This window comes from Daejeonella sp. (genome assembly GCF_046590655.1).
Lineage (GTDB): Bacteria > Bacteroidota > Bacteroidia > Sphingobacteriales > Sphingobacteriaceae > Daejeonella.
Map to the genome: position 1 here is coordinate 1 of NZ_JBKJUM010000029.1, position 45,748 is coordinate 45,748.

Here is a 45,748-nt window from a genome sequence, read left to right on the forward strand (position 1 = left end):
TAAGACTTTTTTCCTTTGCTGCTCCTGTTCAGAATTTCGCCGTTCCGTTTTTCATCACATCTATATTAGGAGTTGTTTTCGGGCTGTTAAACTTCACACTGCTTAAACCGGTTTTCGACTTGCTATTTAATCAAACGGCACAGGTGGCCGCTGAAACTCCCACGTCCGCTCCGGTGTTCAATTATAATATAAGCTACTTCAAAGATTTATTCTACTTTCATTTCCAAGCCGTCATTGAACAATCAGGCAAATTAGCCGCATTGAAAATGGTATGCATCGCCATTGTGATCTCCGTTATCCTAAGCAATTTATTTAAATATTTAGCCGCGCGGATTATTGAGAACTTCCGTTTGAAAATAGTGACAAATATCAGAAGCAGCATTTTTAAAAAGCTTACGGAAATCGACCTCCAATATTTTAACACACAGCGTAAGGGTGATTTAATTTCTCGCTTCATGACTGATGTTGTAACTATTCAGGATTCCATTATTCGTTCACTCCAGGTAATTTTAAGAGAACCGATCGCCATCATCCTGAACTTTACGGTTTTGTTTTTGATATCTTCTGAACTGACTTTTTTTGCCCTGATCTTAATCCCGGTATCCGGTTTGCTTATTACAACAATTGTAAAACGCTTAAAGAAACATGCAACGGCTGCACAGGAATCATTAGGAGTACTTGTCTCCAGTATTGACGAAGGCTTAGGCGGCGTAAAGATCATTAAGTCTTTTAATGCTGAACAGTACATGCAGGAAAAGTTCAACGGTATTAATATGTGGACCAGCAAGATCCACCGCCGTCTTTCCAGGAGAGTTTTGCTGGCTTCCCCCGTATCCGAGATGTTGGGTGTAATAACAGTTGCCTGCCTTCTTTTCTATGGAGGTACACTGATTTTAGACGAGGGAGCTGATTTGGACGGCTCTGAATTTATAGTATATATTATATTATTCTCCCAAATAATACCTCCCGCTAAAGCGATTTCGGAAGCGTTTGGAAACATTTCGCAGGGAATATCTGCAGGAGAACGAGTATATCAGCTACTGGATGCTCCGGAAAATATTACAGATAAAACTGATGCATTGTCAAAAAGCTCTTTTCAGGCTGAAATAGAAGTCAAAAACGTTTCATTTTATTATGATAAAAAAGCTATTCTCAAAAATATCGACTTAAAAATAGGTAAAGGCCAAACCCTGGCACTTGTTGGACCTTCAGGTGGGGGAAAATCAAGTCTGCTCGACCTATTCCCCCGATTTATGGATCCTAAATCAGGTAAGATTTTAATTGACGGACTTGACTTAAAGGACATCAAAATGGCTGATACCAGGGCATTGATGGGCATTGTGAATCAGGAAGCTATTTTATTTAACGATAGCATCTTTAATAATATAGCCTTTGGAAGGCCGGTTACGGAAGAAGAGGTGATAGCGGCCGCTAAGATCGCTAACGCTCATGAATTCATTATAAACACTGAGAATGCATACCAAACCAATATCGGGGATCGGGGAATGAAGCTGTCAGGGGGACAGAAACAACGAATATGTATTGCCAGGGCCGTAATAGCTAACCCACCAATCCTTCTGCTGGACGAAGCTACTTCAGCACTGGATACAAAATCAGAAAAGCTTGTGCAAGAAGCACTAAAAAAATTGATGAAAAATCGTACTTCGATAGTTATTGCTCATCGCTTAAGCACTATACAGGATGCGGATAAAATTGTAGTAATTGATGCCGGCGTTATTGTTGAAGAAGGACGACACCAGGAGCTAATGAACAAAGACGGTTTATATAAAAAATTGGTAGAAATGCAAACATTTGCATAAACATGGTACTCCGGAAAATCGAATCGACTTATCATTTTAAACATCAATACTCGATTTGTACGCTGGTTACTGACCAGGCACAATATGAGGGAATGATGCAGTCATTTATTCAGGCTGGGTTTAATACAACTCTTTGCGAGTTTCTAGTTGCCGATAATACAAAGGGAAATAAATTTGAAGCCTATCGCGCGATAAATAGGTTTCTCCAAGAAGCCCAGGGCAGATACATCATTGTTTGCCACCAGGATATTCTGATAAATTACGATCAAGAGTATGTACTTAAAGAAAGGATTGCCGAACTAGATTGCATTGACCCAAAGTGGGGAATTGCGGGCAATGCAGGGGCAATGGATTTATATCAGATGGCAATGGTGATAACGCAGAATAAGAAATTAATCAGAAAGGGTAAATTTCCGTCAAAAGTAATTTCGTTGGATGAGAATTTTCTTTTAATAAAAGCCGAAGCTAATCTTGCCGTATCAGGAGACATTTCAGGATTTCATTTATACGGGACAGATATATGCTTAATAGCCGATTGTATGGGATGGAATTCCTACGTTATTGATTTTAACATATCTCATGATAGCTCGGGTAGAATGAATCCCTCGTTTTACGAGATTTCTAACCAATTGCAGAAAAAGTATCAGCGTTTTTTTCGGGGGCGATATATAAAGACCACTATAACCCGTTTTTATCTGGGTTCAAAATGGATTTCATGGTTCATGAATCTTCCAATTATTAAAAGCCTTGTCAGGATTTACTATAAAATCAAGTCCAATTGAAATAATAAATGGATGATAGCAGCCCTCTTGTTTCGATAGTTCTTTGTACTTATAACGGCGAACAATTCTTAAAGGAGCAACTAGCTAGCCTAGTAACCCAAACCTATCCCAATCTGGAAATAATTATTGTGGATGATAATTCCAGTGATGGGACGAAAGATCTTTTGATTTCGTTTACCAGCCTGCATGATAACATTCAACTATTCTTTAACGAATGTAATCTAGGGTACAATAGGAATTTCGAAAAGGCGCTTTCGTTAACGAACGGTAAATATATTTCTATTTGCGACCAGGATGACATATGGTTTCCAGATAAAATTGAAAAACTGGCTGGCTCAATTGGTGACAACTGGGCTATATTTTCAAACTCTGAATTTATTGATTGGGAAACGAAATCAATGAGCCAGCAGTTGATCAGCACTGATTTATTAATGGATGGCTATAAAAGTATATTGCTGGAAAATTTCTTCACCGGCCATACATCACTATTAAGTAGAGAAAGCTTTAAATATATTTTACCAATACCTGAATATGGCTTTTATGATTGGTGGATTGGATTCGTCTGCCTGTATCACCAAAAACTCGTATTTCACAATGAAGTACTTACCTACTACCGGGTTCATCAAAAATCTGTTACTCAGTACAAGAAGAAAAAAAAGCACAGTATAATAGAGGATCTTGATATCCAACTTGGAATCTTTCTGGAATATCCAGAACTCGAACCAAGGGACAAAGATTTCATCACCGATATTAGGAGAAAGCTTAAAACGGTAGGAATATTTAATCCGCTGTTATACGACTTAATAATAAATTACTCTAAGTATTTTCCTCAACGAAACCATAAAAATCCTGTGTCCCGATTAAATTTTTTAAGAAAATTTCTCAAAAGAAGGCATTAACGAATGGGCGTTGACCTTATGCAGAAAAGCATTTAAGCGCCAGTCTAAAATAAAGTAGCGTCCCAAATCTGTTTCGTAACCCACTCCGATTTAGCACTTTCATACAGCTGATAGCACTGCAACCTGCCTTTCTCATCGTGTTAACGAAAGATTTGAATGCTTTCAATTCACAAAATTTCATCTCAATTTCGGTCAGATTTGACTTATTTAGCGGTAATGTGTGTCGCCACTTTTCATGTAGAAGTAAAACGGAGCTTATCCAGTCTTTCCCAAAATTGCCTTCAGAGAAGTGGGTGAGCAATACTTTAAAAGTGACACAAACATCAAAGTGAGCGCCCACAGACAAAGAAATATCTATATCGTATCCATGAAATTTTTGTAAAAGTAAGCTGTCGAATGAATACTTTGTGAGGATATTTTTCTTTCCACAGAACCATACGCCATCTATAACCGCGACTTTCGCCAGATCCTCCGAAGATTCATTGCTATATTTGATCTCTTCAGCTTTTTCGCTGTATTTGTAATGCTGCGTTAAATGAATGAAGTTAATTTTTGCAGGAATGTGTGTTGCCTGCCAACCTGAAGGAGACAAAGATTTATAACTACTTCCTGCAATTCCAAGCAAACCTAAACGTCTATTTTCTCCAAAAGCCTGAACTACTTCCTTTCCCCAGCCAATGGAATTAAACTCTACATCTTCATGGACAAAACAAAGAATTTCGTAGTTGGCATCCATAACGCCCTGGTTATAAATCTCACAAATTCCACGCTGCGCTATTGCATTGTCATAGGCCAAGATCTCAAATGGAACCCCAATCGTCTTGGTAATGCTCGACCTGATATTTTCTAAAAGACTAACACTTACCGAGCATATTATTACAGATATCATTTTTACACCAATTGTTTGCGATGCTGAACAGTGGATGCGCTTTTGTAACAGAAAACATTAATTGCCATATCGAAAGCTTCACAAGTCAGCTCAGTGTCAATAAATGGCCTATTACGAGTATATGATTCTTTTAGGTAATAATGAAACCCCTGCTCCTTTATTATCTGTAGTAATTCATGGAGAGTTTGGAAAATACTAACATCATTGTGATATTCAAAAAAAATATTTTTAACATCAAAAAGCAGATCTGCACAATCTCTTATAACAGTATCTTCGGCACCCTCTATATCTAATTTAAGGAAATCTATATCGGTATTAATGTAATCTCTTAAACGTATGGCATCTATGTATGAAGGATGCTGCGAGGTGTAAGAATTCTTGACCCGGCCGCCCATACCTTTGTCTGTAAAAAAAGTTAGTGTTTCTTCTCTATTCCAAACAGCGTTATTATATAATGAAACATTGGAAAAACCAAATGTCATCACGTTTTCTTGTAGAATCGCAAAAATTTCTGGATCCGGTTCGAAAGCAATGATCTGGTGGCTTGGATAATTCTGGGCAAAGTAGACAACGCTTAATCCCATATTAGCTCCGCAATCCAAAATTGTACGGGAGTTTTCAGATGCAACAAATTCATAAATATGAGTTTGAAAAATTTCTTTGTAGGTAGATGTAAAACTGAGACCATCATGGTATTTGAACGGCTTTCCAAGTATATTAGTCGTACCGCTCTTAAACCTCGGTTCCCTTGAAATCACTGCCAATTCCAAATTCACGTTCCGAACATTCAAACTTCGCAATAAGCTCAAACAAAATTTTCTTGATACTTTCCTTAAGCCCAAATCGTTTCTTTAACGTAAATAAAATTATACAAAAAAAGCGACCCGAAGATCGCTTTATATTTAAATATATTGATTCTACAATTTCCTCTTAATCTCAACTTGTTCGTATGATTCAACAATATCACCAACCTCAATATTATTAAAATTGTGAATATTCAAACCACATTCATAACCGGTCGCAACTTCCTTAACATCGTCTTTGAAACGTTTTAATGAAGCCAGTTCGCCCGTGTAGATTACTACTCCATCTCTCACGATACGAATTTTACTGTTACGGGTGATTTTACCATCGAGAACCATACAGCCTGCAATAGTACCCACTTTGCTGATTTTAAACACCTCACGAATCTCGACATTCGAAGTAATTTTCTCCTCAAATTCAGGGTCAAGCATGCCTTCCATGGCCGCTTTAACTTCGTTAATTGCATCGTAAATAATAGAATATAAACGAATATCAATCTGTTCAGCTTCGGCAAGCTTGCGCGCACTTTGGGAAGGACGTACCTGGAAACCTATAATGATTGCATCAGAAGCCGAAGCCAGCAATACGTCAGATTCAGAGATCTGTCCAACAGATTTATGTATAATATTAACCTGGATCTGCTCGGTAGACAGTTTCAATAATGAATCAGATAATGCTTCGATTGATCCATCTACGTCACCCTTAACAATAACGTTAAGTTCCTTGAAGTTACCTATCGCTAGACGACGTCCGATTTCATCAAGAGTGATATGCTTTTGGGTACGTAATCCTTGCTCGCGCTGCAATTGTAATCTTTTATTGGCAACCTGGCGTGCTTCCACTTCACTTTCCATCACGTTAAACTTGTCGCCTGACGTTGGCGCGCCTTGCATACCCAATACCTGCACAGGCGTTGACGGGCCTGCTTGGTCAACCTTCACTCCACGTTCATTATGCAATGCTTTTACTCGGCCTGAATAACCGCCCGCAAGTATAGCATCTCCTACTTTCAATGTTCCTGCCTGGATCAATACTGTAGTTACGATACCACGTCCTTTGTCCAGGGCTGCTTCAATTACCGTACCTACCGCACGTTTATCAGGGTTCGCAGTAAGCTCTAACATATCTGCTTCCAGCAAGACTTTTTCTAACAAAAGATCAATGCCCATTCCTGTTTTACCTGATATTTCCTGGCTTTGATATTTTCCTCCCCAATCTTCGACCAGTATATTCATTGTCGATAATTGTTCCCGGATCTTCTCAGCATTCGAACCCGGCTTATCCACCTTACTAAATGCAAACACAATTGGAACGTTAGCGGCTTGCGCGTGGTTAATAGCCTCACGTGTTTGTGGCATTACACTATCATCGGCAGCAATCACAATGATTGCGATATCTGTTACTTTTGCACCACGGGCACGCATTGCTGTAAACGCTTCGTGACCAGGTGTATCTAAAAATGTTATTTTACGATCGTTTTCCAGAGTTACCTCATAAGCACCGATGTGCTGAGTGATTCCTCCGGCCTCTCCGGCAATCACGTTTGTTTTACGGACAAAATCAAGCAAGGATGTTTTACCGTGATCCACGTGTCCCATTACGGTAACGATCGGAGCTCTTGGCCCTAAAGAACCTTCATCATCAGCTTCTTCAAGCAGGCCGCTCTCCTCATCTTCAGGCTTAACAAACTCTACCTCATAGCCAAACTCATCAGCAACGATAGTAAGGGTTTCCGCATCCAACCTTTGGTTGATAGACACGAACATACCCAGGCTCATACAAGTTGAAATAATTTGGGTGACCGGAACATCAAGCATCAAGGCAAGCTCATTTGCTGTTACAAATTCTGTTACCTTAATGGTTTTGGACTGCATTTCCAGTTCCATTGCAGCTTCTTCAGCGGTCTGCGCTACGTCATCCCGCTTCTGACGACGAAGCTTTGCACGTTGTGCAAATTTGCCCGACTTACCAGCACCGCTCAAACGGGCGAGCGTGGCTTTAATCTGGTCTTGTATCTCTTTATCTGTAGGTTCTGCTTTTGGAGTGCTGTCGGTTCGTGGCTTATTCCTAAAATCAGGACGTGCAGCACCGCCAGCAGTTCCCTGCCCTGGTCTGGTATTTCTGAAATCGGGCCTGTTACCCTGATATCCTCCGCCTGCTCCGGGAGCTGGTGCCGGGCGATTAGCGCCGGCCTGCTGCCCTGCTTGCTGAGGGGGTTGACCGGGAGCGTTATCCTTGCGTTTTCGTTTGCGCTTATGATCAGCTCCAGCTGCACTGGAGGAAGATGCTACCGGTTGTCCGCGACGGGCAGGAGTTGTTGGCAATTCAATTCTGCCTATGACATTCGGGCCTGTTAATCGTTCAGCTTTCGCCCTGATAACTGTCGCGTCGGGATTACCCTCCTGAGTATTTGGTCTAATTTCCGTTTTGTCTTCAACCTTTGGTACAGAAGAAACTTCTACTTTTGGCTCGACAACCGGAGTTTTTTTCAGCGCCTCTTCGACGACAGGGCTTACAATCGGTTCCCGATTTTCTATCTTCCTGGGAGTCTCGACAACAGGCTCTGGCTTCGACTCCTCAGCCTTAACAGGCTCAGCTACCTTAAGAATTACCGGTTCGGGCTGTACTTCAGACACTGGCTTCTCTACTTCTGCGGGTTTCTTATCGACACGGTTTTTGGGATTTAGATCATCCAAATTGATCTTTCCAACAATCTTAACACCGGGCAACACGCCATCATCTGCTTTAGGTTGTTCACCTGCAGGCTCTACCGGAGCAGGCTTAGGCTTTTCAACAACGGGTGGCGGAGGCGGAGTATAGGAAGTAACGTTTTTGATCAGAATCTCTTCCTGCTCGAAATCCTTCGAACGCGGTGTTGGTTCAACTCTTTCTGGGATTATCGGCTGATCGTCACGACGGATTTTGCCAATAACAATCTGTTTGGCTTCTTCCTTAACGATTTTATCCCCCTGATATTCCTTCAAAAGAACGTCATACATTTCCTCAGTAAGTTTCGTATTCGGCCGGGCATCAACTTTATATCCCTTTTTTCCTAAAAACTCAACCGCAGTAGACAGACCAATATTCAGCTCCTTCGCAGTTTTAAGTAAATTTGTGTTTTTACCTTCTGACATTTATTATTTAACCTCGCTTATTTTTGTACAAAAGTACGGTTTTTGTTTTAGTATCAAGAACGTTTCAGTGTCAAGAACCAAGTATGAGATGTCAAAATTAATCCTGATTATCATTACAACTACAATTACCAAGACTAGACATAAATACACCTGCCTGCCGTCAGGCAGGTAAAACGTTTAACTATTACTCAAATTCTGATCGCAGAATTTCCATTACATCTTTAACAGTGTTATCTTCCAAATCGGTGCGTTTAACTAATTCTTCAACAGTCAAAGCTAATATCGATTTTGCTGTATCAAGACCAACCCGTTTAAATTCGTCGATGATCCAACCTTCGATTTCATCTGAAAATTCTTCAATATCCACATCCTCATCATCTTCATGGGCTTCACGGTAAACATCGATCTCGTAACCAGTCAATTTACCCGCCAACTTAATATTATGTCCCCCACGTCCAATTGCCAATGAAACCTGATCAGGCTTTAAGTAAACAGCCGCTCTTTTTTCTTCGTCATCAAGCTTGATGCTTGTAATCTTAGCAGGGCTTAAAGCACGCTGGATGTACAATGAAATATTGTTTGTATAATTTATTACGTCAATATTTTCGTTTTTCAATTCACGAACAATACCGTGGATTCGGGAACCTTTCATACCTACACATGCCCCAACAGGATCAATTCTGTCATCGTATGATTCTACCGCTACCTTTGCACGTTCACCTGGTTCGCGAACAATTTTCTTAATGGTAATTAACCCGTCAAAAATTTCAGGAACTTCCATTTCGAATAGGCGCTGCAGGAATTCTGGAGCAGTACGCGAAATAATAATCTTTGGATTACCATTAAGCATCTCAACTTTATCAATTATGGCACGTACCGAATCTCCTTTTTTGAAATAGTCTGCAGGAATTTGTTCGGTTTTGGGAAGCAAAAGCTCGTTACCTTCATCATCCAATACAAGAGTTTCTTTCTTCCAAACCTGGTAAACCTCCCCTGTCACAATTTCACCGACGCGATCTTTATACTTTTTAAAGATCTCGTCTTTCTCAAGCTCAAGAATCTTAGAAACAAGTGTCTGACGTGCTGCAAGAATTGCCCTGCGACCAAAACTTTCAAGTGTGATCTGCTCAATAAAATCATCTCCAACTTCAAGATCCGGATCTATCGCGGTAGCCTCAGCAAGTTCAATTTCCAGGTCGTCATCTTCAGAAAATCCATCTTCCATTACAGTACGTGTACGCCAGATCTCCAAATCCCCATTATCCGGATTCACAATCACGTCACAATTTTCATCGTTACCGTATCTCTTGCGCAACATGCTGCGGAAAACTTCCTCCAACACACTAATAACCGTAGGACGGTCAATATTCTTGAAGTCTTTAAACTCCTGGAATGAATCGATTAAGTTAATATTGCTCATTTAATATTGAATTTGTCCGTTCTGCGGACGTTATTTAAAACTCACCAAAACTTTTGTTTCTGTTATATCTGCAAATGGAATTACATTCTGAATCACAGATGCTTTTTTTCCTTTTTCTTTTATATTTTCTTCTATTGTTATCCCGGAGTCGTCAGCTGCTAAAAGTTTTCCTTCATGTTTCGACCCATCAATCAATTTAACATTTAACGAGCGACTGATATTTTTCTGATATTGCCTTAATGACTTCAGAGGCATATCTAACCCAGGCGAAGAAACTTCTAAATTATACGCCTGTTCAATAGTATTTTCTTCTTCAAGATGAAAACCCACATGACGGCTGATAGCTACACAATCTGTAATTGCCACTCCATTATCGCCATCTATTAAAACCGTAAGAAGACCGCCGCCGTGCATCTGTACATCTACCAAAAACAGGTCGGGCCGTTCAGCAATCTTTTCTTCAACTAATTCAATAACCCTGTTCTCTACGTTCATATCAACGTTTTTATCCCCGTCCAAAAACGGGATGGTAAAAAAAGAGCCCCGATATTGTCGGGGCTCTTCTCAGATCGGATGCAAATATAATAAAACAATTTGGGATTGCAAACTAGTCGGTAAGAAGGATTTAGCAAAGTTTGAAATAAGGGAATTAGCAAATAGCGAATCCACTAAGGCATTATTTGATAGTGAACTTGTACTCGAGAAAGCCATCTGTAGGCGACAAATCCCGTTTCGTAATAATATCTTCAGGCTCTTCCAATATATCCTTTGTATAGCAGCGTGAAAAATAAGCTTTGCCATTTGCAAAACCCTGTGCAGGAATAAATTTGACAAGGCTGTCATTAACTGTGTAAAACCCATCAATTGCCGGCTGAAAATCTCTTATTTCCTGGTCGGATGTTTCCTCGTATACTGCGAAAAAGTCTTTCCATCGGTCAGCTTCCATCGAATCTACACGCAGTTCTTCGATTATATTCAAGGGAATATTATAAAGTTCTACTGACGAACTATCAGATGATAACCTTAGCTTAATTCCCGAATTAGCAGTTTTATTGGTTACCGTTTCTCCACATTCTGAAATTGTTAGCAAAATAATTGCGGAAATGTAAAACAGATTTTTCAACTTCATGGTTAGATATTTTTAAACCTAAGCTAATTATTATGAGACTTATCATTGAAATTTTATTAATGGGCGTGGCAGTTGCTGTTGCGGCATACCTTTTACCTGGAGTTGTTGTTGATGGCTTTTGGAGCGCTATTATTGCTGGAGTGCTTATCGCATTGGCAAATGCCACCATCGGAACTATTTTGCGAATCCTGACATTTCCCATAAATTTCCTTACACTGGGCTTAATGTCATTCGTCATAACTGTACTCATGGTGTTATTGGTAGACAACCTGATGGACAGTTTTAACACAAATGGGTTTATATCTGCCTTACTATTTGCATTACTACTGTCAGTATTGAATATGATATTCTCGGCTGTAAGCTCTGATAGGAATTAAGAGTTGTACGTGGTACGTTATAAGCTGAGCGTAATTCGTAATTCTTCTACTTCCCAACAATATCCTCGGTGGCTTTCACAACACTCTGGGCCTTATCTTTTTTTGTGATTTCATAAACATCCCGGTTGTTTTGATTTGCATAGAACTTACCAAGGATGGTTACAGCAGACGCCCGCACGAGGGACACCTTATCGTTTAGGGCGATTAACCGAATCTGTTCATAAACAGCCTTTTGCTCATCAAAACTAAGCTTATCGACCACGGACAATGCAGCTGTTCTTATATACCAATTTTTATCTTTGAAACTCTCTATCAGGGCAGTTCTCGCTAAAGGATCATTTTTCATCTGAAGCATCATAGTTACAGCCTCCAGGCGATCCAGAAACAAAGGCGCATGACGGTATTGAAAAATATACTGTTTTAAAGTCTTCATTTCAACTTTCTCTCCCAAAATATACTTTTCAGCATCTGTATTTATAAGATCCGGGTTAACTTGCGAAGGAAATATGAACGTCTGGTCTTGCTTATCAAGTACAATTTCCTGTCGTGCAACATTACCTGCCGAATAGATATCAACAGCCATGGGGATTCGATACAGCGGGAATTTCGATAAATCCTGCGTTTGTTTAATTGTGACCATTAACTCCTTTTTATCAGGATTATAGTTGTTTTGAATAGTTAACACAGGGTGGCCTGATGCCATGAACCACTGTTTAAAGAACCAGTTAAGGTCCATTCCACTTACTTCTTCAAAAGCGAGTCGTAAGTCGTGGATTTCGGCATTTTTATAGGAGTGGCGTGTTAAATAAAGGTTGAGGGCTTTAAAGAAAGCCTCATCTCCAACTGTCTTGCGAAGCATATGCAGAATCCGGCCCCCCTTTTGATAACTTATTTCATCGAACATCTGCTCACGGTCGGCGTAATCAAAGCGGATGACATCCGGATTCTTCTTGCGGTCGCCGCTTAGATAAACGGAAAGATCTTCAAAGCCTTTTAAGTCGGCAGCTTCTCTGCCATACTTATGTTCCTCCCATAAATACTCCCCATATGTCGCGAAAGATTCATTTAAAGGCAGGTTTGACCATGACTCGGCAGTCACAAGATCGCCAAACCAGTGATGAAATAGTTCATGAGCGATAATATCCTCGTGGTTCTCATCCAAATATTCCCCTTCAGACATATTCATTCTGTCAAAGAAAACAGTGGCAGTGGTATTTTCCATTGCACCGCTTATAAAATCACGCACTACGATCTGAGAATACTTATCCCACGGATAATCAATACCTAACTTATTTGAAAAAAACTCGATCATCTCCGGCGTCTTTCCAAAAACCAACCTCGCAGTTGATGCATAAGCCGGCTCCGTATAATAATTTACCTCTTTATCTCTCCACTTATCCTTTGTAATAGTAAAATTTCCCACTGCAATCATGGTAAGATAAGTGGAGTGAGACTGTTCCTGCCGCCAACTGTCGGTGCGTGTGCCATTACCATTCAGGGTGGAATATTCTAGTGAACCATTAGAAAGACTCACGTATTCATTAGGAACAGTGATATTAATTTCCTGGGTCATCTTCTCCTGGGGGTCGTTTATAGTAGGGAACCAACTTGAATTGCATTCCGTTTCACCCTGAGTCCAAATTTGTCTTGGTTTATCCTTGTCTTTACCGTCTTTGTTGATGAAATAAAGGCCGCGATCACCAGCTGATGCAATATCTTCTCCAATTTTCAACTTGTTAGGCATTGCCACATAGTCAATCAATATTGTAAAGTCCTGGTCTTTAGTATATACCTTATCTAGTTTAACATTTAATTTCTTTCCATTGTATGTGTACCGTAAGGGCTGCCGATCATTTTTGCTGACAAGGGAAATATTATTGATTCGAAAACCATTAGCATCAAGAGTCAACTGATCAGAAGAGTAGAAATATGGTCTTCCCTGGATTAATGCTTTTCCATAGACATATGCACTATCCCAGCTAAAATTAAGGTCAAGCCTGGTGCTGAGTATGTCGGTCGTACGCGTATAGCTACCCCGATAGATATTTAAGCCGGGGGCATTTTCCCTTATCGAAATTGGCTCGAGGTTCACCATCTTCGGTGTAGAGCATGACATTAAGTAGAACGCGCCTAAAAGGCAGATACATAGGATGTATTTATTTCTCATAGAATTATTTCTCGGCAAGCAGGTTGTCTATTGTCTTTTCAAACTCCTGCACAAATTCAGTGTAGTATTTACCTGTACCGGGACCGTTGAAGCCAGTATGGATTTTTCTCACTGTACCTTTTTTATCAATGATTATTAATGTTGGGAAAGCTTCAAAATTGTTGAGCATCGGTAGGCTCGCCGCGACTTCCTCATTCTTGTTAGCGAAACCTGTTATAAGCAATTTATAGGGCACATTGAACCTATCACGCAAACGTTCCACATTCTTTTTTGAACGGTCAAAATCTTTAGTACGTTCATAGGCCAGGCCTATTATTTCGACTCCCTTTTTGTTATATCTGTTATAGAAAGGGACAAGGTAGGCAGTTTCATCCATGCAGTTAGGGCACCAGGATCCTAGAAATTGCACCAGAACAACTTTATTCTGATAGATCTCATCAGCGAGGGAAACTTTATTTCCATCCAATGCCGGAAAGGTAAAATCAATCTTTTTGAAACCGCTTTTCAAAGCAGTTAAAGAATATGCGTCCGGAAGGGTCGCATTTTGATCTTTGCTGGCTACCCAGCCCTTGATACCTGAAATCCCGGAATAGAACTTCCCATCAAGAATTGTACTATCATTTACAATATTTGCTGTAAATAAATAAGCATTTCCACCATCAAAACTAGAGAGAAATAATTTATTGTCAGATACTGTTCCCTCCAGAAAACGATAGTCGCCGGTAGGTGTAAGAAAAGTTCCTGATAAGCGGCCATTTTGATTTTGAAATTCCCCAACAGCAATTGTGGTATCGGCAGAATCCAAACTGGTAAACGTAGTTGACCAACGGCCGGCAATATTTGAATTGGAGTTTGTATTGGCTTTGAAAAAGCGCCATTCTTCCCCGACTTTAGCATTGAAATCCATAACGGCATCCTTATCTGCCAAATGCTTGATCCACTGCCCGGATAAGGTATTGCCTTTATTTTTCGCTTTGATCTCTGAATCGAAAAGGGGCAATTTTATAAACACTGAATCAGATGCAAATGAAATTTCATCGACCCTGAGCCTTTCCTCACCGTTAATTAAATTGATGTACTTCACCCCAGCGGAATCAACGAGTTCGAAATTAAATGGGATTTCGGCAGCCGAGCTGGTTTTAAGAGTGGCCCTCCAAATTCCTGCATTCATCACTGAATTTGAGGGTTTACAAGATAAAACTGTGCTCCAGATTAAGAAAAAAGTGACTTTGTAGAGAGAAAATTTCATCTTCTTGAGTTTCTATTTTAATATTTCACGAGCGATTATGATACGTTGAATTTCGGAAGTCCCCTCATAAATTTGGGTAATCTTGGCATCCCGCATTAATCGCTCGACATGGTATTCCTTTACAAATCCATACCCTCCATGGATTTGAACTGCTTCCACAGTAACTTTCATCGCGACCTGCGAGGCGTATAATTTCGCCATTGAGCTTGCCTGGGCATAGGGTAATCCCTGATCTTTTAGCCAGGCAGCTTTAACACACAGCATTCTAGCTGCCTCAATTTCCGTGGCCATGTCAGCCAGCTTGAACTGAATAGCCTGATGGCCTGAAATCGTTTTACCAAATGCTTTTCGTTCCTGAGAATAGTTCAGTGCCAGTTCATATGCCCCTGATGCTATACCCAATGCTTGTGAAGCTATACCAATTCTACCCCCTTCAAGCGTTTTCATTGCAAATTTGAAACCGAAACCTTCCTCGCCGATTCTATTCTCCTTGGGTACTTTGACATCAGTAAACATTAAGGAATGGGTATCTGACCCACGTATCCCAAGCTTATTCTCTTTTAGGCCTACCGTAAAACCCGGCATTCCCTTTTCAAGAATGAGGGCGTTTATACCCTGATGTCTTTTAGCTGAATTAGTTTGAGCTATAACTAAATATGTAGAAGCTGAACTTCCGTTAGTTATCCAATTTTTAGTCCCGTTCACTAAATAATGATCGCCCATATCGATGGCGGTTGTCCGCTGGGAGGTTGCATCGGAACCCGCTTCTGGCTCAGACAAACAAAAAGCGCCAATTTTTTCTCCCGAAGCAAGTGGCTTTAGATATTTTTGCTTCTGCTCCTCAGAACCATAATTTTCTAGACCGTAGCATACAAGAGAATTATTCACTGACACTATAACGGAGGCAGATGCATCGATCTTGGAAAGCTCTTCCATTGCCAATACATAGGAGATGGTATCCAGGCCTGAGCCATTATATTTCGGGTCAACCATCATACCCAAAAATCCCAGCTCCCCTAATTTTTTAACTTGCTCGACTGGAAACTTCTGGTTTTCGTCACGATCAATTACCCCTGGTTTTAATTCGGTATTTGCGAAATCTCTTGCCGCATCGCGGATCATTAACTGTTCTTCTGAAAATTCGAAATACATAAATAATTGGTTAAGTCAACAAAAATAAACTTTAGCGGCTATATATACTGTAAATGCACATCAAGAAAACTTATGCCGCCTCAGTTCATTTAAGTGTCCTTATCTTTTGTTCAATCAATGTTGTAGAATAACCAGGAAGATAGTACAGTGTTTGAACCCTCCCACCGTTTTGTACAACAAATTCGGCACCAACAATTTGATCAATAGAATAATCTGCACCTTTCACCAGAATATCAGGACTCACGATTTTAATGAGTTCCAAAGGAGTTTCGTCGTCAAAAATGACCACTGCATCTACAAAAGAAAGCGATGCAAGAATTGTAGATCGCGATTTCTCATCAGTAATAGGTCTACCTGGGCCCTTAATGTCCCTGGTAGATTTATCTGAATTCAGCCCTACAATCAATTTGTCTCCTAAATCCGCAGCTTTTGCCAGATAGTCGATATGGCCGAGATGAAGAATATCGAAACAGCCGTTTGTAAAAACTATCTGTGCACCAGGCAAACGCCACATTTTCAGAAGGGTTCGAATGCTGTTCTGAGTGAAAATTTTTTCCTGTATATGCTTAAGTTTGCTCATCGGGAGATAATTTGGAAGACTTTATCATGAGCAAAATTACGCTAATTGCACCCGCTATAATAACCAGGAGTGTTTGAATAGAATGCAATAGCAGGGCGTAGGCAAGACCCTCACTTTTTAGTATATCATATACCATGAGTCCCTCAGAAACCATGAAGTGGAATGCTCCAATACCGCCCTGTACTGGTACGATCATACCCAGACTACTGAAAACTAATACTGAGAGCGAAGCTAGCAGCCCAAGGCTGGAGGTAGAAGTGAGTGCAAAGAAGCACAAGTATATAGATAAACCATATAATGTCCAGATAAATACTGAACAAAAAATGAATGCGGATTTATTTTTTAAGTCTTTGATGGAGAAAATGCCGCTTTTCATTTCTATATATAAACTGTATATCCGGTTCCTGATTCCCCAATTCTTTTTTTTCATCAAAAGGTAGAAAAATCCTATGGCGAGAACAAGTATGAGCACGGCTAATATCAGAACTGTAAGGTTCACGGTGCCACTATTCATTTTGGCCATAATGTTATTGTACAGGAAATCCGTAAGAAGGTCGAACTGAAGCATTATACCAAGGGCTACAACTATTATTAACATAAGCAGATCAACGATGCGCTCAACTATTACGGTACCTATAAGCTTGATTATCGGAATTTTATCTGTCTTGTTAATAACACCGCAGCGTGAAACTTCCCCCATTCTCGGAAATGCAAGATTTGCCATGTAGCCAACAAACACTGCATAACACGTATTTAACAATGTTGGTGTACCATGACCTAATGAGGCAATCATCATTCTCCATCTGATAGCCCTAACAATATGTGCTACAAAACAGGCGACAACAGAGGCAAGAACCCACTTGTAGTCAGCTCTTTTAAGATCAGAAATTAATTGGTTAACATCCTGCCCCTTAAAGGCCAGAACTAATAATGCCACGCCGACTAATAGTAAAATTATGTACTTAAATGTAGAGAGGTATCGCGTCAATATATTGGTTGTTATTTGTTTGATAAGAGCATATTGTCAATAATCCGGATATTGCCCACCCGGGCTGCTACAAGTGCGATAATATTTTCGGTCTGTGGGAACGAAGCTGGCTCGAACGTATTCTTGTTATATAACTCGAAATACTCCATCTCAATTCCAGCAACTTTGGAAAGGTATTTTATGGCATTTTTTTTAATCTGTGGTATGCTTAATTCGCCAAAGTCTGCTTTGGCTTTTGTTAAAGACATGAACAAAGAAAGGGCATTCTGGCGATCTTGGTTTGATAAATATACATTCCTTGAGCTCATTGCAAGGCCGTCTTTTTCCCGAATAATCGGACACATTATCAATTGTACATCGACACCAAGCTTATTCACCATATAAGATATCACGACAAATTGCTGAAAATCTTTTTGCCCGAAAAAAGCAAAATCAGGTCTTACAATGTCAAAAAGTTTTTTAACAATTTGGGTAACTCCCTGGTAGTGACCAGGACGCACTTCTCCTTCGAGAACATTATCAAGGTTGTTGAGTTCCATATGCCACTTATCATTGCTACTATACATTTCCTCCACTTCAGGACGAAACAATACATCACAATCTGCTTCTTCAAGCTTTTTAATATCATCTTCTATCGGCCTCGGATAGTTTTCCAGATCATTCTTGTCATTAAATTGAGTTGGATTAACAAATATACTGCAAACTACGACGTTGGCCTTTTCACCTGCCGCCTTTACCAGTGATAAATGTCCCTGATGTAAAGCTCCCATTGTAGGCACGAATCCTATAGTTTTACCCCGTAGTTTCAACTGTTCCAAATACGTATGAACTTCTGCCCTGGTCTTGAAAATTTCCAAAATATCTCTTCTTTAATTGACCCCAAAAATGGTTAAATACTTAACTACCACCAAAACAACTTGCGTAAATCGTTGATAATTCATAACATATTCCGTATCTTTGCTGTTCTACAACTTTTCTTAACCCTTAATTTAATCAAATTGGAGATGGCTAAAACGAAGATTCTTTTTATTACGCATGAGATGTCGCCTTTCCTTGAACTTACTAAGATTTCCGAGATTACCCGCCAGCTTCCACAAGCTATGCAGGATAAAGGATTTGAGATCCGAATCCTGATGCCTCGTTTTGGCAATATTAATGAGCGCCGTAATAGATTGCATGAAGTAATTCGTCTTTCAGGAATGAATATCATTATCAATGATAACGACAACCCTTTAATTATTAAGGTGGCATCCATACCCTCTGCACGCATGCAGGTGTATTTCCTTGATAATGAGGAATACTTTCAAAGAAAACATGTGTTTTCTGATGGAGGAAATAAGTTTTATGAGGATAATGATGAGCGCACAATATTTTTCTGCAAAGGTGCTTTAGAGACAGTTAAGAAACTTGGATGGTCTCCTGATGTTGTTCATTGCCATGGGTGGATGAGTGCTCTTGTTCCGGCTTACCTAAAAACAATTTACAAAGACGATCCTACTTTCAAGAACTCAAAGGTGGTTTATTCTGTATATGACGAAGGTTTTGCAAACAGTTTAAACCCAGCATTTGCAACCAAGTCAATTATGGGAGGGATGACTGCGGAAAATACTCAGATTTATACAGACGCCACTAACACAGCCTTAGATTTGGGAGCTATATCTTATTCCGACGCGGTAGTTTATGCGAGCGAGAATATCAGCGAAGAAGTGTTAAAGTTTGTTAAAAAAGGCAATAAACCGACCTTAGAATTCAATCTGACATCAGATTTCGAAAATTATTACAACCTTTACGAAGAAATAGCTAATGAAGAGCTGGTCTCTTTAGTTTAAGGTGTATCGCCAAGAAACCTACAATCTCCATACAATAAAGTGGTGATTTAAACTGGTTCTCCGGCTTTTAAAAAAATGTTTACAGATGAAATTATACAAACTGGACTTATTAACGTTGTTGATAAGTCTTTTTATTTTTAGTGGCTGTCAAAATACAGATTCTATCGGTTTAGATGTTGATCCTTCAACAGGTATTTCGGGAACATTCATAGATACCGTTACGGTCAGGTCAACTACAGTTCGTGAAGATTCGATCCTTACCAATGCATTAAGCCAGTATCCCCTGGGCTATTTTAACGACCCGATTTTAGGTAAAACAACATCCAATATTGCGCTTTCATTAACCATGGTTAATAGCAGTACTACTTTTGGAACCGCCCCTGTTTTGGATTCAGCGGTTCTTGTGTTACACTATGGTGATGAGTTTTACGGGGATAGCACTTCGAAATTTCAGATTGAAGTACGTCAGCTATCTGAGCAATTAAGCAAGTCTAAAAGTTACTATAATCAAACCGGTTTCAATGTCAACTCTGCAATTATTGGTAATCAAAGGGTGACGATACGCAGAAAAGATAGCGTTAAAGTAAACGAGATTGTTACTGGTAAAGCTGACGTTATAAAAACCAGAGCTCCACAAATAAGGATTCCCATAAATGCATCTTTCATCAATAACAATTTCCTCAAGGCTGCCGCAGCCAATTTCAGCACTCAGGCCCTGTTTATGAAATTTATTAAAGGATTGCATCTAAGAGTAAATGAGGCACAAAGCTCAGGCCCGGGTGGTATTGCTTTTCTGAATCTTTCTGATTCCAGCAGGCTTGAAATCTATTATAAAACTACAAGCGGTACTACCATTGATACAACTAAAGTTTCTTTTCCTATTTTAAACGGGAGCGAACCTGTAGCTGCCCAATTCACACACGACTACACTGGAACAAACGTTCAAACCCAATTGAATAATCCAGCTACTCAATATGATTTTACTTATGTTCAGGGCTTAGCCGGTCTCCGCACAAAAATTAGATTTCCTCATCTGGATAAGTTGAAGGAGCTTGGAAATATAACCATCAATAAAGCTGAACTCATCGTATCTGTAGTTGGCGGTACTGACAATTATAAGCCGGCGCCTCGTTTGCTAATGTATACGACTGATATAGCCAGCCAGAGGCAATTTATTCCTGACTTTGGCACAAATGCTGCAATCGCACTTTCCGATCTGGATTTTGGCGGTTTCTACGATGCTGCTAATAAACGTTATAAGTTTGTTGTGACAACTTTTCTTCAGGATATACTTAAGGGTAAATCTAAACAATATGATACATTTATTGCTCCGGTGAGTACTCGCTATACACGTCAGTTGGGGCCTTTAGCTTCAGGTACAACAGCCTCAAGAACTGTTTTAGGCAGCGGAAAAAATGGAGTGACTTATAAAATGAAACTTAATTTATTTTATAATAAAATAAATTAGGCCCGCTTTAAACCAGATCTTTTATTCTTGTTTGTTTTTCGAATAACTTCAATCCTTAAAATTTTAAAATTATGTGTGGAATTGTCGGATATATTGGGTTCCGTGAGGCTTGGCCAATTGTGGTCAAAGGACTTCACAGGCTTGAATATAGGGGATATGATAGTGCTGGTGTTGCTTTAATCGACAATACACTTAATATTTACAAAAAGGCAGGTAAAGTTAGTGACCTTGAGCTCTCTGTCGAAGGCGCAAATCTCAATGGCAAAATCGGTATGGGCCATACCCGCTGGGCAACCCACGGAGAACCTTCCGACAGAAACTCCCATCCGCATACTTCCGGCGATGAAAGCCTCGCAATAATACACAACGGAATTATTGAAAATTATTCCACACTGAAAGAAACTCTTGTTTCAAGAGGACACATTTTCAGAAGCGATACTGACACAGAAGTACTGATCCATCTTATTGAAGATATTCGAAATCAAACTGACCTTGAACTTAGAGAAGCAGTGAGAATCGCACTAAGTGAGGTAGTAGGAGCATATGCTATTGTCATTATGGACAAAAATGATCCTGACGAACTAATCGCTGCCCGCAAAGGCAGTCCAATGGTACTGGGAGTAGGTGAAAGTGAATATTTCATAGCATCAGACGCTTCTCCTATCATCGAATATACAAAAAATGTAATTTATCTTAAGGATAATGAGATCGCGTATATCCGGCGCGAGGAACTCTTGATCAAAAGTATAGACAATGTAGTTCAGATACCATATGTTCAGGAGCTAGAGTTGAAGCTCGAGATGCTTGAAAAAGGCGGGTACGATCATTTCATGCTTAAAGAGATATTCGAACAGCCCAGATCAATCAGAGACTGTATGCGCGGTCGTATATACCCGGAAATCGGCAAGGTACAATTGGGCGGCATCAAAGAATATGCCGAGAAACTAAAAAATATTGACCGAATTATAATAGTTGCTTGTGGTACATCATGGCATGCGGGACTTGTAGGGGAATATCTGATTGAGGAGTGTGCGAGGATACCGGTAGAAGTTGAATATGCTTCTGAATTTAGGTACCGAAATCCGATAATTTCCGAAAAGGATATTGTGATAGCAGTTTCTCAATCCGGCGAGACGGCTGATACTATGGCAGCGATTGAACTTGCAAAGGAAAAAGGTGCTACCATCTTTGGTATCTGTAATGTGGTTGGCGCATCAATCCCTAGATTAAGTCACGCTGGGGTTTATACACATGCAGGCCCGGAAATTGGCGTAGCCTCGACAAAAGCATTCACGGCCCAGGTTACAGTACTGACTTTGATGGCACTCTACATGGCTCAGCAAAGAGGTACAATTTCTCAAACAAAATTGGTACACTTATTAACCGAATTAAATGATATCCCCTTTCTCGTTGAAAAATGCCTTCAATCAAATGATAAAATCAGGATTATATCGGAGCAATTTAAAGACGCCCGTAATTTTCTTTTCCTCGGTCGCGGTAGCGGTTTCCCGGTGGCGCTTGAGGGGGCTTTGAAGCTTAAAGAGATCTCCTACATTCACGCAGAAGGATATCCTGCTGCTGAAATGAAGCATGGTCCAATAGCTTTAATTGACGAGGATATGCCGGTAGTATTTATCGCTACAAAGAATTCCTCTTATGAAAAGGTCATCAGCAATATTCAGGAGGTAAAAGCCCGGAAAGGAAATGTTATAGCGATAGTAACCGAGGGTGACACAGTGGTTAGAAATATGGCAGATTACACCATTGAGATTCCCGATGCAGATGAAATCTTTTTACCTCTGCTTGCTACGATTCCGCTTCAGCTGTTGTCGTATCATATAGCAGTACTTCGCGGATGTAATGTCGACCAGCCACGAAATCTGGCAAAATCAGTAACTGTGGAGTAAATGCTTAAAGTAATAATGATCAATGGTAAGATTATATAAACCGCGAGAATCTACAAAATAGTCAATTAAAATGTTTAGTTTGTTTTCTGCGTTTTAGTTATGCATTATTGAAATGACGAACAGAGTCCCATTCTTAATAGCCATTTTAACACTCATTGGCGGTGTGTTCATCTCTGTCCTATTCGGAGCAAATGAGGAATTATTTAAAAATAAGATCATTGAGGGGCTAAAGAAGAACGAAAAAATAAATCTTATTCAGGATCCTGCAGAAAAGGCAGAAATGTTAAAATCAGAAGAAGAAAAAAACTGGCGTTATTATCAAAGGTTTCACTTTCACTCCACGGGAATAGGAGCTATGGTCATGGGAGTACTGCTATTTGTCTCCTTCCTGTCAGCACCCGAGAAGTTAAAAATAACCACCTCATATTTAGTGGCAATTGGTGGATTTCTATACCCATATATCTGGCTTTTTGCTGCCATCTATGGCCCTGAACTTGGAAGGGGGGTGGCGAAAGAAAAGTTTGCCATTCTGGGATATATGGGTGGGGTGTTCCTAATCGGTTTATTTATGAGCCTGTATATGGCTTCTAAATACCCTCTTAAAACGATTAAACCAGTTTAATCTCTCCGAATTCAGGTTGCCATTGGTCATTTTGGTAACCCTTAGATAATATCACTGCCTAGGCTATTCTAAGATTATTGATTTGTGAACTTATTCAGAATCGATGTGGATTTTTGAAGATGATAAAACCATTTGGTTTATCTCCCCCAGTTCTTCTTCCGTAAGATACCTCCACTTTCCTATCGGGATATCAAGCCTGATATTCATTATTCTAACACGTTTCAGCTTGATAACCTTGTAGTCCAGGTACTCACACATCCTGCGAATCTGCCGATTTAAACCCTGGGTGAGCACTATATTAAACCTGGATCGGTCGAGTTGTTCCACCTCACATTTTCTGGTAACGGTGTCAAGGATAGGGACCCCACTCCGCATTTTCTTTAAGAATTCCTGAATTATGGGCTTATTTACTGTGACTACATATTCCTTTTCGTGATTATTTCTTGCACGCAAAATCTTATTCACAATATCGCCGTCGCTGGTGAGCAGTATTAATCCCTCACTGGGTTTGTCGAGGCGGCCAATAGGAAAAATACGTTTAGGGTATTTTATATAATCAATTATATTATCTTTCTCTATTTTGGTATCTGTAGTGCATACAATGCCTACGGGCTTATTGAATGCGATATAAACCGGTTTTACATCTGGAGCAAATACCTGTTTGCCGTCTACTTTAACAACATCGCCACTCACAATTTTAGTTCCCATTACAGGAGGTACTCCATTAATGGTAACGCGCTTTTCAAGAATCAGTTTATCAGCAGCCCTTCTGGAGCAATATCCAATCTCGCTCAAATATTTATTTATCCTGGTGTACTTCTCTGCTTCCATCTTCGGGGCAAATAGTTTAAAAATTAATTCAGTAACAAAGGTAGGAGGATTAGTAAAGAGTAAAGAACAAGGAGCAAAGAATAACGTCTGTCGTCACCATTTATAAATGCTAAATAAGAAATCCCAATAGAGCTGGGTAATTATCATAATCGCAATTTCTTATAAAAATTATCTTCTGAGCTAGGCGATATGCTCCTTATTCCAAACGCTTTGGTCTTTGCGCAAGCATATATGGTCTCAATCAATATTAATTATCTTTGCATAGCCAAAAACTATAATATGACCATTGTCCAATTAGAGTACATAGTAGCAGTAGATACCTACAGAAGTTTTGGAATTGCTGCCGAAAAATGTTTCATAACTCAACCGACAATGAGTATGCAGGTTCAGAAGTTGGAAGAAGATCTTGGGGTAATTCTTTTTGACCGAAGTAAACAGCCGGTAGTTCCCACCGAAATAGGAGTAGAAATTTTGGAACAGGCGAGGGTAGCTCTAAAGGAAGGTTATAAGATTAAGGAGCTGATAAGCAATAAAAAGGGGGCTGTAGAAGGAGAATTAAAAATCGGCATAATCCCAACGCTCGCTCCTTATCTTATGCCGGGGGTAATCTCAGCTTTCATGGACAAATATCCAAAGCTGCAATTGATTATCTGGGAATACACCACAGAACAGATCATCCAGGAACTTAAAAACGGACTGCTGGATTGCGGCATCTTATCTACTCCGGTTAAAGATAAAAGTTTGCATGAGAATCCATTATTCTATGAATGTTTTGTGGCTTACTTGTCAAAATCCAGCCCTCTCATAGCGAAAAAGAATCTTAGTACTCAGGATATTGACCTTGACGATCTTTGGTTACTTAATGAAGGCCATTGCATGCGGAATCAAATTCTGAATATGTGTAACAGGGATAGATCTGATCAACTGAAACCTTTCGAATATAATACAGACAGTGTTGAAACCTTGAAAAGAATGGTGGATATGAACAGGGGGATCACATTGCTTCCTGAGCTTTCAATGGCAGGCTTTTCAGTAAAGCAGCTTGATCGTGTACGCTATTTCCGCTCTCCCGGACCGTCCAGGGAAATAAGTATCGTTACTCACCGAAATTTTCTCAAGAAAAGATTAATCTCAATTTTGGAGCAGGAGATAATGCTAGCGGTACCTAAAAGGATGCAAAACAACAAAAAGAAACAAATTTTGGATATTTATTAACTACCCTCTTCCTCTGAACTTGGATAAAATCCAGATAATCAGAGCAATAATAATTACTACTATAATAATTCCGGTATAAGCTCCTGCCTTGAATATATCACCAGCTAATTCACAGCTTGAAAGCAAAGTGATAGTTAGTAGTGCAATAATTGAATACGATTTGTTCATGGTCATAAAATTAAAAAAGTGATGTACCTCATTAATACATCACTTTTTTAATAAAGTTTGCCCTACCTGATATTATTTTGCTTTCGCATACCGGTCAGCAACTGCATTCCAATCTATAACGTTCCAGAATGCAGCTATATAATCGGGGCGCTTGTTCTGGTAGTTTAAATAATAGGCGTGCTCCCAAACGTCCATTCCCAGAATGGGAGTACCTTTCACTTCGGCAACATCCATTAGAGGGTTATCCTGATTCGGAGTGGAGCTCACCTGAACCGTTCCGTCACTGGCTACGCTAAGCCAAGCCCATCCAGAACCGAACCGGGTAGTCCCAGCTTCTGCAAATTTTTTCTTGAACTCATCGAAAGATCCGAATGATTCGTCGATCGCTTTAGCCAAATCACCAGCTGGGATTCCACCTGCATTAGGACTCATAATCGACCAATATAAAGAGTGATTAAAATGTCCACCACCATTATTTCTAACAGCCATCGGATACTTCGAGATATTTTTCTGAAGGTCATCGATACTTTGATCTTCACCGTCTGTACCTGCCAGAGCTTTGTTTAAATTATCTACATAAGCCTGATGGTGTTTGCCATGATGGATTTCCATGGTGGCTTTATCAATATGTGGTTCTAAAGCGTCTGTCGCAAACGATAACGCAGGTAGTTCAAATGCCATATGATTTTAATTTAAGTTTAATATTATTAATATACAAATATAAGCCTGTAATGTTAGAAATTATTCAATTTGATGTCACGATTTATTGCGCTTTGCAATAAAAAAATCTTTCATCAGCTGCGCGGCATCGTTGGCCATTACACCACTAACAACTTGTGTTCGGGGATGAACTATTCGCTCAGATATTAATGAAAATCCACGTTTGGAATCAGGCGCAGCAAAAACTATATTACTTATCTGTGTCCAATAAGAGGCCCCGGCACACATTATACAGGGTTCTACGGTTACATACAATGTGCAGCCCTTTAAATACTTTCCACCGATGTAATTCGCGGCTGCGGTAAACGCCTGCATTTCCGCGTGTGCTGTTACATCATTAAGCTGTTCAGTAAGATTATGGCCGCGACCTATTATCCGACCATTATGGACTATTACAGCCCCGATAGGCACCTCATCGAGCTCCAGTGCTTTTTGAGCTTCTTTCAAAGCTTCCCGCATGAAAAACTCGTCTGGTGCTATCATAGGCTCATCTGTAAAACTGATGTATTTCATACATCAAAACTAGGCTAGTTTTTTTTAGGAAGCAAGCCCAACATACAATCATCAACCACCCTTTGAAGTCCTATACATTTTAATGTTCAGTATAAGTACGTGAAAAACTGCTCAAATTTTATATTAGCAAAACAATTGCTCAAATTTATGATAATTATCAGCATGACAGAGCTAACTGAGATAGTCTGACTTGTCATCGATTTAACATTTAATATGAAAAAACGGATACTAGTTATAGATGATGATGAAGATATTCTTTCGATCCTAGACATACTTTTCGGCGATGAGGGATATGAGGTAATCTTATTAAATACTGGAACAACGGCTGAGAAGGTGCATCTAATTCATCCTGATGTAATTCTACTGGATGTACGTATCATTGGTTTTAATAAATCGGGTGACCAAATCTGCAAGGAAATCAAGTCACTTAACAGTACTAAAAACATTCCGGTTTTATTATTGTCTGCAGAATTTAATGTCTCCGAACTGGCCCAGAATTGCGGCGCTGATGGATATATGCGGAAGCCTTTCAATGTCAATGAACTTATTAGTCAGGTGAACCTGATTTTAAATTAAGTAATCATCTTGTCAATGAATGATGAAGGTAATGAGCAGTCGTCTAAACGGATAAATTTAGGTTCAGGGAAGCTTAAAACTTTCTTTGTAGACCACCTCAACAGAATTTACTCAGCTAAACTTCACTTGATAGAGAGGCTGCCTCTGCTTTGCCACGAAGCTCATTTTTCTGATCTCCAAAATGCAATTGCTGAGACAGTACAAAATGTGGAAAAGCAAATAGTACGTATGGAAATGATTTACGCACTATTGGATGAAATTGTTGCACCTGCAAATGTTTTAGGACTTACCAGTTTGGTAGACGATGCTTTTGAAGCAATACAGCAACAAGATGGCGACGCAGAGCTTCGGGATCTATCCATTCTATTTTATTTACAAAATATTGAAAGTGTAGAAATGGCTTCCTTTCAAATTCTTCAAATGGCAGCAATCAAACTAAAGAATCCTCAGGTTGTGCAATTATTAAAGGAGAATTATGAGGAAGCAAAAGCTGACAGAACCTTGTTTCTGCTCATATCAACCAAATATATTACCAATTAGCGTTTGCCTTTAGATCAATGCTGATCCATTTGGTACAGTCCGCTCAACTGACGCAAGCACAATTTCGCCCTGCTTATCCGCAAATCCCGTAAGCAAAAACTGCGATCTAAAATTTGCAATCTGCTTTTCAGGGAAATTTACAACTCCAATGATCTGGCGGCCGATCAATTCTTGTTTGGAATAATGTTTTGTTATCTGTGCACTGCTCCATTTGATTCCCAATTCTCCGAAATCAACTTTCAACTTGTACGCGGGCCTTCGGGCCTCGGGGAAATCAAGCACAACAAGTATAGTACCGACGCGGAGTGCCACCTTTTCGAAATCAGCCCATTGAATATCTTCCATCGAATAAAGTTAATAAGTAAATAGGAACTGTTTGGTAAATTGCAGCCATGTATACGATCAGGTTAAAAAAAGGTAAGGAAAAAGCTGTCAGACAATTACATCCCTGGGTATTTTCTGGGGCAATAGACCAGGTGAAAGGCGCTCCGGAGAATGGTGATATTGTTATGGTAACGGACAATAATAATGATTTCCTCGCTTATGGTTTTTTTAACGATAAATCCCGTGTTGCCGTACGTCTTCTTGAATGGAACTTTGAAACAGAGATCAACGAAGACTGGTGGCGGAAGAAAATTACTAAGGCGGTAAAAAACCGTGCGACCCTTTACAATGCAGATACAAATACCTATCGTCTGATATTCAGCGAAGCAGATTTTATACCAGGCCTCATCGTGGATCGGTATGCTGATTTTCTTTCCGTTCAAATCCTCACAAGCGGTATTGAACGAATAAAAACTATTATTATTGATGAACTTCAAAAGTTGTTAAATCCGAAAGGGATTTTCGACAGAAGTGATGCTTCAGCACGTGCGCATGAAGGAATGGATGCATCGTCCGGCGTTATACTTTCTGGGATAGAACCACCGCAATTTGTCTGCGTAAAGGAGAATGGTATCTTTTATCATGTGAACATTGCCGATGGTCAAAAGTCAGGGTTCTATTGCGACCAAAGAGACAATCGCAGAGTTGTCGCTGATCATTCCGGAGGAAAAAAGATATTAGATTGTTTTTCTTACTCAGGGGGTTTTAGCCTGAATGCATTTCGCGCAGGAGCAATTGAAGTTGTAAGTGTGGACAGCTCTGCTCTCGCCTTAGATACATTAAAAAGAAATATCGAGATCAACAGTTTCAACAATATTCCTCACAGGTTGATTCAATCGGATGTAAACAAACAATTACGGGTGTTCAGGGAAAATAATGAGAAGTTTGATCTCATCATACTTGATCCGCCCAAATATGCGCCATCGCGTTCTGCATTAACAAAGGCCTCCAGAGCATATAAGGATCTAAACAGGCTGGCGATGCTGTTGTTGAATGAAGGGGGCCTACTGGCTACGTTTTCCTGTTCAGGTGCAGTTGATATCAGCATGTTTAAACAAATTCTTGCATGGGCTGCTCTCGATGCAGGAAAAGAAGTACAATTTATTGAACAATATGCACAGCCTTCTGATCATCCGGTAAGATCATCCTTCCCAGAGGGGGAATATTTAAAAGGGCTGTTGTGCAGGGTAACCTGAGGTGGAACCAAGAGCCAAAAGACTAGAACCAAGACTTTCTGTAAAAGAATTGAGCAGTAAACAAAGAGTAAGGAATAAGGAATAAGGCGTTTCCCTCCTTTGTTCCTTGCTATTTACTCTTATTCCGGTACGTTCTTAAGTTTAACCGGTTTCCCTTTTTCTTTCTTCATCTTAAGATTCAGCATTTCCACCAATACGGAGAAGGCCATTGCAAAGTAAATATAACCTTTAGGAATATGCTGATTGAATCCTTCAGCGAGTAGTGAAACTCCAATAAGGAGCAAAAACGACAGAGCCAGCATTTTAACAGTAGGGTGTTTGTTAACAAAATCGCTGATTCCTCCGGCAGATAACATCATCACTACAACGGCGATAATTACCGCAGCAACCATAACCCCTATATGATCTGCCATACCGACGGCTGTAATAACCGAATCTAATGAAAAGACAATATCAAGCAGAAGGATCTGAAAGATTACCCCGTTGAAAGTGACCACTGCTTTAGTTTGTACGTCCTGCTCATCGCCCTCTAGCTTTTCATGTATTTCGCGGGTACTTTTATAAATGAGGAACAAACCTCCGATTATTAGTATTAGATCTCGACCGGAAATAGCCAGCTTTTCATACCATTCGCCAGTAGTCAGTCCTACCCAATCGGCCATGTTGAATAAAGGCGAAGTTAAGCGCATGATCCAGGTAAGTGAAAGCAACAGCAACACCCTTGTGATCATGGCCAGGGCAAGGCCTACACGCCGGGCCTTCTTCTGTTTGTTTGCAGGAAGCTTGGACGCCATGATCGAAATAAATATTATATTATCTATTCCGAGCACTATTTCAAGCACTGTTAAAGTTACAAGAGAGATCCATATCTCAGGATTAGAAAGCCATTCCATAGTTCAGAGTTTGTGCAAAAGTAAATATTTGTGCTAACTATAAACAAAAAAACCTCCCGGAAGTTCCGGAAGGTTTAATTTTAATTCGAACCATCAGAATTTATAAGAATTTAACTCCACCGTAGTTTGATTTTATGGTTATTTTAGAGTCGGAACCTCTCCCCATGCTTCCTTTATAATTTTTTGTTGGACTCCACGACTTCGATTTATCCGCATCAGTCAATTGAGTAACTAAATTCATTTTCTGATTATCATAGTTAAACCCCGCGTAGCTTACAGTAACATCAAAATCAATATCTGCATTTTCGTCTATTCCGAGGGTAACTCCGGAATAAGACGAATTGATATTAAGATTTTTAACGTTCTTATCTACCTCATCAATTTTAAAACCTCCGGCATACGACAACTCAAAATTTCCTCCGTTGGATAGTTTGGTGATTTTTGCCCCACTGTATTTTATGGTTGCATTAACTTTATCTGCGTTCGCAAGTTTAAGACTACCATAGCTTACGGCTAAATTACCGTTTGCATAATCCGACATAGTGGCCGAGCCGTAGCTCACTTTGACCTGGTTAGCCGGATTGTCCAATTTGCCTGAAGTTAGTGAACCATAGGAACTGCTGATATTTACCGGACCAGCAAAATCAGGCACAACAGTGCTTCCATAACGATTTGTAATGTCAAGGGCATTCTTGGCAGGCATATAGATCTCATAATTCACTTGCACTCCCCGACGCTCTTCTTTGCCATTCTTTACACGTGACCAAATATTCATAGACGTTTTTTCAAAAGTCGTCTTAAAACTTATCACATTGTTCAATCGAGTATCTGTAATATTTACAGTTTCCAGCAACTTAGCAGCATCACCGTCGCTTGCTTCAAAAGCTTTCACTTCGACATCTACTTTAATTTCATTCTTTGCCCAGGTATGAATAACTACACGTCCGAACTGATTGTTTATAGCAAATTTGTCATTTCTGTCAACAGAATAAGTTTTGCTGATCATTCGTGTCTTTTCGGCGGTTCCAATATATCCAGCTTCTGGCTCAGGATGATCCCCATTTGTTCTGTTAGTGATGATTATTTCAATATCGCCAACTTCGCGTTCTATATTCTGTACCTCACGGCCAACTTCTTCGGCCACTGTCCCTATTGCAGCTCCTACCTTTTCAAAATCGATTTTCATGATCTCAAAGGCCACTGTTCTAAACAGACTTGATATTTCATTAGATATGTTCCGGGTATCAATCCTTATTGTAGTGTTCCTTTCGGCTTTTGCGTCGGTCTGCCCATAGGCCACGCTTCCAAAAAGAAAGCAGACAACGAGGAGCGACACTTCTTTAGATCCGTTGTGTTTCATTATTTTGTTCCTTTTTAACATTATTAATCTGTTGAATAATACTGAGCTGTTGATTAAGCAGTTCCGTCTGTATCTGTAGATTCCTGATCATCGCCTTCACTGTTTCTTCCTGATTCGGGCTACCCGGCAAATCACTTTTTAACTTCTGATAACTTGCATCCATCTTCCGGATCTCCGAAGAAAATTCACTGTATAATTGCGGCTCTTCCTTTTCAATCTGTTTTAGCTCGATACGTTTAGTTTCGATTAATGAGGCATAGTGAATCTGCTGCCTGGCTAGCTGCGGATCGATATTGCTCAGATCGGCATATTCTGTTTTCTGGTAGTGATAGCCCCAAAATCCAACCCCTAAAACAATGATTATTGTGGCCGCAACTTTTAGCAAAAAGCTCAAACGCACTACTTTTTCTTTCTTAACAACAGCAGGTGAAGAATTTATACCTTTCTCATCAAGCTGTTTCGCTATCTTATCCCATAACGGCGCTGGCGTATCAAACTGGTCGAATTCTTTTTTATTCTCCCTTATAAAATTTTCCAATCTGTCTTTCATCACTTATCCTTAAAAATTAGTTGTAACTTATTCCCTGGGTCTTCAATATTTCCACAAGTTTCCTTCTTGCCCTCATAAACTGTGTCCTCGACGTATTCTCGCTGATCCGCAGAATGTGCGAAATCTCTTCATGATCATAACCTTCTAGCAGGTACAGTGTCAGTACTACGCGGTAACCATCCGGAAGCTGCTGGATAGCCGCTCTTACCTGCCGCACCTGCAATTCCAATTCTTCATTATCAGGCATTTCTGTATCAGGAATGGCTTCAGCGTCTGTGTCATCAATGGAAATCAGATCCATCTTCCGCTTACGCAGCTGACTGATCGATTTGTTGATCACTATTTGTTTCATCCACAAGCCGAATGTTGTTTCCTGCCTGAAATCACCAATTCGTCCGAATGCGTCTATAAATGCTTCCTGCAAAACATCTGCCGCTTCAACCTCATTGTTTACAATGCGCATAGCAATGTTGTACATGGCTCTGGAATAGAGTTTGTACAGATCATTATGTGCCTTTCTACTACCATTTCTGCACTCGACAACAAGGTCAAAATGCTGATCTACGTAAACAGCTTCCAAATTTTTACGCTTTTCTTATTTAATAGACGCGGGTATTTTACCGGCGTTGCATGAGGGGTTACTAAATACTATATAATATACTGATTTTTTGTTAATTGGTGATTTTGACATATATAGGTTCTCTTTTAAAGTCAAATTGTGTATGTAGAAGTACAACTTCGGATGGTAGTTTACTATGCCACAAGGTCACTAGTTTCATTTGCTGATTTTCGAATTTACCCTAATTTACTAATTACCATTTGGGGGTTGCGCCGTGGGGCGGCGCCGCGCTCTTCGTTGCAATATTTTTTGCTTCGCAAAAAATGATTTCCACTCCGATCGCTAACCCGGACTAAACACTGTCTCAGCAATTCCGAGTTCTGAATATTAGTCATTATTCCTGGTCTATATATCCTTACAGCGACTTTATACCGACCTTTTAGCGTCCTTATAGGGACCTTATAGCGATATAAAAAAGGTATAACAAGGGTGTACTTACGCTCTGGTCATATTGGAGGCTGACGATCAGGCAGTCTAACTTCTTGCTAAAAAACTATCGATCTTTTCAATGGCATTATCCAATCTCTCTTTATTCGAGCCCGAAATTACATAGTAAGTAGCATCCAGCGCTTTCAACTCGTTGTGCCACACTTCCATGAAATGCTCCCGCATGTGCGGAAAATCGCGAAGCGGGTCTTCCTGCCAGGGAAGATTAATATCCATAAGCAGATAAAGATCGTAGGGGTGTTTGGGTAATTCATCTATTACTTCTCTGGGGGATTCGCCGAACATGTGGTCGCTCCATATCTTAACGGTAATAAATGTTGTATCGCAGATGAGGATCTTATTGGCTTGCGGGAGTATTTGTGTTTCAAGTTCCAACTGGCCGCGGAACATATTTATCTCATCCTGCCTGGTGCAGGGTGCCGTTAATGCAGCGCAATATTCCCGGGCATACTCCGGAACCCAAACACTTTGGAAATAATCAGCAAGCTGGGCCGAAATTGTGGACTTACCCGTTGATTCTGGTCCGACGATGGCTATCTTTTTTATAGAGGTTTCCGTCTTCATGATCCAGTTTGTCAAGCTTTGGCCATGCGATATTCTTTCCGCCACTCGAGGTAACCCAAGGCGGCTATGAAGATGTACAAGGTATACATTCCAGCAGTTAAATGGAGATCTTTTACAATGTACACTCCTACATAAATCACATCCACAAAAATCCAGATCAACCAGTTTTCCATGACCTTACGTGCGAGAAATATTTGGGCTACAATACTGCAGGCAGTACAGAAGCTATCAATAAACGGAAACGACGCATCAGTACCCTTGTAGAGGAAAAATCCAAGACCGGCGGTAAAGGCTATTATTCCAATAATTGAAAAGACCATCTCCCTGGTGGTGATCGAAGTAACCGGCGTTTTTTCGTCTTTCTCTCTCCGGCTCCAGAAATACCAGCCGTAAAAATTCATAATCAGAAAATAACCCTGCAGACCCATATCAGCATACAGCTTTGCATCCCAAAAGATGAAAATGTAAATGATCACGCTAACAATTGCGAATGGCCAGCTCCATATCTTGTTCTTAGCTGCAAGATACACGCATAGAATTCCGGTTATTACACCGGAAGTTTCAAGAAGGTTCTGGCTTTTGAACCAATCAGAGATAGTGTCCGTAATAGATAAAAGGATCATTGATCAAAGATAGGATTTTGTGCTTTGAATCCACCCCCTAACGCCGTTCCAGACCTAATCCTATGAACCCTAATTCTACCTATTCGTATTCGGCGCCACGCTAAATCCTAAGCTTGCTTTCAAACTCACATCCGCTGTGAGCGAATTTCTCAAAATATATTCCATTCTAACCCTTACAGTGGCTCCCCTGATGTAATCATCAAGCAACTTTGAATTGTCGATGTCGAGCATAATACTGCTTCCAACCGAAGTTCCAATATCGTCTCTCGAGGCCACCATCACCTCTGATGAGCTGTCTCCTCTGGAAATATACATCCGAATGGTCTTGAATGCGCCCATATTCTGGCCGGATGGACTGGTCGCATCAATCCTTGCTGAAGCTATTCGAACATCTTTTATTGCGTCGGTATTCGAACCTTGGCCGGTAAATATCTGATCAAAACTGCTGGCTTGGCTGGTCGAAGAAAGTGTAGTGTTAATCCTGCTAGAACCCGGTACCAACAATGTTGCTGTGTACGGAAATGACGAACGTACAATTGATTGTACAGTTGCGCATCCTGTCATAATACTGGCTATGACAGTAAGGGATAATAATATTTTTTTCATCTGAATATAGTTTGATTATCATCCTGCACGTGCGAGATGAACCCGAAGTAATTTTCATGCAAAATACGTTCCAATACTCTAAAAATTATACTGAACTTCCACACACAGCCTAAATCTTTATATGACCCTTTCACTGTCAGGTGAATAATCCAATCTTTGCCGTCGATTTATTCCCAATTCCTCTGATAAATATATAAAAATATATAGCTTTGCATCCCGACGAAACAGCCGGGATTTTTTTTCCACAGGATAGTAATCTCGTTTTGCAGAGTCGCTAAAAAGCACCAAAAACTACTATGCCATTAGACACTTCAATCCATTCAGTCCTAATTATCGGTTCAGGTCCAATAATCATTGGCCAGGCATGCGAATTTGATTATGCAGGTTCGCAAGCAGCGCTTTCATTAAAAGATGAAGGCATTAAGGTTTTTATTATCAACTCTAACCCTGCCACCATTATGACGGATAAGGTTATTGCTGATCATGTGTATCTTTTGCCTCTAAACTGCGAAAGTATTGAACAGATTCTGATCGAGCAAAAAATTGATGCCGTTCTTCCGACCATGGGAGGCCAAACTGCGTTAAATCTGTGTATTGAAGCAGAAGAAAGAGGACTCTGGGAAAAGTATGATGTACGTATCATTGGTGTAGATACGGCCGCTATCGAAAAAACAGAAAATCGCGAAGAATTCAGGAAGCTGATGGTAGAGATTGGGATTGGGGTGGCTAAGTCTAAGATTGCCAACTCTTTTCTCGAAGGAAAAGAGGCTGCACAGGAAATTGGCTATCCCTTGGTTATCAGACCATCGTACACCCTTGGAGGTTCGGGAGGCGGAATTGTCCACAAGAAAGAAGATTTTGACCAGGCATTAAGCCGCGGACTGCAGGCATCGCCAACACACGAAGTTCTCGTTGAAAAGGCCGTAATTGGTTGGAAAGAGTTCGAGCTTGAATTACTACGTGATGGAAACGACAACGTAATCATTATCTGTTCGATAGAGAACTTTGACCCCATGGGAATCCACACTGGCGATTCCATCACGGTAGCTCCTGCGATGACCCTCAGCGACAGATGTTACCAGGATATGAGAAACCAGGCAATAAAGATGTTGCGTGCCATCGGAAATTTCGCAGGCGGTTGTAACGTACAGTTCTCAGTTGACCCTGCCACAGAAGATATAATCGCAATTGAGATAAATCCTAGAGTTTCACGTTCTTCGGCCCTTGCATCAAAGGCAACAGGCTACCCAATCGCTAAAATCGCTGCAAAACTAGCTATTGGCTACAACCTCGATGAGCTGGAAAATCAGATTACCAAAACCACTTCTGCTTATTTTGAACCAACCCTTGATTATGTAATTGTAAAGGTTCCTAGATGGAATTTTGACAAGTTTAAGGGAGCTAATACACAATTGGGCCTGCAGATGAAATCAGTAGGTGAGGTGATGGCAATCGGTCGCACTTTTATTGAGGCATTGCAAAAAGCCTGTCAGAGTTTGGAAACCAACCGACTCGGCCTAGGCGCTGATGGCCGCCAAAGCAGGAATCTGGAGGAGATCATGTATAGCCTTGAACATCCGAGCTGGGACAGGGTTTTCCACATAAAAGATGCAATGAGCCTTGGGGTTCCTTTGGAGTCAATCCGGAAAATCACCCATATCGATAAATGGTTCCTGGTACAGATTATGGAGCTGGTTAATCTGGAAGCCGAACTAAAACGTTATTCCCTTGGCAATATTCCAACGGACTTCTTCATTAATCTGAAGCAAAAAGGTTATGCTGATGCACAGATAGCATGGCTGTTGGGAAATGTCACCGAAGAAGAAGTTTACAATCGACGTAAAGAATTAAACATAAAGCGTGTCTATAAAATGGTGGACACCTGTGCAGCCGAGTTTCCTGCAAAAACCCCATATTATTATTCAACGTTTGAGGACGAAAACGAATCTATTGTAAGTGACAAAAAGAAAATAATTGTTCTGGGTTCCGGACCAAATCGTATTGGTCAGGGAATAGAATTTGATTATTCATGTGTTCATGGCTTACTTGCTGCCAAAGAATCTGGTTATGAAGCGATTATGATCAACTGTAATCCTGAAACTGTATCCACCGACTTCAATATGGCTGATAAGCTATATTTTGAACCGGTGTTCTGGGAGCACGTGAGAGAGATCATAGAACTTGAAAAACCTGAAGGGGTAATTGTCCAGCTCGGCGGGCAAACCGCTCTAAAGATGGCTCAAAAGCTTCATGAAAATGGCATAAAAATCATCGGAACTTCATATGACAATATGGATATAGCAGAAGATCGCGGACGCTTCTCTGATCTTCTGAAGGATATGAATATCCCTTACCCGCTCTACGGTGTCGCACAAAGTGCGGAAGAAGCACTTGAGGTTGCTCATAAAGTAGGGTATCCGGTATTAGTGCGCCCAAGTTACGTGCTTGGCGGACAAGGAATGAGCATTGTAATCAATGATGAAGATCTAGAGAAGGCAGTAGTTAAATTATTAAAAAACCTGCCTGGAAACCGTGTCCTGATTGACCATTTCCTGGATCGGGCCGAAGAAACTGAATCAGATTCAATAAGTGATGGAGAAGACGTTCATATTATTGGCTTAATGGAACATATTGAACCCGCTGGGATACACTCAGGAGATTCATTTGCGGTATTGCCTCCTTTCAGTTTACCGGAGAGTGTCATCAACGACATGACTGAATACACCAAGAGAATTGCCAGAGCCTTAAATGTTCGCGGCCTGCTGAATATTCAGTTTGCTATTAAAGATAATAAAGTCTATGTTATCGAAGCAAACCCCCGCGCTTCACGGACAGTTCCTTTTATAGCAAAAGCATATGATGTTCCCTATATTAACATTGCTGCTAAGATCATGTTGGGGGTCAAGAAACTAAAAGACTTTACTATTGAACGGAAATTGAAAGGGTTTGCTATTAAAGAGCCTGTATTTTCCTTTGATAAATTCCCGGAAGTGGAGAAGCAATTAGGACCAGAAATGAAATCAACCGGCGAATCCATTAGGTTTATCAAAGATTTGGAAGATCCTTATTTCAGGCATTTGTACAAGGAGAAATCGATGTACTTATCTAAGTAAGAAAAAAAAGCCAAGACCAAAGAAATATTTTCGTTTTGTGTCTTGATCTTGGCTCGTTAATCTTTATTCTTATGCCTGTTTTTCTGCGAGTAGCGTACTTTAATATCCGATCTGCTACTCCATGCATTTCCAAAAGCTGAACATTTAATCTGATTAATTTATTGTTAGATTTGATTTAGAAGCTAATTTATACATGCCCAAACAAAGTGCGAAGATCCATGATAGCGACCAGCAATTGTGGTCGAACTTCAAAGCGGGCGACCAGGATGCTTACACCACCATTATCCAGCGTTATTTTACACCCATGTTTATATATGCGATACGGTTAAGCAAGGATCAGGATTTTGTGAAGGATTGTATTCAGGATGTTTTTTATAATTTATGGAAACGCAGAGAAAATATAAGCCATGCATAATCTGTAAAATCATACCTATTTACCGCGATAAGATTCCGTATTTATCGTGAACAAAAAAATGTAATAATTTTGATGAACTTAATGATGATTATGTCTTGGATGCCGAGATCAGTATCGTTGGTTCCATTTGGTTCGTACCGGACAAGCCGCAACGATTATGACAGGCCATGCTGCGTCGGAGAAAGCATTGAAAAGTTAGAATTTACCAAACTCATTTGCGGCTATAAGTCTAGTATTTCCTTATCCTTTCAGAGAGACCCAGATAACGAAATAATTAACCCGTTACTTTTAAAGACGACTTCTTTCAAAGAGGAGCCGTCTTTTACTTGGTATCATAAAACAGCCGTCATCACCTAAATAAAACAATTATATTCCCATGAAAATAGTAATCAAAATAGTCTTTTTACTTTTCTTTGGGGGTAACGTTTTTGCTCAAATCTCAGAGAAAACTTTCCAAAACCCTCCCTCAGAATATGGTATTCGTTGTTGGTGGTGGTGGCTGAATGGAAATGTCACTAAAGAAGCCATTACGAGAGATTTGGAGGAAATGAAAGCAAAGGGATTTAGTGGAGCATGTATTTTTGATGCGGGTGGACAGAATCAGCGAGGTAACGGAAATGTTCCAGAAGGGCCACTTTGGGGATCGCCAGCTTGGCGAGAGCTTTATATGCATGCCATCAACGAGGCAGACCGCTTGGGTTTGGTTATGTCGCTAAGTATTCAAAGTGGCTGGAATTTGGGCGGACCGGATATTACGCCTGCCGAAGCTGCCAAACAAGTTGTTTTTTCAGAAATAAAAATTCAAGGTGGGCGTAAAATCCGACAAAATTTGCCGAATCCCAAAGGGCATGACGGTTTTTATAAAGACATTGTATTGCTGGCAATTCCGACCAAAAACTTTCCCAATCGTCAGCCTATCCGCGATTTTCAAAATAAAGCAGCAACCAAAGAAGTTGGATGGTCAGTACCGGAAACGCGACCGCTATTAACAGATATTCCCGCTACTCAGAGCGAAGAAGATGCTACCTTAAATCAGGTTTTGAACCTGTCAGGTAAAGTCGAAAATGGTTTTTTAGAATGGGATGCTCCAGCGGGCGAGTGGACAGTTATTCGTTTTGGTTATTCGACAACAGGCGCAGAAGTTTCTACAGCAAGTGGAAAATGGCAAGGCAGAGTAATTGATTACACCAGCGAAATACATTTCAATCGTTACTGGGATACTCATGTTGAGCCTTTGTTGAAAATGATTGGGAATAAGGCAGGAAAAACGTTGCGGTTTCTGCAAACCGATAGTTTTGAGGCGGGTGGTATGAATTGGTCAGATAATTTTGAAGCTGAATTCGCGAAACGCAGAGGGTATGATCCAATCCCTTATTTACCCATTTTAGCAGGAAAAATCATTGAAAATCGGGAAACCAGTAATCGTTTTTTAACGGACTTAAGAAAAACATTAAGTGATTGTATTTCAGATAATCATTACCGGGTATTTGCCGAGAGGTCTAAAAAATATGGCATGGGTATACAACCCGAATCAGCGGGACCACACGCGGGGCCTTTTGATGGACTCAAAAATTATGGACATTCAGAAATCATGATGTCTGAATTTTGGTCGCCATCACCGCATCGCTCCAAAGATATTGACCGCTTTTTTGTGAAGCAAGCTGCAAGTGCCGCCAAGATTTTCGATAAAAAATTAGTTGGTGCTGAATCCTTTACAACCATTGGCCCGCATTGGAACGACGTGATTTGGGAAGATATGAAACCATCTGCCGACCATGAATTTTGCGCCGGTTTAAATCTCGTGTATTTACATACGTTTACAAGTTCGCCAAAGGAGATGGGCTTGCCCGGACAGGAGTATTTTGCAGGAACCCACTTCAATCCAAATGTAACTTGGTGGGATTATTCAACTGCATTTATTACGTATTTGACTCGAATCCAATATTTAATGCAAACAGGCACATCCCAAGCCGACGTGTTATATTATTACGGCGACCATGTTCCGAACATTGGACGATACAAAGATGATGACCCGGCCAAGGCTCTGCCTGACTATGATTATGACCTCATCAACGAGGATAAATTATTTGAATTATCAGTAAAAAATGGTAAAATATATCTTCCGCACGGCGTAAATTATGAAGTTTTAGCATTGCCGGATCACCAAGTTTTATCATTGAAAGCATTGCAGAAAGTAAAAGAATTAGTAGAAAACGGGGCAACGGTTATCGGCGAGAAACCATTAACAACAGCAAGTTTAGTAGGAGGTTTGGAAGCTGAAAAAGAAAGAGCAGAAATTGCATCCAAATTATGGGACGCTGGCAAGAATCGCATTCGCCCATTGTCGGCTACGGAAACTTTAAGAATTAAGGGAATCAAACCGGATTGCGAATTTATCAATAAACCCGAAGGAAAAACCTTTGATTACATTCACCGAACCGCTGAAAATATAGATTATTATTTCATCAGTAACCAAAATAAAACTCCTGTTCAATTAACCGCCGCTTTTAGGATCACTGGAAGACAACCAGAATTGTGGGATGCTGTTACGGGAGAAATTCGTCCGGCAAGCAGTTTTTATCAGGAAAACGGCAGAACATTTGTTGATTTATCTTTCAATCCGAATGGCTCCACTTTTGTGGTTTTCAGAAATGCAATTCCATTAAATAAAAGCGAAAAAATAGAAAATAATTCTTTTGTTTATAAGCCAATACAAGAAATAAATAACCCCTGGGAAGTAAATTTTGACCCAAAATGGGGAGGTCCAAAATCTGTAACATTTGATAAACTAGTAAGTTGGACAGATCGGCCGGAAGAAGGAATCAAATTCTATTCTGGCAAAGCAGTTTACAAAACTAAATTTGACTTAAACGCTCCTTTAACAGAAGCCAGAGTTCTCGATCTGGGCGTTGTAAAGGATGTAGGAATTGCCAAAGTGAAAGTTAATGGCAAAGATTTAGGTATTTTATGGTGTCCGCCATATCAAGTTTCAGTGAAAGGTTTATTGAAAGAAAAAGGAAACACTTTAGAAATAGAATTAGTAAATACATGGCGTAATCGCCTAATTGGCGACCGGGATAAATCTCAAAATGAGCGTTTTACGAAAACCAACATAACCGTAAAACCAGACTGGCAATTGTTGCCTTCGGGATTGCTGGGGCCGGTAAGGTTGCTCGAATTGAGTAAGTAAATGTTCATTTTCAAGGATGAATTCGGGGGATTATTGTCTTTTAGCTGATTGAACGAATAAAAATTTATAATTGCATCTTAAGGCAGCGACTTAATAGAAAGTACCATGCACTCAAAAGACACTTCGGTTCAATTAAACGGCAATCGGGCAAATAGTTCTAACTTAAAAATCGGTTTATTCGGTATCGGACTGGATACGTACTGGCCCCAGTTTGCGGGTTTGAAAGAACGGCTGGAAGGTTACTTAAATATAGTGGAGCAAAAACTTTCTAAAATTCATCCATCGGTGGTAAACGCAGGCTTGGTAGACACCGCTGATAAAGCCTTCCAGGCAGGCAGGATGTTTAAAACGGAGGATGTGGATCTAATCTTTTTATACGCTACTACTTATGCTCTGTCCTCCACCGTACTGCCGGTAGTGCAACGGGCGAAGGTGCCGGTAATTATTTTAAACCTGTCGCCCGAGGCGGCTATTGATTACGCCTCGTTTAATGCTATGACCGACCGCACTAAGATGACTGGCGAATGGCTTGCCTTTTGTTCCGCGTGCCCGGTGCCGGAAATAGCCAATGTGTTTAATAGAGTCGGCATTAAGTTCCATCAAATTACCGGCGTATTGCACGATGACCCAGAGTGCTGGAATGAAATAACCGAGTGGGTACAAGCAGCTGAAGTTGCAAATATAATGGCTTATAATCGTTTGGGCTGTATGGGTCATTACTACAGCGGCATGCTTGATATTTATACGGATCTCACCCAGCAGTATGCCCATTTTGGTGGACATATAGAGTTAATAGAAGTAGAGGAATTAGCAAGCCTGCGGAAAGAAGTAGGCACCCAGGAAGTGACGGATCGCATTAAATTATTTTATAAAACTTTTGATGTGCAGGAGGAGTGCTCTGTAGAAGAACTGAAAAAATCTGCCATTACGTCGGTAGCTTTAGAAAGATTGGTAGAGCAGTATAAGTTAGGTTCTATGGCATATTATTATAAAGGAACCGGAAACATGGAAAACGAAGAAGCGATTTCCTCCATCATTTTGGGAAATTCCTTACTTACTGCTAAAGGCGTACCGATTGCGGGTGAGTATGAAATAAAGAACGTGCAGGCGATGAAGATCATGGATTCCTTTGGAGCGGGTGGCTCCTTTACCGAATATTATGCGATGGATTTTAAAGATGATGTGGTATTAATGGGGCATGATGGACCCGGCCACATAGCTATTGCTCAAGGCAAAACAAAAGTTCGTCCATTGTACGTGTATCACGGTAAGGTCGGTAGCGGTCTTTCAGTAGAAATGTCTGTAAAGAATGGCCCGGTAACACTGCTTTCGGTTGTAGAAAAGATTGGTGGAAAGTTGATGCTTTTGGTAGCAGAAGGTGAATCAGTACAAGGATCAATTTTAGAAATTGGTAATACAAACAGCCGATATAAATTCCAGATTGGGGCTCGCAATTTTGTCAACAAATGGAATGCACAGGGACCGGCCCATCATTGCGCCGTTGGGGTAGGCCATATTCACTCGAAAATTGAAAAGCTGGGGCAGTTATTAAATATAGAAGTGATGCAAGTTTGCTGAGGATTAGTTTTATCAATAACACAAAATGCGATACCATTATTAAAATATCCTCACTTATCACCACAAACATGGTATCAACAGAAGAATCCTACCTCATGACTTTCTTCTTGGCTCTTGATTTTCTAATCCTTTAATTAACCACCGCCACCCCCTTTGCCTCAAATGAAATCCCGGGCTTCGGGCTTACTATTGCGGCGATTTCGGCTTCGCTTTTGCCTCCATCCTTTGCATAATGCTGAAGTTGCTTAACTGAAGTTGTATCTACATATGCATATCCATCAACGATAACTTCTTTACCTGACAAGTCTTTGGGAACAAAGAATTTGTAATCCTTGAATGTAATGCGCATTGCCTGACCATCCGCCATAATCATTGTCATCCAACATCCTTTTTCCTGGCAAACTTCCTCAACTTTTCCTCTGATTTTCATGTTCTGTTTTGATTCGCCCCTCATTGCAGTGGTAACTGCAGCAAGCTGGATTACATTATCGTCCAAAACAGAGTCGCCGTAAATAGCTTTTGCTTTAAAATTTTCGGGAGAGTGCAACTCGGTTGTAGCCGTTGAATTGCAAGCGGCAAAAATAGAAAGTACAATTACGGAAAGCAGAATTCTTTTCATTTTATTATTAGTTTTTACAAATCTCATAAAAATAATTGTGATTTAAGATAAAGTGTTGAAGATTAGTTGGATGTCGGAAGACTGAGGTCGGAAGTCAGATGTCGGAAGTCAGATGTCGGAGCTGGGCGGAAAAGATATGGGTTTGAGTGTTGGAAATCCATCCGACCTCCGACCTCATCCAAACAACGCCTGAAACACCTCTTCAACCTTCGCCACAGTGACTATTTCAATTTTATATTTTTTCCAGTTAAAGCCATCATGAACTTTTTTACCAGCTGGCAAATTGTATTTTGAAATAAATATTTTGTCGAAACCGAGTTTTTCTGCTTCCGCGATGCGTTGCTCTATACGGTTAACGGCTCGTATTTCACCGGACAGGCCAACTTCGGCAGCAAAACACACCTTTGAATCAACGGGCATGTCTTCATGAGATGAAATAATGGCGACCACAACAGCCAGGTCAATTGCAGGGTCTTCAACCCTGAGTCCGCCGGCGATGTTAAGAAATACGTCTTGTGTACTGAGTTTAAATCCGCATCTCTTTTCCAGAACGGCGAGGAGCATATTCATTCTTTTGGTATCAAAGCCTGTGGTAGAACGCTGGGGTGTACCGTAAGCCGAAATACTCACGAGTGCCTGGGTTTCGATGAGCATGGGTCTGAGGCCTTCCAAAATAACCGAGATAGTGATACCACTTAAAGGTTCGTCTCTTTGTGACAGTAGTATCTCTGAAGGGTTAGAGACCTCACGAAGTCCGCTGCCTAGCATCTCGTATATTCCCAGTTCAGAAGCGGAACCAAAGCGATTTTTCACAGCTCTTAAAATCCGATAAACATGATGTCTGTCACCTTCAAATTGCAACACCGTGTCGACCATATGTTCAAGTATTTTTGGTCCGGCGATCATTCCATCTTTAGTAATATGCCCAATTAAGAACACAGGCGTACCACTTTCTTTGGCAAATCGCAAAAGCTCAGCGGTACATTCTCTAACCTGCGACACACTGCCAGGCGTAGATTCAATATGGGAGGAATGCAGTGTTTGAATTGAATCCACCACAACAATGTCAGGTTCGAGTATCTCGATTTGTTTAAATATATTTTGAGTCGATGTTTCTGTAAGAATATAAATGTCGGGTACTCCGGCGTACTTTGTTCCATTTTTTGTGGGAACATTTATAAGTCTTTCCGCACGCATTTTAATTTGCTGTTCGCTTTCTTCTCCGGAGATATATAATACTTTTAGTCCCGGAAGGTTGATAGCAACCTGAAGCATTAAAGTAGATTTGCCGATACCCGGTTCACCTCCAATGAGTACAATTGATCCGCTAACAATTCCGCCGCCCAGAACCCTGTTAAGCTCATTGTCAGGAGTGATTATGCGATTTTCTTCCGCATAAATAATTTCATGCAGGGCGGAAGGCTTATTTGAACGTTGTGTGCTTGTAGATCCACTTTTCCAATCAGGGACTGAAACGTGTCCTTTATCTATTATTTCCTCAACGAAAGTATTCCATTGATTGCATGAGGGACATTTACCCAGCCATTTGGCAGATTCATTGCCACAACTCTGGCAAAAATAGGCGGTACGGGTTTTAGCCATGTATTAAATTAGGAAATTAGTGACTGTGAAAATTAGTAAATGTGAAGACGTGTTTCAACACCTGCCCATTTACTAATTTGCTAATTTTCTCATCACTAGTGTCCGGTTAAAATTGATATCTCAATATAATATGCTTTTATGCTTCTCATCGAATGTTTTTTCCCGATTTTTTAAAAGCAAGCCCCCCCCAATAAAAAAACAGGTAGGCTT

42 protein-coding genes are annotated in these 45,748 nt (G+C 40.3%); 16 read left to right on the top strand and 26 right to left on the bottom strand.

The window, feature by feature from the left end; all coding sequences use genetic code 11:
• From ACLL8Z_RS02690 to ACLL8Z_RS02700, 3 genes are all read left to right on the top strand, one after another.
• The coding region (locus ACLL8Z_RS02690) for an ABC transporter ATP-binding protein (RefSeq protein ID WP_411273210.1) at positions 1–1,820 on the top strand (1,820 nt) is incomplete at its 5' end.
• A gap of 2 nt (positions 1,821–1,822) precedes the next feature.
• Entirely contained in the window at positions 1,823–2,602 is a 780-nt protein-coding gene (locus ACLL8Z_RS02695) for a hypothetical protein (RefSeq protein ID WP_411273211.1), read from the top strand.
• A gap of 8 nt (positions 2,603–2,610) precedes the next feature.
• Complete coding sequence (locus ACLL8Z_RS02700; RefSeq protein WP_411273212.1) at positions 2,611–3,501, top strand: glycosyltransferase; 891 nt, start codon at positions 2,611–2,613, stop codon at positions 3,499–3,501.
• 16 nt (positions 3,502–3,517) lie between these two features.
• Here ACLL8Z_RS02700 and ACLL8Z_RS02705 read toward each other — a convergent pair whose 3' ends face one another.
• From ACLL8Z_RS02705 to ACLL8Z_RS02730, 6 genes are all read right to left on the bottom strand, one after another.
• Positions 3,518–4,390 carry a glycosyltransferase gene (locus ACLL8Z_RS02705; protein ID WP_411273213.1) on the bottom strand — a complete coding sequence of 291 codons (873 nt, stop codon included), beginning with the start codon at positions 4,388–4,390 and terminating at the stop codon, positions 3,518–3,520.
• Positions 4,391–4,392: 2 nt separating this feature from the next.
• Positions 4,393–5,199: an FkbM family methyltransferase gene (locus tag ACLL8Z_RS02710; RefSeq protein WP_411273214.1), complete on the bottom strand. Its 807-nt coding sequence runs from the start codon at positions 5,197–5,199 to the stop codon at positions 4,393–4,395.
• A gap of 108 nt (positions 5,200–5,307) precedes the next feature.
• Positions 5,308–8,328, bottom strand: coding sequence for a translation initiation factor IF-2 (infB, locus tag ACLL8Z_RS02715; RefSeq protein WP_411273215.1), 3,021 nt, complete (start codon positions 8,326–8,328; stop codon positions 5,308–5,310).
• 184 nt (positions 8,329–8,512) lie between these two features.
• The gene (nusA, locus tag ACLL8Z_RS02720) at positions 8,513–9,748 is read right to left on the bottom strand and encodes a transcription termination factor NusA (RefSeq protein ID WP_411273216.1); all 1,236 of its coding nucleotides are present in this window, start codon (positions 9,746–9,748) and stop codon (positions 8,513–8,515) included.
• 30 nt (positions 9,749–9,778) lie between these two features.
• Entirely contained in the window at positions 9,779–10,243 is a 465-nt protein-coding gene (gene rimP, locus ACLL8Z_RS02725; RefSeq protein WP_411273217.1) for a ribosome assembly cofactor RimP, read from the bottom strand.
• Positions 10,244–10,424: 181 nt separating this feature from the next.
• Positions 10,425–10,877, bottom strand: a complete 453-nt coding sequence (locus ACLL8Z_RS02730) for a hypothetical protein (protein ID WP_411273218.1) — start codon at positions 10,875–10,877, stop codon at positions 10,425–10,427.
• Between the two features lie 32 nt (positions 10,878–10,909).
• On the opposite strand from ACLL8Z_RS02730, the gene ACLL8Z_RS02735 reads away from it, so the two are divergent.
• The gene (locus tag ACLL8Z_RS02735) at positions 10,910–11,254 is read left to right on the top strand and encodes a phage holin family protein (RefSeq protein WP_411273219.1); all 345 of its coding nucleotides are present in this window, start codon (positions 10,910–10,912) and stop codon (positions 11,252–11,254) included.
• 46 nt (positions 11,255–11,300) lie between these two features.
• On the opposite strand, the gene ACLL8Z_RS02740 is transcribed toward ACLL8Z_RS02735, so the two are convergent.
• From ACLL8Z_RS02740 to panC, 6 genes are all read right to left on the bottom strand, one after another.
• Complete coding sequence (locus tag ACLL8Z_RS02740; protein WP_411273220.1) at positions 11,301–13,421, bottom strand: M1 family metallopeptidase; 2,121 nt, start codon at positions 13,419–13,421, stop codon at positions 11,301–11,303.
• Positions 13,422–13,425: 4 nt separating this feature from the next.
• On the bottom strand, positions 13,426–14,592 hold the full coding sequence (locus ACLL8Z_RS02745) for a peroxiredoxin family protein (RefSeq protein WP_411273221.1): 1,167 nt from the start codon (positions 14,590–14,592) through the stop codon (positions 13,426–13,428).
• Positions 14,593–14,682: 90 nt separating this feature from the next.
• On the bottom strand, positions 14,683–15,822 hold the full coding sequence (locus ACLL8Z_RS02750; RefSeq protein ID WP_411273222.1) for an acyl-CoA dehydrogenase: 1,140 nt from the start codon (positions 15,820–15,822) through the stop codon (positions 14,683–14,685).
• Positions 15,823–15,907: 85 nt separating this feature from the next.
• Entirely contained in the window at positions 15,908–16,402 is a 495-nt protein-coding gene (gene rfaE2 / locus ACLL8Z_RS02755) for a D-glycero-beta-D-manno-heptose 1-phosphate adenylyltransferase (RefSeq protein ID WP_411273223.1), read from the bottom strand.
• Positions 16,389–17,390 carry a lysylphosphatidylglycerol synthase transmembrane domain-containing protein gene (locus ACLL8Z_RS02760; RefSeq protein WP_411273224.1) on the bottom strand — a complete coding sequence of 334 codons (1,002 nt, stop codon included), beginning with the start codon at positions 17,388–17,390 and terminating at the stop codon, positions 16,389–16,391. Before ACLL8Z_RS02760 ends, rfaE2 begins: the two co-directional genes overlap by 14 nt.
• An 11-nt stretch (positions 17,391–17,401) precedes the next feature.
• Positions 17,402–18,247 carry a pantoate--beta-alanine ligase gene (panC, locus tag ACLL8Z_RS02765; RefSeq protein WP_411273225.1) on the bottom strand — a complete coding sequence of 282 codons (846 nt, stop codon included), beginning with the start codon at positions 18,245–18,247 and terminating at the stop codon, positions 17,402–17,404.
• 147 nt (positions 18,248–18,394) lie between these two features.
• Between panC and ACLL8Z_RS02770 the strand changes: the two genes are divergently transcribed.
• From ACLL8Z_RS02770 to ACLL8Z_RS02785, 4 genes are all read left to right on the top strand, one after another.
• Positions 18,395–19,219 carry a glycogen/starch synthase gene (locus ACLL8Z_RS02770; RefSeq protein ID WP_411273226.1) on the top strand — a complete coding sequence of 275 codons (825 nt, stop codon included), beginning with the start codon at positions 18,395–18,397 and terminating at the stop codon, positions 19,217–19,219.
• Between the two features lie 85 nt (positions 19,220–19,304).
• On the top strand, positions 19,305–20,687 hold the full coding sequence (locus tag ACLL8Z_RS02775) for a DUF4270 domain-containing protein (protein ID WP_411273227.1): 1,383 nt from the start codon (positions 19,305–19,307) through the stop codon (positions 20,685–20,687).
• A 71-nt stretch (positions 20,688–20,758) separates the two neighbouring features.
• A complete protein-coding gene (gene glmS, locus ACLL8Z_RS02780; protein ID WP_411273228.1) occupies positions 20,759–22,594 on the top strand; it encodes a glutamine--fructose-6-phosphate transaminase (isomerizing) in 1,836 nt (611 codons plus the stop codon).
• A 112-nt stretch (positions 22,595–22,706) separates the two neighbouring features.
• Positions 22,707–23,216, top strand: a complete 510-nt coding sequence (locus ACLL8Z_RS02785) for a hypothetical protein (protein WP_411273229.1) — start codon at positions 22,707–22,709, stop codon at positions 23,214–23,216.
• Between the two features lie 90 nt (positions 23,217–23,306).
• On the opposite strand, the gene ACLL8Z_RS02790 is transcribed toward ACLL8Z_RS02785, so the two are convergent.
• Positions 23,307–24,047 (bottom strand): pseudouridine synthase, encoded by a 741-nt coding sequence (locus ACLL8Z_RS02790; protein WP_411273230.1) that lies wholly within the window; start codon positions 24,045–24,047, stop codon positions 23,307–23,309.
• 279 nt (positions 24,048–24,326) lie between these two features.
• On the opposite strand from ACLL8Z_RS02790, the gene ACLL8Z_RS02795 reads away from it, so the two are divergent.
• Positions 24,327–25,262, top strand: coding sequence for a LysR substrate-binding domain-containing protein (locus tag ACLL8Z_RS02795; protein WP_411273231.1), 936 nt, complete (start codon positions 24,327–24,329; stop codon positions 25,260–25,262).
• Here ACLL8Z_RS02795 and ACLL8Z_RS02800 read toward each other — a convergent pair whose 3' ends face one another.
• From ACLL8Z_RS02800 to ACLL8Z_RS02810, 3 genes are all read right to left on the bottom strand, one after another.
• Positions 25,263–25,430, bottom strand: coding sequence for a hypothetical protein (locus ACLL8Z_RS02800; RefSeq protein WP_411273232.1), 168 nt, complete (start codon positions 25,428–25,430; stop codon positions 25,263–25,265).
• 72 nt (positions 25,431–25,502) lie between these two features.
• Positions 25,503–26,111: a superoxide dismutase gene (locus ACLL8Z_RS02805; protein ID WP_411273233.1), complete on the bottom strand. Its 609-nt coding sequence runs from the start codon at positions 26,109–26,111 to the stop codon at positions 25,503–25,505.
• A 75-nt stretch (positions 26,112–26,186) separates the two neighbouring features.
• On the bottom strand, positions 26,187–26,663 hold the full coding sequence (locus ACLL8Z_RS02810; RefSeq protein ID WP_411273234.1) for a nucleoside deaminase: 477 nt from the start codon (positions 26,661–26,663) through the stop codon (positions 26,187–26,189).
• A 213-nt stretch (positions 26,664–26,876) separates the two neighbouring features.
• Here ACLL8Z_RS02810 and ACLL8Z_RS02815 point away from each other — a divergent pair, with 213 nt between their 5' ends.
• Both ACLL8Z_RS02815 and ACLL8Z_RS02820 read left to right on the top strand, forming a co-directional pair.
• Positions 26,877–27,239, top strand: a complete 363-nt coding sequence (locus tag ACLL8Z_RS02815) for a response regulator transcription factor (RefSeq protein ID WP_411273235.1) — start codon at positions 26,877–26,879, stop codon at positions 27,237–27,239.
• A 15-nt stretch (positions 27,240–27,254) separates the two neighbouring features.
• Complete coding sequence (locus ACLL8Z_RS02820) at positions 27,255–27,779, top strand: DUF892 family protein (protein WP_411273236.1); 525 nt, start codon at positions 27,255–27,257, stop codon at positions 27,777–27,779.
• A 9-nt stretch (positions 27,780–27,788) separates the two neighbouring features.
• On the opposite strand, the gene ACLL8Z_RS02825 is transcribed toward ACLL8Z_RS02820, so the two are convergent.
• Positions 27,789–28,124 (bottom strand): tRNA-binding protein, encoded by a 336-nt coding sequence (locus tag ACLL8Z_RS02825; protein ID WP_411273237.1) that lies wholly within the window; start codon positions 28,122–28,124, stop codon positions 27,789–27,791.
• 47 nt (positions 28,125–28,171) lie between these two features.
• Here ACLL8Z_RS02825 and ACLL8Z_RS02830 point away from each other — a divergent pair, with 47 nt between their 5' ends.
• Entirely contained in the window at positions 28,172–29,359 is a 1,188-nt protein-coding gene (locus ACLL8Z_RS02830) for a class I SAM-dependent rRNA methyltransferase (protein WP_411273238.1), read from the top strand.
• Between the two features lie 119 nt (positions 29,360–29,478).
• Here ACLL8Z_RS02830 and ACLL8Z_RS02835 read toward each other — a convergent pair whose 3' ends face one another.
• The 7 genes from ACLL8Z_RS02835 to ACLL8Z_RS02865 all read right to left on the bottom strand — a co-directional run bounded on the left by ACLL8Z_RS02835 (position 29,479) and on the right by ACLL8Z_RS02865 (position 35,021).
• Positions 29,479–30,252, bottom strand: a complete 774-nt coding sequence (locus ACLL8Z_RS02835; RefSeq protein WP_411273239.1) for a TerC family protein — start codon at positions 30,250–30,252, stop codon at positions 29,479–29,481.
• Positions 30,253–30,352: 100 nt separating this feature from the next.
• Complete coding sequence (locus ACLL8Z_RS02840; RefSeq protein ID WP_411273240.1) at positions 30,353–31,612, bottom strand: hypothetical protein; 1,260 nt, start codon at positions 31,610–31,612, stop codon at positions 30,353–30,355.
• Entirely contained in the window at positions 31,593–32,162 is a 570-nt protein-coding gene (locus ACLL8Z_RS02845) for a hypothetical protein (protein WP_411273241.1), read from the bottom strand. Before ACLL8Z_RS02845 ends, ACLL8Z_RS02840 begins: the two co-directional genes overlap by 20 nt.
• A 16-nt stretch (positions 32,163–32,178) precedes the next feature.
• Positions 32,179–32,742, bottom strand: a complete 564-nt coding sequence (locus ACLL8Z_RS02850) for an RNA polymerase sigma factor (RefSeq protein ID WP_411273242.1) — start codon at positions 32,740–32,742, stop codon at positions 32,179–32,181.
• Positions 32,743–33,255: 513 nt separating this feature from the next.
• Positions 33,256–33,792, bottom strand: a complete 537-nt coding sequence (locus tag ACLL8Z_RS02855) for an AAA family ATPase (protein WP_411273243.1) — start codon at positions 33,790–33,792, stop codon at positions 33,256–33,258.
• Positions 33,793–33,803: 11 nt separating this feature from the next.
• Positions 33,804–34,415, bottom strand: a complete 612-nt coding sequence (gene pnuC / locus ACLL8Z_RS02860; RefSeq protein ID WP_411273244.1) for a nicotinamide riboside transporter PnuC — start codon at positions 34,413–34,415, stop codon at positions 33,804–33,806.
• Between the two features lie 75 nt (positions 34,416–34,490).
• Positions 34,491–35,021 (bottom strand): hypothetical protein, encoded by a 531-nt coding sequence (locus tag ACLL8Z_RS02865; RefSeq protein WP_411273245.1) that lies wholly within the window; start codon positions 35,019–35,021, stop codon positions 34,491–34,493.
• Positions 35,022–35,317: 296 nt separating this feature from the next.
• Between ACLL8Z_RS02865 and carB the strand changes: the two genes are divergently transcribed.
• The 4 genes from carB (at position 35,318) to ACLL8Z_RS02885 (ending at position 43,317) form a co-directional block, all read left to right on the top strand.
• Entirely contained in the window at positions 35,318–38,134 is a 2,817-nt protein-coding gene (carB, locus tag ACLL8Z_RS02870; protein ID WP_411273246.1) for a carbamoyl-phosphate synthase large subunit, read from the top strand.
• Positions 38,135–38,327: 193 nt separating this feature from the next.
• Complete coding sequence (locus tag ACLL8Z_RS02875; protein ID WP_411273247.1) at positions 38,328–38,549, top strand: RNA polymerase sigma factor; 222 nt, start codon at positions 38,328–38,330, stop codon at positions 38,547–38,549.
• 376 nt (positions 38,550–38,925) lie between these two features.
• Positions 38,926–41,739, top strand: coding sequence for a glycosyl hydrolase (locus ACLL8Z_RS02880; RefSeq protein ID WP_411273248.1), 2,814 nt, complete (start codon positions 38,926–38,928; stop codon positions 41,737–41,739).
• A 105-nt stretch (positions 41,740–41,844) separates the two neighbouring features.
• The gene (locus ACLL8Z_RS02885) at positions 41,845–43,317 is read left to right on the top strand and encodes an arabinose isomerase (RefSeq protein ID WP_411273249.1); all 1,473 of its coding nucleotides are present in this window, start codon (positions 41,845–41,847) and stop codon (positions 43,315–43,317) included.
• Between the two features lie 130 nt (positions 43,318–43,447).
• Here ACLL8Z_RS02885 and ACLL8Z_RS02890 read toward each other — a convergent pair whose 3' ends face one another.
• Positions 43,448–43,936, bottom strand: coding sequence for a DUF4920 domain-containing protein (locus ACLL8Z_RS02890; protein WP_411273250.1), 489 nt, complete (start codon positions 43,934–43,936; stop codon positions 43,448–43,450).
• A 174-nt stretch (positions 43,937–44,110) separates the two neighbouring features.
• Positions 44,111–45,538 carry a DNA repair protein RadA gene (gene radA / locus ACLL8Z_RS02895; protein WP_411273251.1) on the bottom strand — a complete coding sequence of 476 codons (1,428 nt, stop codon included), beginning with the start codon at positions 45,536–45,538 and terminating at the stop codon, positions 44,111–44,113.
• Between the last annotated feature and the right edge of the window lie 210 nt (positions 45,539–45,748).

Excerpts from the sequence above, each read along its gene's own strand:
- ACLL8Z_RS02865 (WP_411273245.1), bottom strand. The coding sequence starts at position 35,021 with ATGAAAAAAATATTATTATCCCTTACTGTCATAGCCAGTATTATGACA.
- ACLL8Z_RS02705 (WP_411273213.1), bottom strand. The coding sequence starts at position 4,390 with ATGATATCTGTAATAATATGCTCGGTAAGTGTTAGTCTTTTAGAAAAT.
- ACLL8Z_RS02750 (WP_411273222.1), bottom strand. The coding sequence starts at position 15,822 with ATGTATTTCGAATTTTCAGAAGAACAGTTAATGATCCGCGATGCGGCA.
- ACLL8Z_RS02830 (WP_411273238.1), top strand. The coding sequence starts at position 28,172 with ATGTATACGATCAGGTTAAAAAAAGGTAAGGAAAAAGCTGTCAGACAA.
- infB (WP_411273215.1), bottom strand. The coding sequence starts at position 8,328 with ATGTCAGAAGGTAAAAACACAAATTTACTTAAAACTGCGAAGGAGCTG.
- ACLL8Z_RS02805 (WP_411273233.1), bottom strand. The coding sequence starts at position 26,111 with ATGGCATTTGAACTACCTGCGTTATCGTTTGCGACAGACGCTTTAGAA.
- ACLL8Z_RS02740 (WP_411273220.1), bottom strand. The coding sequence starts at position 13,421 with ATGAGAAATAAATACATCCTATGTATCTGCCTTTTAGGCGCGTTCTAC.
- ACLL8Z_RS02840 (WP_411273240.1), bottom strand. The coding sequence starts at position 31,612 with ATGAAACACAACGGATCTAAAGAAGTGTCGCTCCTCGTTGTCTGCTTT.
- ACLL8Z_RS02845 (WP_411273241.1), bottom strand. The coding sequence starts at position 32,162 with ATGAAAGACAGATTGGAAAATTTTATAAGGGAGAATAAAAAAGAATTC.
- ACLL8Z_RS02885 (WP_411273249.1), top strand. The coding sequence starts at position 41,845 with ATGCACTCAAAAGACACTTCGGTTCAATTAAACGGCAATCGGGCAAAT.
- rfaE2 (WP_411273223.1), bottom strand. The coding sequence starts at position 16,402 with ATGAGCAAACTTAAGCATATACAGGAAAAAATTTTCACTCAGAACAGC.
- radA (WP_411273251.1), bottom strand. The coding sequence starts at position 45,538 with ATGGCTAAAACCCGTACCGCCTATTTTTGCCAGAGTTGTGGCAATGAA.
- rimP (WP_411273217.1), bottom strand. The coding sequence starts at position 10,243 with ATGAACGTAGAGAACAGGGTTATTGAATTAGTTGAAGAAAAGATTGCT.
- glmS (WP_411273228.1), top strand. The coding sequence starts at position 20,759 with ATGTGTGGAATTGTCGGATATATTGGGTTCCGTGAGGCTTGGCCAATT.
- ACLL8Z_RS02700 (WP_411273212.1), top strand. The coding sequence starts at position 2,611 with ATGGATGATAGCAGCCCTCTTGTTTCGATAGTTCTTTGTACTTATAAC.
- ACLL8Z_RS02790 (WP_411273230.1), bottom strand. The coding sequence starts at position 24,047 with ATGGAAGCAGAGAAGTACACCAGGATAAATAAATATTTGAGCGAGATT.
- ACLL8Z_RS02775 (WP_411273227.1), top strand. The coding sequence starts at position 19,305 with ATGAAATTATACAAACTGGACTTATTAACGTTGTTGATAAGTCTTTTT.
- ACLL8Z_RS02770 (WP_411273226.1), top strand. The coding sequence starts at position 18,395 with ATGGCTAAAACGAAGATTCTTTTTATTACGCATGAGATGTCGCCTTTC.
- ACLL8Z_RS02835 (WP_411273239.1), bottom strand. The coding sequence starts at position 30,252 with ATGGAATGGCTTTCTAATCCTGAGATATGGATCTCTCTTGTAACTTTA.
- ACLL8Z_RS02695 (WP_411273211.1), top strand. The coding sequence starts at position 1,823 with ATGGTACTCCGGAAAATCGAATCGACTTATCATTTTAAACATCAATAC.
- nusA (WP_411273216.1), bottom strand. The coding sequence starts at position 9,748 with ATGAGCAATATTAACTTAATCGATTCATTCCAGGAGTTTAAAGACTTC.
- ACLL8Z_RS02735 (WP_411273219.1), top strand. The coding sequence starts at position 10,910 with ATGAGACTTATCATTGAAATTTTATTAATGGGCGTGGCAGTTGCTGTT.
- ACLL8Z_RS02880 (WP_411273248.1), top strand. The coding sequence starts at position 38,926 with ATGAAAATAGTAATCAAAATAGTCTTTTTACTTTTCTTTGGGGGTAAC.
- ACLL8Z_RS02825 (WP_411273237.1), bottom strand. The coding sequence starts at position 28,124 with ATGGAAGATATTCAATGGGCTGATTTCGAAAAGGTGGCACTCCGCGTC.
- ACLL8Z_RS02785 (WP_411273229.1), top strand. The coding sequence starts at position 22,707 with ATGACGAACAGAGTCCCATTCTTAATAGCCATTTTAACACTCATTGGC.
- carB (WP_411273246.1), top strand. The coding sequence starts at position 35,318 with ATGCCATTAGACACTTCAATCCATTCAGTCCTAATTATCGGTTCAGGT.
- ACLL8Z_RS02890 (WP_411273250.1), bottom strand. The coding sequence starts at position 43,936 with ATGAAAAGAATTCTGCTTTCCGTAATTGTACTTTCTATTTTTGCCGCT.
- ACLL8Z_RS02875 (WP_411273247.1), top strand. The coding sequence starts at position 38,328 with ATGCCCAAACAAAGTGCGAAGATCCATGATAGCGACCAGCAATTGTGG.
- ACLL8Z_RS02815 (WP_411273235.1), top strand. The coding sequence starts at position 26,877 with ATGAAAAAACGGATACTAGTTATAGATGATGATGAAGATATTCTTTCG.
- ACLL8Z_RS02745 (WP_411273221.1), bottom strand. The coding sequence starts at position 14,592 with ATGAATGCAGGAATTTGGAGGGCCACTCTTAAAACCAGCTCGGCTGCC.
- pnuC (WP_411273244.1), bottom strand. The coding sequence starts at position 34,415 with ATGATCCTTTTATCTATTACGGACACTATCTCTGATTGGTTCAAAAGC.
- ACLL8Z_RS02800 (WP_411273232.1), bottom strand. The coding sequence starts at position 25,430 with ATGAACAAATCGTATTCAATTATTGCACTACTAACTATCACTTTGCTT.
- ACLL8Z_RS02795 (WP_411273231.1), top strand. The coding sequence starts at position 24,327 with ATGACCATTGTCCAATTAGAGTACATAGTAGCAGTAGATACCTACAGA.
- ACLL8Z_RS02855 (WP_411273243.1), bottom strand. The coding sequence starts at position 33,792 with ATGAAGACGGAAACCTCTATAAAAAAGATAGCCATCGTCGGACCAGAA.
- ACLL8Z_RS02730 (WP_411273218.1), bottom strand. The coding sequence starts at position 10,877 with ATGAAGTTGAAAAATCTGTTTTACATTTCCGCAATTATTTTGCTAACA.
- ACLL8Z_RS02810 (WP_411273234.1), bottom strand. The coding sequence starts at position 26,663 with ATGAAATACATCAGTTTTACAGATGAGCCTATGATAGCACCAGACGAG.
- ACLL8Z_RS02820 (WP_411273236.1), top strand. The coding sequence starts at position 27,255 with ATGAATGATGAAGGTAATGAGCAGTCGTCTAAACGGATAAATTTAGGT.